The organism is Micromonospora sp. SCSIO 07396 (genome assembly GCF_053667945.1).
The window spans coordinates 6,727,388-6,785,058 of sequence record NZ_CM132210.1 but is presented as its reverse complement, the minus strand read 5'-3'; the positions used below and the strand labels follow the sequence as shown (position 1 = coordinate 6,785,058).

Here is a 57,671-nt window from a genome sequence, read left to right as displayed (position 1 = left end):
CAAAGTTGGTCCGAGTGTCTAGCCCTGGTTCCTGGTGAGTCCAGCCGAATAACCGCAGTTCCACGCCCCCTGCCGGACCAGAAGCCGCGCAGCACCACTTCCCGCGAGCGGGGCAGGGGCCCAACTTCCGCGTCGGTCCGAGGGCGTCCATGCCAGCTTCCCGACGTCCGAGCACCCATGGAGCACCCAGGGAGCCCTCCGGCAAACCGGGGGAACCTCACTGTTCCAACGGGTCGTCGACGACATCCTCGACCAGATCCGCGACGGACGCCCCAATCCCAACGACCCGCTCCCCTCGGCCCGCAAGATGGCCGACCTCTACGGCGTCGCCTCCATGACCGCCCAACGCGCCCTACGGGCACTCCAGAACCGGCGCATCACCTACAGCGTTGCCGGGTACCTCGCCGACCAGCAGGCCATCACCCGACGCTTCCACGCCGCACGCACCGCCGACGACCGCAACGACGCCCTGAACGACCTGGTCCGGCACGCCGACGCCCACGGCCAGTTCATCGACGACGTGATCAGATACCAAGCCGACCACGGCAACTACGCCAAGCAACCAGCGCACCTCATCCGCAACGACGCACCCGGCCCCGCAGCAGGCGAGCCGACCGCCGAGCCGCCGACCGCCAAGAAAACCCGTCGCCCCCGCAAGCCGGCAACCTGACCACGGGCGGCGCTGGTCCAAAACTGCATTACGTAATCAAGAGCGGCCCGGCCGAAGCCGGGCCGCGCGCACGCGCTATAGGCCTACGGCCCCGCGCGCACGCCGATCAACGGCAAACCGCCGATTAGGGGTCCACCACATTCACCGACGAGCCGAGTGCATGACTGAGACGATTGATTACCTCATCGACAGTGAAGTCCCATCCAGTTAGCCGCTGCCCGCTCCAGTTGATTCCCACACGGAAGTCATCCTTAGCGAGGTCCGGCAGCGCCGCACTTCGCCAATGATCTAAGGGCATCGAAACAGCACGAAATTGAGGACCCCATAGATCAGCGGCCCGCTGCGCACGGGCCTCCGACGACCAGTAAGGGAAAGCTGGCCGCCCAGAACTTGAAACTGGAGTTGGGCTGCCACCGTCGTCTCGAACCCACCAAACAGTATGAGTTTGGATGATCTCGCGGAAGAACGCCGCCGCCTGAGCTCCGCTTGTGCTCACCCGAATCCTCCCAGATCGTCACGACTTGAGTTCAACGCTTGAGCGCGGCACCGGAGGGTCCCAGTGCCGCGCCATCTCGACGACGTCAGTACCCGGGCGGGAGCCTACGGTATCCACCCGGATCCATGAGGACGTGATCCTCTGGCCACCGCGGCGTTAGCAACATACCACCATCTCGCTCGGGAATAGGTTCGTGGCTTAGCTCCATTGATTCCCATGATCCGTCCGGGCGCTGTCGCCGAGGAGCCATTCCGCGCCTCATGCGGCTAATGTTCGCCGCACCATATTGATCTGCGGCTGCCGGCTCCGCCGCTTCATTTTTCCAGAACCGCTTACGCATAGTGGACATGGAGGGCGCGTCGCCATTTTTATTAGGCTTAGAATAATCATCGCCCAATTTCCAACGCCCACCGCAGTTGTGAACCAGCACCGGCGTGTTGCCGGCGAGCACATAGTACGTGTGGATGTCGTTGACCGTCAGGTTGTGGACCCGGGTCGTGCCGGTCCAGTGTTTCGTTGCGATGATCGCGAAGCGGGTGCCAGCTGGCGAGATGACCGACTGGCCGGGCCGTAGGTTTGCGGCGTGTACCCATTCGGTCAGCTCGGGCACCCAGAAGGGGTGGATGGAGGTCGCCACCACGGTTCCCGTCTTGTGGCCAGATGGGCCGTCGAGATCGACCGTGACCTCGACCAGCTCTTTGTGGCCCTTGCTGGTCAGGGTGGCAACAACCGACTTGGCGGCCGCCTCACCTGTGACCGGCTCTGTGGCTTGGACTTTGTCGCCTACATCGATTTCATCGATGGGCTTCTTGGTGCCGTCCGCCATGAGGACGAGAGTTCCGGGCAGGAAACTCTGCGGGACGGCGCAGGCGGCTCCGTCGAGGGCGTCGTCCGCGCGTTTGCGGGACTTCATGAAGGTCTGGTAGGCCTCTTTGAGTCGGCCACCGAGATTCACGAGACGGTTCTTGAGGTCGTTGAGTTTGTCGAGGCGTAGTGCGTACCGGGCGATGAGTTTTCCGGCTGCTCCGCCGATGGCGGTGAGGACGACGTTCAGAGCCGTGGCCGCGCAGGCACCCATGTCGCCCTTGATGAAGCAGTCCATCGCGTCGGTGATGCCGAGTTCATCGGCGATGATCTTGCCGAGTTCCTTTGCAATGGCGACCACCATCTGCTTGGCCCGTTCGGCTTCCTTACGGGCCCGGGTGACCTCGGGTGGCTCGGAGGGGCGCGGCTTCTTGGGCGTCACCTTGATGACGGTCCATCTGCCGCTGTGCGGGTCCTGCGTCAGTTTCTGGTCGGGGTGGTCCCTCCAGTACTTGTCCTCTTCCCGGCCTCCGCCAGCAGTGGCCAGTGGTTTCAGGCCGTTCGGGTCGCTGAATGCCAAGGGGTTGTTGTTGGCGTACGAGTACCCGTGCATCTGCTGAGGGTCGGCTGGGTCGATGATCGGATCGACCGATATGAAACGGCCGGTCGATGGGTCGTACTCTCGTGCGCCGAGGTGGGTAAGGCCGGTCGACTCGTCCTTCGTTCCGCCGACGAAGCCCTTGTCGCCGAACCACTCGCCTGGCCCGGGCTGGGCACCCCGCGGGGTGCCGAAGGGCGTGCTGCGGCGGTATCTGAGCTGGCCGGTGGCTGCGTCCACGGCGGCTTGGCCGGTGCCGTGGTGGTCAGCCGCCTGGAACTGGATGCCGCTGATGGTCCGGACCACGGAAAGCTTGTCTGTGACCTGGTAGAAGCGGGTCCCGTTGACCAGGTTGGTGGCGTGGTCAAGGCGCAACTCCATCCCTGGCAGGTAGACCGTGGTGGCGTTCGGCTCCTTCCGGACCATCCGGTTGCCGTCGGCGTCGTAGATGAAGCTGGTGGTCTGGCCGTTCTCGGTGGCCGAGGCGAGGTGTCCCTCGGCGTCCCAGATCAAACTCTGTTCCTCGCCGACCCGGATGCGTTTCGTGGTGTTACCGCTCTTGTCGTATTCGTACGAGTAGAGCCGGTCGCCGCCGGGCGTCTTCTCGATGACTGACCGGACTGTGTGGGGTTGCGGTTGGCCGGTGGCCGGGTACCCGTAGATCCGTTCGATCTTGTCGGCGCCGCCTGTGGCGTGCTGGGTTTCGATGAGGCGGTTGCCCGTGGCGTCGTCGTAGGTGTAGCTGTGGTGGTAGGGAGCCGGGCCCCCGACGCCGCTGGTGGCAGGGCCGCCCGCGCATGTTGCGGGAGCGGTGGTGGCGGTGCTCCAGGCGTCGGTCAGCCGCCGCAGGTGGTCGTAGGTGAAGCACTGGATGTCCCGTTGACCGTTGCCGGGGGTGTCGGCGATGGTCAGGACGTTGCCCGCCTCGTCGTAGGTGTAGCGCTGGTCGATGTCCGACACCGGCTCGGTCGGCACCGGCTGACCCGGTGCCACGATCGCCTGGCGGGACAGCATGCTTCGGTTGAGCCGCTTGGTGCCCTCGTCGTAGAAGTAGGTGCCCCACGCTTTGCGGCCGCCGGTGTTCAGCTCGACCTGCTGAAGTTCGCCGGTTTGCGCGTACTCGGTGCCGGTGACGTAGGTCTGCTGCCCGGTGGTGCCGGAGCCGGTGATGGTGGCGACCCGTTGGAGACTGTCGTAGGTGTACCCGACGGTTTCCGGCGCGAGGCCGCCGCCTTCCGGGAAGCCGATGTTCCGGACGGTCCCGTCGCTGTTGTAGCTGGTGGCGAAGCGGTAGACGCCGCCCAGTTCGTCGCCGGGGGTGGTCTTCGGGATCGAGTATCGGATCTCGGTAGGCCGGTTGAACACGTCCCTGGCCGGATAGAGGATCTGGTACTTCAAGGTGCCCACCAGCCGGGTGGACGAGTACAACTCGCCTTTGGTGACGATGTCGTAGACCGATTCGCTGAGCTTGGTGCCGGTGGTGACCGTGCCCTGGTAGGTGGCGGTCTTGCGGCCGAGAGCGTCATAGGTGTACGACAACCGCACGTTCTCGGCGTTGGTCGTGGAGGTGAGCTGGTCGTAGTCGTTGTACTCGAAGGTGCTGGTGCCGGTGTCCGGATCTGACGCGGACTTCTTACGGCCACGCTGGTCGTAGGTGTAACTCCAGGTGTTGCTTGCCGTGTCCGTCACCGTCTCGGGCTGCCCCGCTGCCGTGTAGGTGTACGTCGTCTCGTCGTGATCACCGGACGGGCTGGAGCCCTTGTACTGGTGGAGGCTTCGTACCTGACCGCGGGCGTCGGTGATGGTGGTGGTCGGCGTCGCGCCGGTCGGCGGGTCGACATGGGTGCGGTCGCCGCCGTAGGTGGTGACGGTGCGCCACTTCTCCGTGCCTGCCACCAGGGTGATGGCGCTGGTGACTCGGTCGGCCCCGTCGTACACGTACGAGTTCTGCAGGTCCGTGTCGCCGGTGAGGGTCGGCAGGAGTTGCTCGGATGGCGCTCCGGTGGCGTAGTACGGCTCGTTGACCCGCCCGATCTGGCCGGTGGCGGTGTAGTAGGTTTCGGCGACCATCCGCCCGCCGTCCGGGCCGGGGCTCTGCGCCTGACGCGGGCGCAGCAGACCGTCGTAGATCTGGAAGGACGCGATGTACTCGCCGGCGTTGTTCAGGGTTTCGGTCTTCACCGCGATGGGCTTCGACGAGTCGACGACGTAGCTGTAGCGGACGCTGGGCGAGGTCAGGTTGCTGGCTTTGGCGCGGTCCGGCAGCCACACGCCGGTGACTCGGCCGAGTTTGTCGTGCTCGATGTCGGTACGGCGGTTGTTCCAGTCGAGTTGGCCGCTCGGCTGGCCCCAGGCCGGGTGGTAGTCGGTGGTCGATGAAAAGTTCGTGTCGACGCCGGCCACCTTGAGTAGCGGGCCCTTCTCCACCTTCCTGGTGGTGAGGCCGTTGGTCTCGGTGTAGGTGATCGTCGTGGTGGCGCCGGAGCCGTCCTTCGCGCTGTCCGGCCGGCCGTACTTGTCGAAGGTGCTTTCGCCGACCGTGACGTAGCGGGCCGTGGTGCCGTCGTGCTCTGCCAGTTTCTCGACCTTGGTGGCGTTGCCCTTCGTCGGGGTCGCGCCGAAGGGGAGGCCGTCGTACGAGGTGCGGTTGTCGACCAGGAGCTGGGTCGCCCTGTTCGGCGTCGCCGAGCAGGCCACCGCGACGGTTTCTTCCCGTGCCACCAGGTTGCGCAGCCGCAGCGTGGTGCTGTCGGCGTACGTCGTGCGGGTGCATTGGTCGTCGGTGGGGTCGTTGACGTCTCCGAGGTCCTCGACCTGGGTGACCCGGCCGACGGGGTCGGTGTAGGTCGACGTCTTGGCGTCGTAGCTGGTGACCGATCTGGTTTCCCGCCACGAACCGTTCTCCAGCAGGGTGAACCCGCGGTTGACGCTGGGCTTGACCATCCAGGCGCGGTCGGTGCCCCAGGTCCAGGTCTTGCTGGCGGTTTCCTGACGCCACGGTGTCGCCACCGACTTGCTGATGATCTTCGAGCCGTCGTAGACCTTGGTTTCGAACTCGAAGCCGGCGAACTGGTCGTGGTCGGTGTGGCTGGTTCCGACCGAGTCTGTCCGGGTTACCGTGCGGGTGCCGCCGCCGGCGGAGGTCGGCAGTTTGTCGCCGTGCATGCCGCGCAGGAAGCTGTGTTCGGTGAGGGTGGTCTTCAGCTGCTCGCTGCCCTTGCGGATCTTCACTGTCTCGTATCCGCGCCACTGGTTCCAGGTGAGGTACTTCGCCTCGGTGATCCCATTCGGGTCGCCGTGCCGCCAGGCTGCGTCGCCCATGTACTCGTACTCGGTGACCATGTCGGGGGCGATGGAGGTGCCCGGGACGACCGTGGTCATGTCGCTTTCGGTGACGGCCTTGACGACGTACTTGTGGAACCAGTCGGTCACCGGGTCTTTTGCGCCGCCGGGGTGCCAGATCACCGGGTAGCAGCGCTTCGTGCTGGTGCCTGGGGTGGGCAGGCTCCCGGCGGTGCAGTCGGCGTCGGCGTAGTCGACGGTGATCTGTCCGCCGGAGTCGGTCCAGACCGTCTCCAGCCGGGGTCGGATCAACGGCAGGACGTTGTCGTTGGGGATGTCGATCCGGTTGGGTAGTTGCCGGGCGTCGAGCTGCACGCTGGGGATGGCCTGCGCTGGCTCGCCGCCGTACACGCCCTGGTGGCGGATGTGGGTGAGCCAGAGGCTGCGGCTGCCGTCGGCGTTGTTGGTCCAGTTGTGATCCAGCTTCCAGACGTCGACCGGGCTCCATCCGGTGGCGTTGCGGATCTCCGTGCTGATCTGGTTGACCCGTTTGCGGGTCCAGAAGCTGGGTGAGGCCTGGGTGGTCTTGCACTTGGTTGCCGTGGCGCAGTTGCGGTCCCACGGGACGTCGGGCCAGTGGTTGGCCGTGGAGTCGGTCAGGTCGCCTGGGCGGCACAGCACGGTGTCGCTCGGGATACACCGTTCGGCGATGCCGAAGTTGACCCGGGCCGGGGCGCTGGTGGTGTAGACCTCGTTGTCGCGCTGACCGTAGTCGATTCGCTTGAGGTAGCCGCCCCGGTGGTAGGGGGTGCCGTTGACGTCGAACTTCGCGCCGCGGGCGTAGTGGTTGGTTTCCCGGTCGTAGAAGTACGAGACGACGTTGCCGTGGCGGTCCTTGACGTAGTCGAGGTTCCACCGCCAGCCCTGGTTGCACCACGCGTTGGCGAAGGTCGCGTTGTAGCACTGCTCGCCGGTGTCGTCGCCGTAGACGGGGACGGTCCAGACCGAGTTGGTTTCCTCCTTGTCGGCGACCCACCCCGGGAGGCGGTTCTTGCCGAAGTAGTACTCGGCGCCGTCGGTGGTGGTCACCTTCCAGTGCTCACCGTCGGTGGCGTCACCGTTCACCGCGCCGGTCAGCCGCTGGACCTTCGAGCCGTCGTCGCTGGCGAAGCGCCAACCGGTGCCGTCCTGCACCAGCTCGCTGGAACGGCCGTTGAGCATCAGCGTCAGGTTCTCGTGCGACCAACAGAGGTCGCCGACGCCGTCGTGACCGTCCTCGGTGCACGGCTTGTACTGCCGCTCGACGTACCCGGGGTCGTAGCCGAAGCCCTCACCCAGCCAGCTGCCCTGGTTGTTGGTGGCTGCGGTGCGGCCGTCGACGGTCTGCGAGTTGTAGGACAGCACGATCGACGGGCTGGCGCCGCCGGGGACCGGTGGGACGCGCAGCGGGTACGACCAGTTGAACGCGCCGGAAGACGGCGAGACGTTCCACTTCGACGATGGGGCGAGCGCGGTCGCGCCGAAGTCGCCCTGCGCGGAGCTCTCCGTCGCGGTCATCGCGTAGGTGGCCACGCCCACGTCGGCCTGCACCGTCGCGGTCAGCGTGCGGGCTTCGGCGTTGTTGACCGTCGGCACCGGTTGGGGCCGACAGGACGAGGATCCGGTGGGTTTCGTGCCGCAGCCGGTGAGCCGGACGAGGCTCAGCCTGGCGCCGAAGTCACCGCCGAAGGCGTCGGCGATCCCGGCGTAGCCGAGGGTCAGCCGGACCTGGCCGGAGGCGCTGACGCCGTCGTTGCGGCTGACCTGGAACGCCGGACCGTCGACCAGGGCTCCGGCGGAGGCCTTCCGGTCAAGGGTCTGCACCCGGATCCTCGCCGGCGGAGGGGACTCGGGTCGGTTCGAAGAGTGGTCCGTGGCGCCCGGTGGGGTGAGGGCTGTGGTGGCGCGTACGACGATGCCGCCGACCTCGGCGTCCGCCGATGTTGTGGGGCGGGCTGGCAGGGTCGCTGCGGTGACGGCGACGTCCGCGGAGTCGGCGGTGGGCCAGCTGACCTCCGGGGCTCTGGTCAGCGCGTTTCTGACGGCGGCGCCGACCGTGCGGGTCCGTACCGGCGGGGCCGCGCGGGCGGGGGCGGGGTTCTGCTCGGCCTGGGTCCGGGGTGTCGCGGGCCCGGCCTGCGCGGGGGGCGGGGGCATCCCCTGCAGCAGGCTGGCGGCGACCACGACGCTCATCGTCCAGGCGATGCCGTGTCGCAGACGTGTCCCGCGGCTGAGGGATGGGCGGATCGACGGTGACATGACTACTCCACATGGCAGGAGGAAGAAGGCAGACACGGACGACGCTTGCGCCGGCCCGTCCCACGGCGGGACGGGCCGGGCGGCGGTCAGATGTTGGGGTTCGGCTCCGGTGAGGCGATCTGCGCGAGCGTGGCCTCATCCACCACACCGGCGTAGACCCGCACGTCATCGATCTCACCGGCGAGATATTCGCCGTACACGTTGGTGTTGGTCTGGACCCTGCCTACCTGGAAGCCATTGGCGGCGTTCCAGGGGTTGGTATGCGCTGCCGTGGCCGATGTCGCCAGTTGCCCGTCGACGTAGAGCCGCACCTCCCGCCGGAAGGAGTCGTAGACCACCGCGACCCACTGGCCCTGTGTCTCCGCGTGTGGCAGGCGCACACCGTCGAAGACGGTCGTCACGGTCGGCGCGGTGCCGTCCGACTGCGGCACGGCTAACTCCCATCTGCCCTGACTGGAGCACCGGATGACGAATCCGCTGCCGATTCCGGCGTTCTGCGAGACCACTGCCATGCTCCGGCCGCATCCGGCGCTGGGAAGCCGGACCCGGGCGCTGACCGTGAAGCTTCTGTCGGTGCGCGTCGCGGCGGCAGTGGTGTGGGCGGCAGCGGCTACGCCGTCGAGCAGCAGGTTCCCGGCGCCGCCCAGCGGGTAGTTGGCCTCTGGGTCGTCGAGGTCGGGCGTGTAGAGTTCCGCCCCACCACCGAGAACCAGTTCCTTGCCCTCCAGTTCGGCAGCGGGGCTCTTGCCGTCCACTACCTCGTCGAGGGGCCAGTAGGCCTGGCGGATCGCTCGGAGCTGAGAGATCGCCGCTGCCTCCCGGGGCACCACGACGCGGTCGAACAGCGCTACGTCGGCCAACTCGCCGATCCAGTGGCTCGTGTACCCGCTCTTGGACATACTGCGGCCCATCTGTACCGCGCCGCGGGACTTCCACACCGAGCGGCGTGCCACGGCGGTCTGGGCGACGCCGTTGACGTAGAGCTGAATGGTGTTCCTGACCGGGTCGTGTACCGCCGTCAGGTGCGTCCACTCGCCTGCCACTGCGGCGCTGTCACTGGTGGCGGTCCAGCCGCCGAGGGAGGCTATGTCCGTTGCCGGGACGACGAAGGCCCATCGTCGGGTTGCGCTGTCGTATCCGAGGGTGAAGCCCGGCTCGCCGGAACCGTCCTGGCTGACCGCTACCCGGTCGCGGGTGGTGTCGGTCAGCCGGACCCAGGCGGTGACCCCGAACCCGTTGCCGGTGTTCACCAGGGCCCGGCTGTCGGTGGCGAGGTAACTGTCGACTGCGCCGGTCAACCGCACACCCCGGTCCAGCTGGCACTGGTCTCCGGTGTTCAGGCAGCTCGGCCCCGGCACACCTACCCGCGCGCCCGGCCCTGGCCTGGCTGGATGCCGGTTCCGCGCGTCGGCCAGCTCACCGGCGTCGGCCGGCTCCCCTAGCGTCCACTCACCGGCGGCCAGGCGGGTCGGGACGTTGAAGACACAGGTGGCGATTCCACTGCGTAGACCGCCGTTGTCGACCGCCTCGACGGTGACGAAGTTCGGGCCGTCCGTCTCCGGCATCCAGGGGACAGACACCGGGCCGCCGGGGGCGCTGGGTGTCAGGACGTTCGACGGGGACGGATTCGCGTTGAAAGCGTAGTAATACCTCGTCGCGTCCGTGGCGGGTGTGTCGAAGGTGAACGTGCCGTAGCTGCCGACCGAGCCTCTCCACTGGTCGTCGTCAGCGCAGAGGGACGTCTTCTCGGCAGCGTCGTTCGGCAGGTACTCGGGCGAGTCGATGTCCGGCGCGGCCGGTTTGGTCTTGTCGTAGACGACCTGGCAGTCCGTCTGCGCTTCACCATCCCCGCTCCACGGTCCGTAGGCGGTGCCGTCGTAGGCGCGGACCTCCCAGCTGATCGGCGTGTTCTCCGGGACGTCCGCCGGGAGGGCGTACTGGAAACGCGAACCACTGGCCCTGTACGGCGTGGTGTAAGTCCTGACGGTGTTGCCCGTACCGGTGTTCCAGGAGTAGCGCAGCTCGCCCCGAACGTTCTCCGTGGCCGCCGACGAGTGGTCGGGGTCGCGTAGGTAGAAGAAGAGTGTCGGCGGGTCGCTGACGTACGGCCGGCTGGTGCCGCTCACGCACTGCCCGCCTGGGGACATGGTCAGCTCGGACTGCTTGGGCTGCAGGGGCACCCTGTTGTAGTTGACCGACAGAATGGCGTTGCCACAGAACCGTTTCCACGCCGTGTGGTCGGTTTCGCTGGCGGCCCTCAGGCCGAAGGTGGTCGTGGACCATCCCTTGGCCACGGCCTCCTTAACCGCGGCCGTCGCGGTGAACGCGACGTTCTGGTTGGTTGATGTGCACGAACTCTGGGTCGCGGTGGGTGACTTCGTCTGCTGGAGCACGCTCATGGCAGGCTGGTTATTCCAGTTGGTTCCCGAGCCGATGGCGGCGCCGGCCCGGTACAAGGACACCCCCTTGGCGGACCCGTCGTAGGTGTGCGTCATCGTGACCGCGAACTCGGCGCTGAGGATCGTCTTGCCCGCGTATGGGGTGGGCAGAGCGTGGAAGAGCCGCTTTACCCCGGCGCCGTTGCAGTAACCCGAGGAAACTGGACACTCGCCGACTCCCTGGTCGCCGGAGAACTTGTAGTACTCCTCGTTCGGATAGCCGCTGGCCACCATGGCCCAGGCCGAATTACGCGTGTCCTGCCAAATCGGATCAACGTATACCGGCCAGCGGGTCGCCGGGTCAGAGAGCATCCCCCGGTCCGGGACAACGGTGATGCTGTCCGCGTCCAGGCTCACCCCGACCTCGGTCCGCCGGGCCGAGGCTGGGGCCTCGTCGATGGCAGCCGCCCGGGTCGGGTCGACGGAGCGGCCAGGACTTTCCGCAGCCGGTGTGCCCGCCGACGTTCCGGAGTCCCACATCATTGGTGTAGCCGACTCGAGCACGGAACCGCCCGTGACAGTGTCAAGGGCGGACAAACCTCCATCAGCCCGCTTCGCGACGGTCAGACCCTCGGTTCGCAGGCCGAAGTCCAGCTCGGTCAGCCTGGGATTACGGGCCGCCGTAGCGTTCTTGACGACGAGAATGTGCGAGAACCCGCTGACGCTTGCCTTGACGACGAGGTCGACCCCGGGCATGACCTCGGGATACGTCGCGCTGTCGCCCTCCAGAATCGGCGCCGGCAGATCTCCCGGCCAGTCCAGGACCAGCTTCCGGCCGGCCCGCTCGACCTGGGCGAGTGGCGTGTCACCACCACCGGAGAACTCGAGCGCGATGGTGGTCGCCGCAGGGCGGACCAACCCGTCGGCACCCCTGACCAGCCGGGCATCGACCGGCACCCAACGGCCGGCCCGTGCCACCCGGACAGGCTGCGCATGTGACACGGAGGTGAGAGTGCCGTTGGGGTTGGCGTAGGTTTCACGCGCCTCACCCCGCATCACGCCGATCTCGACGCGCTGCCCGGTCGCCCGCGCTGCGGTAACCGCCTCGGCCTCGGTGTGACGGCTCGGCCCCCCGCTGGCTGCAGGTGACATCGGCGGCGGTGCCACCAGCGGCGGTTGCGGTGTCGTGACCACCATGTGGGTGGCGAACAGCCCAGCCAGGCCGGCCATCAAACCGATCGGTCGCGGCCAACCTCCCCCGCGGATAGGGTTCTTCACTGCCTGGTCCTTCCCGGATCATTGTTGGGGCTCATCGGACTCATCACCCGATCCCTGCCTCGTCGATCGGCCGTGGTTCCCTGGTCCGTAGCCGGCCTTGGTCAGTTCACCGCCGCACCGAAGGCGACCTCGTCGGCCGGCAGGCCGCCCTGGCCGGGCGTCCAGGTCTGAGCCGGAGTCGCCGATCCGGCGGCTAGGCTCGTCCAGGGGAACCCGTGGACGGCCGGGTCTCCGTAGGGGGTGCCCACGTAGAGGCGTTGCGTGTTGCCGGCGAGCGAGACGCCAACCAGTTCCTGCGCCCGGGCCAGGCCGGGCAGGCTCGACGAGGATCTCCCGATGGTGACTGGGGTGCCGATCGAGGCGGCCAGCGCCGGGAAGATCCGGACCCGACCGGAGTCGGGTACCGAGCCTGCGTCCTCGCCGGGTGCGCCCACCGCGATGAACATCGTTTGGGTGGTCGCCTCGCTGGCCGGCGCGGTATTCACCACGAGTACCTGCTCGCCCAGGTAGTCGCCGTCCTCGGAGGTGTACGAGACGGCGGGCAGTTCGGTGAACGTGTTGCCGGTGGTGACGTGGAAGCGCATCAGCAGGCCTGCATCCGATACGGACGTGTCGTCAGCGAGCGTTAGGTCCTCACCCGGTACGCCGACCACCACCAGCGAGTCCACCTGACCAGCCGGCGCACCAGCCGGGCGGTACGGGGCAATCGAGATCGACTTGCCGAAGTTGTCGTTGGCCTCGGCGGTGTTGGACACGTTCGCCGCGTCTTGTTCCAGGCTGGCGGCCACGGTGGGCAGACTCGAAGTGAGCGTGTGGCTGAACACGTGCACCGCGCCGGCGAACACCTCGGTGCCGATCGCCTCACCCGGTGAGCTGACCGCCCAGTGGTGGGTCGAAGCCGCCACCGCGTACCCGGTCCGGTCGTCGGTTTCTGCCACGCCAGGGATGCCACCGCCCTGGGTCATCGCAAGGTTCAGGGTGCCCCGGATGTAGTGCACCATCCCGGCGTCGATCGCGGTGCCGATGTCCTCACCGGGGACACCTATCACCAGGTACGCCCCGCCGACGGCGGTGTGCGACGCGGCGATCGAGTAGCCGAACCAGTCCTCCGCCTCGGGCGCGTCCGGTGTGCTGCCGACGCCCTGGTGATGGGTCACCGAGGCGGGCCCCTTCGCCAGGCCGGCGGGGGTGCCGATCAGCACGTACACGACCCCGACATCGGCCAGTCCGTTCAGGTCCTTGTAGGGCACTCCGACGGCGAGGTCGGTGCAGCCGTCGTTGTTGGCGTCGTAGCTGGCCATCGACGTGCCGAAGCCGTTGCCGGCCTCCGCCCCGCCGGCGACCTGGGCGTTGCCCTCGTGCAGGGTCTGTACCGTCCCGATGCCGCCGTAGCTGATGTGGATCTGCCCGGCCTTCTCCTGCCCGTTCACTGTGGCCTCCGGGTCGGCGATCGCGACATCGGTCATGCCGTCGCCGTTGAAGTCGCTGACCGCACCCGCGGTGCAGCCGGGGACCGGCGGGACGGTGACGTAGACGGTCATTTCGCAGAACGACGACCAGGGATCGCTGCCGGCGACACCGTCGGCTGCCTTCACCCGCCACTTGTAACTGCCGCCCTCGGCGAACACCCCGGTGGGCACGGTGACCGTGGCCGTAGAACCGGAGGCGACTCCCGTCGAGGCGACCGATCCGATCGCCGCGATGCCGTCAAGCGCCCACCACTCGAAGGTGACCGTCATCGCGGTCCCGTCCCCGTCGGTGACGGTAGCCTTCAGTTGTGGGGTGAGGGTGTTGACCAGCGGCCGGCCGGATCCAGTCACGCAGGCGGTGGCCGGGACGGTCGCCCGCGAGGTGATGGTCGGCCAGGAGTTGTAGGTCACCGAGGCCTTCGGGTCCTCGGTGGCGTTTGCGCCCTCGCGGGACCGGAACTGCTTGAACCCCGTGGTCGCTGTCTCGTCGGTGGCCCGCACGCCCATTCCGGCCCTGGTCTTGTTCGCGGTCGCAGCCCGCTGGAAGAAGCCCTTGCCGTCGATGGTCGCCCAGCCGTCGGCGCAGTTGGTCGAGCCCAGCGTGGCCGTCGACCTTGCCTCGAGGTAGTCCCACGACGGTTGGTTGGTAAACGTCGTGGTGTAGGTCGACGTGCCGGCGGTCCAGATCTCCCACGATGTCGGCGTGCAGGTGTCCGACCAGAAGTTCCAGAACGAAACCGTAGCCGCGTTGATCTGCTTCCCGGCGAGCAGCGTCGTGTCCCAGGTCAGGAACGAGCGGGCCAGAGTCGCCGGGGTGGTTGCCAGCAACCCGATCTGAAGATCCGGTTCCTGGTTCTTATCTGTGGTGACCGACTTCCGGACGTAGGTGTCGAACGTCGTCGTCAGCGGGATGACGGTCGGATCGATGGTCACCGGGTACGTGGTCGACGCGCTCAGCAGCCAACTCCGGTCCGGGGTCAGGATCAGTTCGACCGTGCGGCCGGTACTCGTCACCCGGGTGCGGACCGGCTTCTCGGTAGCAGGGCCACCGGTGGCGGCTCGCTTCGCGTCCCACATCAGCGGCGCAGGAATCCGGGCGGTCTTCTCGCCGGCCCGGTCGGAGATCACGATCATCCCGTTCCCGCTGTGCGCCGCGCTGGCCACCCCGGGACCGGTGAAAGGGAAGGTGAGGGTTTCTATCTGCGCGGCGGCCTTCCTGGTCTTGACCACCAGTAGCTGCTCAAAGCCCGTCCGGGTCGCCTCAACGACCAGATCCACACCCGGGCGGACGTCCACATAGATGGCTTGGTTTCCTGCCAACACCGGTGTCGGCAGCATCCCCGACCAACCCATCGCCACCCGGCCGGCGCCAAGACCTACAGCGGCCAACTCGTGCACGCCGGCGCCAGCCCGACCAGAGATCCGCAGGTCGTTCGGGTGCGCCTTCGGGGCGACCGAGCCGTCCTGCCGGACCTGCAGCGTCAGATCCACCGGAACCCAGTCCCCGTCCCGGCGGTACCGTTGCACGCCCGCCGCGATGTCAGCCCGGAACTGCCCGTCGGGCAGGGCATACACCTCGGTCGTCTCCGACGTGAGACTCCCGACTTGCACCGGCCTGCCGGTTTCGCGGGCGGCCCGGTGGGACATCGCCTCATCGGAACGGACCCCGCCATCACCCGTCACGCCATCCGAGCGCCCAGCGAGAACGGCCAGCGGTTCACCCGATATACCCAGTAATGCGACCGCCATCACTACGGCAGTAGCTGCCGTTAGACGTGACCGGGCGGTGGCAGTCTTCCGACGTGCCACGAATCCCTCCCCCGTTTAAGTAACTGAACAGTGACTGTAGGGAGTTGGCAACTTTAAGCACAAGAAATCTCACTTTAAGTGACCTCGATCGGACTATAGAAACACTGCAAAATTGGACAAAAGCACGGACCGGAAGCCGCAGCGATCAACACCCCGGCAACCTCCGAGCCCTACGGATCACGGAGGCGCGTTCCTTCGACTGGGGGAGCACCACCTCGTCTCGTTCCCGCGCGCCGCGGGTGGCCGCAGACGGCAATACGACGAGCTGCGGCTGCTGTCGGAGGCGAGCACCCGGATGAGCGCGCCAGCTACACCGTGCCGGCGATCGGCATCCGGTTGTGTTCTTGCAGGTCCAAGCGGCGCGGACGGATTTGATTCCTGTTCATCGACGGGCGAGTGGCTTCCGCACCTCGGGTCTGGTTCGCGTGCGTAGCAGCTCGTCCGCGTCAGTTCCCCGACATCCGAGCAGCCACGGAGCAGCCACGATCGTCGCCCGCGCCGCCCTTGGTGTTCCGGGCACCGGTGCCAGCGGCGGCCCACCTACCTGCCGCGATGAGCGGAAGTTCCCTTCGGTCACGGGATCGGCAGGCCGCTGCCAGGCCGCGTTTGGAAGCGTCGCTGAGCGGCGTCTTAGCTGCTCTCCCGAGGACGACTTGGACGTCGTGGCTCTCCTCAGCGACCGCGGCGGCCCAACAGCTCGGGTTGTCGAGGTTCGGGTGGCTGTTGCAGCTCACGGGCGAAGGTCGTGCCGCCGTCGCAGGCTTGGACGATGGGCCCGGGTTCGGGAAGTTCCATGTCGGTGAACGTGGGGTGGGCGGGGTGGGCAGCTACCCATTGGTAGGCATGGGTGAGGAGCCGGGAGTTCACGTCGTTCGCGAGGGCGACGGCCGCTTCACCGCGCAGGGGGCGGTGTGGTTCGACGTCGGCGCCGCCGGGTGGGCCGATGACGAGCAACGCTCGTGGTGTGAGCGGGAGAGCTACCTCGTGGGCCTGGGCCACACCCGGCCGGGTGGGGTACACGTGGACGATGTCGGCGTTGCGGGCGCGGCTTCTGCTGGGCTTACGTGCGTCCTTCTTTCGACGTCGCTGCGCCTTAGCGCAGCTCGGCAGGTGCTGGACGTGGCTGACGTCGCCGCGGGTGCCTAGGATCACCGGCTCGTCGCAGGTGATGAATAGCGGTTGGTCGATCGTGATGAGCGTCGCTGGCCGGCCGAAGAACGCTTGTGCGACTTTGGGGGCGTTCTTGGTCAGGTAGTCGAGGTGCAGGTTCGGGTCCGGAACCACCCGCACCTCGGTGATCCCGCGGATGTCCGGCCGCGACGAGCGGATGAGGTAGTCGCCCATCAACTCGACCTCACGACGGTGTCGGGGCGTGCGCAGCAGTTGGAAGCCGATGAAGACGCTCAGGTGCAGTGATTCCTCTGGCGTGAGCGGTCGCGGTGTCCGGAAGGGGTCGAGGATGCGGTCGATGACCGAGGTGGCGCCGTCCTCGATCACGCTGAGGATCCGTTCGAGCCGTCCGTCGCGCTCACCGTCGAGGTTGATGAAGGTGTAGAAGTCGCGGATCGCGCCTACGTCTTTGATGTTGCGCAGGCTCGCCCGTCCTGTGAGGCGGTCACGGACACGGATTTGGCCTGCGGTGGAGAAGCGTTCGAGATAGCGGCGCGAGACGGTGTGGTGCCGGCTGCCGACCATCGGCACCGGCGAGGTCGTGTCCCACCACTGCTGGATCTCGTCGAGGATGCTCGGATCCGAGTCGATCATGTCGTCGACCCAGCACCGCCACGGATCGTCATCCCACCTGTTGTCGCCGGCCATCGCCCCTTCTCACCGCGGCCCATTGGCCGTCATCTCGATGATCCGCCCCGCGTCCGACACTGTCGAACCCGTTCGCCGCCAGGTGCCTTGGCGCTGCGCGCAGTAGCGGCTTTCAGGTGGTATCCGTCTGTCACAGTCCGCGGGCAGACTCCAAGAGACCACCAGGCACGCGCGGCTGTCAGCTCAGGACGTCGGCACCGAGCCTGACGAACTTGATTTCGTCCAGGCCTCGGGGATCCACGTTGCCGCGGTCGGTCAACTCCCGAAGGATCAGAGTTCGCAAGACGGCGCGGAGTTGGGAAGCGCTCAGACGTGGCTTCTCGCCGGTAGGTCGGTCCGCGGCCATAACGGTGGAGAAAACGTCACCGGTGAACGAGATTGGCCGCTTGCCCGCGTGCAGGAACTCAGACCGCAGCGCGTACGCGGTCTTGAATGCCGCCTTGACGACCGTCGGGTCGCCGGCGAACATGGCTCCGCGGGGCTGCGGATCAGACCAGGAACCCTCCCGTGGTCGAGCGCTCATCGCATCCACGCCCCACGTGTAGGAGCGCATCGGCTCCTGCCAGAAACCGGCCGGAAGCCGCGTCATGGCGTACGTCGCGAAGGTTTCCGCCAGCTTGATGTGCTTGTCCTTCATCAGGCGGGCACGCAACGCCGCAGCCTGGGCCTCGGTGAAGTCCTGGCGGGCCATGAACTTCTCCCAACTCGCCGACTCGTCCCAGGCCGCCCACTCCGTCGGGGGACTGCCGAAGTGCTGCGCCAGGCACTCGATACCCCCAACCATCAGCGCGTACGCGCCAACAAGATCGCGCGTGGTCAGCAGCGAGGCGCAGTAGTGCATGTGGATCGCCGCGCTGAGGGCCCGCAGGTCGTCGTCGGCGAGGCTGGTGAGTCGGGCTACCGCGTCGCGGAACGCCGCATCGACCTGCGGCCAGTCGGGCATGGGCGCACCGAGATTGGTATCCACCGCCCCGGCCAGCGGCAGCGCGACGGAATGCTCCTGACCCTCGACCCTCGCCATGACCTCCGGGACAACCTGGCAGCGACGGTCGGTCACCAAGGTCAGCAGGGCGCCGAACATCGCGTCCCGGCCGACGACGTCGAACTGCTCCGACGGTGAAGCCGCGCGCAGGTAGTGCAGGACCGTCACCGACTGGATGTGCTCACCCGGAACCTCCAGCAAGCCCTGACCGTCTGCGGCCAACAGCCCGTCCCCGTCCGCGGGCACTATCCCGGGGTGGATCATCCGCTGGAACTCGAAGGTAGGCGGCGTTCCCGGCGGGAGTTCCCGCAGGCCATCGGCCCATTCCTTCAGCCGCGCAGCGCCGGTCGGGTCCTTATCGTCAAGCACTCCCACGCGTCCCCCCGAAGGTCAACTCGCCACGGAGTAACCATCGTCGCGGTGTACGGGTCCGGCGGACAAGCCGAATACTGCCCGCGCCGCGTCTATCGCTCTTCGCCTTCACCGGTCGCACGAGGAATCCGGGGTTGGTCGCTGTTGGCGGTGGGGAGGGTGGGCGCGCGGCGGGTTCGGTGTCGTCGCAGGGCTTCGCGCATCGTGGAGATGCAGGCCCCTCGGGCGGCATCGATCTGATCTCGGGGATAGCGGACCTGCAGGTTCATGTCGGCGTCCGTGGTGAGCAGAGGCTGTTCCCACGCTTGCCGCATTTGCCCTCCAGCTTGAATCTTGGTGGCGCGGACGAGCGCGGCGTAGCTGGCGGCGACCTCGGGTGCCTCGATCTGCAGGAGTGCCTGGTGATACGCCAGCCGGGACTGGATCTTGCTGACCTCGTCGGTGAGGTCGTAGCGGGCTTCGGGGGTGTCTCGGCGGCGGCGGATCCGGTACGGCATCTCTGCGTAGTCCTCGACGGCGTTGAGGGCTTCGGCGAACGCCTTGGCCTGCCGTTCCCGGCGGGCCGCGCGCTGGTTGAGCGTGTAGGTGACGGAGGCGGAGACGACGCCACCAAGGATCGCGATCATCGCGACGATGACGACCGTCGTCTGCGCGACCGTCCAGCCGCTCTGCGCGGCTTGGGCGTAGACCACCTGCTGTCACCTCCCTGGGTTCGAAGAAGCCCGTGGGGTGCGTCATCGAGCAGCCAGACCCCGTCGTTCTGGCGCCAGTAGTTCTCGAGGAACAGGTGCTGGCGGGTCAGCTCGACGAGTTCGAGCAGCCCCTTGTCGTGTGTCCACCGCCGCTGCGGCGGGTCCAGGGGCATCCACATGCACAACGCCCCGTCGGGCATGCGGTGCTTGGAGGTCGCGCCCGGCTTGGCGAAGACCCGGGGATAATCCTGCGGGGGCAGCCCGTACGTGTCGTACGGCGGCAGCTTGTGGAAGCGGATCGTCACGTCAACCGGCTCCGGGTCGCCAACTACCTCCAGCGCCTCGACGCGGTAGACGAGGATTTCACACTCCCTGCGGTAGCAGGCCGGCTCGAAGAGGTACTGGTGGGACAGGGTGGGCCCCAGCCGGCGCCGGGCAGCGGCTTCCAGCGGGACGCACCATGACGCTCGCCGGCCGTACCAGTCGGTCACCGGGGTGACCACGCTCGCGCCGGAGTGTCCGGCCTCGGGACAAGCAGGCTGGCGGCTGACGTGCCGGTGGTCAGCAGCGCCTGCTCGGCCATCTGCGCGCCCTGGTCGCTGTCAGCGACCACGTGCGGCAGCACGCTGTGCAAGGCGTGCTGAGCGAGAGCGTGCCGGCCGGTCTGCTCGTGCTCGATGGCCGCGGCCACCTTGTCCCGCGCCAGCCCCAGCCGCCAGGCCGCACCCTCGCGGGTCATCCCGGACGGCAGCTTGATCTTCCCCGCGACACCCGCCGGGTCCTCGGTGAGCCCGGCGGCCATCTCGTCCGCGGCGTACGTGAAGAACTCCTGCAGCGCCTGCAGCAGGGGTCGCTTCTGATCCGCGATGCACCCCAGGGCCAACGCCTTGATGTTCCACGAGCACAACGGCTTGCCGTGGTGGGCACGCCAGTGCTTGAGCAGACGCACGGTGCGGGCGAACACGTTGCCGGTGTCCTCGTTGGCCTGCAGGACCAGCTCGGTGTGCTTCTCCGGATGCGCCCGGTCCCACCTGGCCGCGATCGTGGTGTTCGGGATCCACAACCCCTTCTCCGGGTGGTCCAAGGCCACGATCACGTCGGCGGTGAAGTCCGTCTCGGGGGTGACCGGAGCGCCGAACCGCACCAGCACGGACCGCTTTTGACCCTCGACGGTGACCGTCAGGTTGTCGAACTCGTCCTTCAGGTGCTCGCGGATCGCGTCGCGGGCCTGCTCCATCAGCGGCAACGGCCCCGTGGCGTCCGGCCCGTACCCGGCCACGTCGACCACGACGCCGAGGTCGACGTCGGTCAGCGGCGTGTTGGCGTCGCCGTGCGCAACGGATCCGTTGATGTAGGTGCGGGCACCAGGGAACGCGTCGAGCAACGCCGAACCCAGCAGCCCTCGCCGTCTGCGGGCCTCACGCAGTTCCTCCAGCGTGACCTCGAGGGTCTTGCGGCCCTCCTCAAGCTGGTCCTCCAACAACATCGGGTCCTCCTCTCAGCCGGAGTTCGGCCGTGGCGGTACCCCACAGGCACAGCACGAGGGAGGCGCCGGGGTAGCGAAGCTCGCTCGGCGGCGACATCATCTGCCGCCGGCAACCTTCACCGGGTATGTTCTGGGTGCGAATCAAGAAACGGCCCCGTCGCCGCGTCGCCCCCCCGTGCGCCAGTGGCTGCGGGGTCTTCTGATCACCGCCAGCCTAACCGGCACCCCGGACACTTCCCCGCTACGGCGACGCGGGCGACCATCGCCTCGTGAACTGGACCAGCCCATGATGGGCCTCATGCAGCGGCGTGGGTCGGCGAAGTGACCATGTTCGCCGCCACGTTCCGGTCGGATCGCACCCCCTGACCGGCTACAACCATGGTCAGCTAAGCGACAGCGGGGTGGTGCTCGGTACCCCGTCAGCCATCATCGACACGAACCGTACGTGAGGAGGCGGCCTTGGCCAATTCGTACCAGGCAGAACAGCCACGCGACTTCTACGGCCACGCATGCTGAAGAAGATCACGATCAAGAACTACAAAGTGTTCCGGAATTTCACGCTGGACCTTAACCCCGGCGTGAACGTGATCGTCGGCGACAACGACGCAGGCAAGTCGAACCTTCTAGAGGCCATCAATCTTGCGTTGACCGGCAGGCTACGCGGAAATCCGGCGGCTGCGGAACTGTCGCCGTTCCTGATTAATCTGCAAGCCACCCGTGAGTACGTAGCCGCGCTGCGCGCACGCGGCCCGGCAGAGCCACCGGAAATCCTGATCGAGCTCTATTTCGACGACGCCGACAACTTGGCCTCACTCAGAGGCGCGAACAATTCGCTGCGGGAGTTCACTCCTGGCGTCAAGATTCGGATTGCCTTCAACCTCGACTTCATCGATGAATACGCCACGTACATCGCCGAACCAGGCCGCATCGCCTGGGTGCCGACGGAGTACTACCAGGTCCACTGGACCAACTTCGCCGGCGAGGCCATTACGGCGCGCGGGGTTCCGGCAACCGCAACGCTGATCGACGCCACCGCGATCCGACTTCCGAACGGGGCGGATGCCTACCTGCAGTCGATTATCGCTGACTCCCTGGGGCCCCGCCAGCGGGTCGAGCTGTCGCTGGCCTACCGCAGTCTGCGGGAAGCCTTCGGCGACATCGCAGCAGTCAAGGAGATCAACACCAGACTTGCCGGGGAGCGCGGCGAGATCAGCGATCGTGAGCTCACGCTCTCCATCGACATCTCCCAACGGGCAGGCTGGGAGCGCAGCCTCGTACCACATCTCGACGAACTGCCCTTTCCCTATGTCGGCAAGGGCGAGCAGAGTTCACTCAAGATCCTCTTGGCGTTGACCGAGAAAATCGCCGACACGCACGTCGTGCTCATCGAGGAGCCGGAGAACCACCTCTCGTTCTCGTCACTCAATCAGCTGGTGCACAAGATTAACGAGAAGTGCGCTGGCAAGCAGGTCCTCGCGACCACTCACAGCGCCTTCATCCTCAACAAGCTCGGCCTCGACGAGCTAATCTTGCTAACCAACACTGGCGGACAGCGCATCACCGACCTGCGCAGGGATACCGTCGACTACTTCAAGAAGCTCTCCGGCTACGACACCCTGCGTCTAGTCTTGGCTAAACGCGCAATCCTGGTGGAAGGGCCCTCGGACGAACTGATCCTGACGCGCGCGTACCTCGATGAACATGGACGCGAACCCATCGCCGACGGCGTCGACATCATCAACGTCCGTGGCCTGTCGGCCGCCCGTTTCCTGGACCTCGCTGTGCCACTGGCCAAGCCCGTCGCCGTCGTTAACGACAACGACGGCGACGCCGCCAAGATGCGTCAGCGCTACGCGGAGTTCGCCGGATACGACTTCATCTCCATTCACGTCGGCACCGGCGACGCCAAGACTCTGGAGCCCCAGATACTGGACGCCAACGGTCTCGCTCGCCTCAACGAGATCCTCGGCAAGAACTTCGCGACCGACGAAGAGTTGCTCACCCACATGACGGCCAACAAGACTGGCTGGGCGCTCACAGTCTTCGAGTCCGAGCAGACCATCGCCATGCCGGAATACATCCGCGATGCCGTCCGCCGGTAACCGCGCGGTGATCGCTGCCGCCGGGTCACGTAAGACCCAGCTGATCATCGACGCCGCGCTCGCCGACCCATCGCAGCGCGTACTCATCACCACCTACACCCAGGAGAACCTCGCCCAGATCCGCCGGCGCCTGGTCGAGGTCACGGGAATTATTCCAGCCCACATCACCACCGTCACCTGGTTTCAATTCCTGATTCGTCAGGGCGCGAAGCCGTTCCAGGCCTGCGTCACAGGGCGGATTGACCACATCCGGTCGCTCAACTTCAACGGCCAGCGGCCACGGTTCGCCCGCCGCGACAAGCCTCACGCGTACTACTTCGACCGCAACGGCGACATGTACCGCGATGGAGTCTCCGACTTTGTCTGCTGCGCCGACAGTGCCTCCGACGGCGCCGTCATTCGCCGACTGGAAGCAATGTACGACCACATTTACATCGACGAGTTCCAAGACCTTGTGGGTCACGACCTCGACTTTGTCGACAAGCTCTTCGGGTCAAGGATGAGCGTCACCGTCGTGGGCGATCCCCGCCAGCACACCTTCGCCACAAACAACGGATCCCGCAACAAAAAGTACCGCGGCGCTGGCATTCTGGACTGGCTCCAGCATCGACGAGCGGTATGCGCGGTGGAAATGCGTACTGAAAGCTGGCGCTGCCACCAACTCATCTGCGACTGGTCCGACCGTCTTTACCCCCATATGCCAGCCACAATCTCCCGCAATGCTGCTGAGACGGGACACGACGGCATGTTCAAGATCGCCGAAGATGCCGTGCCCGCCTATGTGGCGAAATATTTCCCTCAAGTGCTTCGTGACTGGGTCAAGACCCCAACGCTCGGACTAACAGCCCTCAATATCGGTGTCTCCAAGGGCAGCACCTACGACCGCGTGTTGATCTTCCCCACCAAGCCGATGCTCAGCTATCTACGGACGGCCGATCTCTCAGCCCTCAAAGCACCCGACCGGCTCTACGTTGCCGTCACGCGAGCCAGGCACAGCGTCGCCTTCGTGGTCAAGGCAGAGGAAGCCGACTACTGGATCTAACTTGATCTTTAACCTGTGCGGCGCGGCCGGGGATTGGCCGACTTCTTCTTCGAAGAGGTTGTCTTCCCGGTCGTGCTGCTGGTGACGATGTGGACGTCGTAGCGGCGGGTGGGATGGCGGTTGGGTTGTCCGGGTGGGCGGCCGGGTCCTGGTCGGGTGGGTTTCGGTGCAGCGAATCGGGCGGGTCTTGGCGGACAACGCCGACCACGTTCTGCTGCTCGATGTGGATGGCACCGTGCCGGAGGGCCGGCCTGCGGCGGACCTCACGACCATCATGGCTCGGCTCCGCGACGGCGCCTACTGCCTGCCCATCGGGCCCGACCACACGGCCCGGGTGATCGCGCGTATGGCCGGGCGTGGCGACCTGGTGCTGACGATGGGCACCGGTGACGTGACCAGCTACGGTGCGGCGATACTGGACAGACTGAGCTGCCGATCCGAGGCGACCCTGTCGGCCTGATCTCCTTCCGTCAAGGGCTCACGCCTGCCGGGTCACTCGACCGTCTGCTGGCCGGGTGATGAGTCCTGCGGTGTTGGTCGCCTTGACCTGGGTCCAGTCGCCCGGGGCCGCACGCAGCAACTCCACGCCTCGGACACGTCCGCCGTGCGGCCCACAGCCATGCCGCCCGCTGGGTGTACTGGTCGGCGTTTGTCCGCCGATCGCGACCAGCCGCCCGGCTCTGGTCCCAGCGGCCTGCTGCCCGATCTGCCGGTGTACCTGCGGGGAGCGTGCTCACCCAACTCGGCCATCTCGCCGAGCACTGCGACCGACCGCCGGTCGTCACTGGCCTTCGCGTGTGCGCCGCCCGCATCGCACCCAGCACAGCGTTGCTGGCGCCGTTGACAGCGGCCCTCCGGCCAGTCGGGGCAGGTGGTAACGGTGTCCTGCCCGGAGACGCTGCCCGGCCACCGCCTCGATCGGGTGTCCCAGCTTCACAGAGCGGCGGACGCCTGACGCGGCTCGTATGGACGCAGTCCTCCGTAGGGCCATCAAGGGCTGCAGAGCTTCGAGCCCGGCTCGAAGGGCTGCCGGTGCCGTTACAGGTCGATGGTGGCGGTGACGAGGTGATGGTCGGATGGGTACGGCGGCCCGTCGGGGATGTGGACCTGGTAGCTGCTGGGGATGACGTGGGGGCGCATGGTGTTGTTGACCAGGAGGTAGTCGATGAGGTCGGGGCCGCCTTCACCGGGCTTATCGATGACGGTGGGCGCGATGGCGAAGCCGGGGTCGGCGAGCCAGGCGAGTTCGGCGACAGCGTGGTAGCCGGCACCTGCGAGTCGGCGGCTGGTGGTCGGGTCCCATCGGCCCATGAGGTGGTCGAGGGCGGCGGTGTCGGCTTCCCAGCTCCCTTCGGGGGTGCCGTCGTCGATCCGTTTGCCTTTGTGTGTGCGGATGTGATGGTTCGCGGCGTGCCAGTCTCGTTGTGGGAGGTGTCCGCCGCTGGCGGTGGAGTTGAGGTCGCCGCCCCCGATGAACGGGAGCGGGTCGTCGCCGTAGCGGTCGAGCAGTTTCGCCTCTTCCAGGCGGGCGGTGCCGCTGCGGGAGTTGAAGTGGGCGACCCAGGCGCCGAACTCGGCACCGGTGGTGTTGACCCGGAACCGGCCGACGTTGCGTTTGTCGGGGAAGACGTCGGGGTCGTGGGGGTCGTCGCCGGGCCAGACCAGGTGGGTGACGAGGTCGGCGTTGTAGAAGATGGCGGGTGGGATGGGTCCGTGCTGGCTGGTGCCGAGGAGCCCGGTGTAGGGAGACCCCTGAGCACATCCAGCAGACTGGTGAGGCGTATGACGCACTCCAGCAGTAGCAGGACATTGCCGTCGGTCGCGCCCACGGCGCGCGCCGTGGCGGCCAAGTAGGCTGTCAGGTGACTACCGACAGCTTCACCCGTCGTCACGAGGGTCTGCTCGCTGATGTGCGGATGCAGCTCGCCGTAGGAGCGCGCTTGATAGTCAAGGCAGCATGCTGGGAGCGAGTTAACTTGGGTAGGCGCTGACGGACGGACGGTCGGGCTCACGTTCGACGATCTGGAAACAGCGACCTCGCTGAAGGGCTGTGAGCTTCTCCCGGACCGACGCGGCTGGTGGATTGGTGAAGACCAGCCGGTACGACCCCTCTTTGGCACGCGAACCGACGATCCAGCCTAAAGGACGTCTCGTAACTCGGTGAAGGCGTTGCCCGGTACCGGTGCTGGTGTCACCCCGCGAGGATGATGTTGTGGAGGTGGGCGATGCCGGAAGCGGTGTCGGCCAGTGTGCGGGCGGCTCGGCGGTAGTCCCGCAGGATCTTGAAGGTCTTCATGCGGGCCAGGGCGTGTTCGACCTGGGCGCGGCCGGTGCGGTGCTGCTTGTTCAGATTCTTCTTCCAATCGGGTAGCTCGCTACCGTCGGCGGGCTTGCGGTACGGGATGATCACCTCCGGGTTGCCGCGGTAGGCGCCGTCAGCCATGACCGGCCGTCCGGCCAGCTTCTGGTCGATGCCGCAGGTGCGGTAGACGATGGTGTCGTTGCGGTTGCCGGGCTGAGGATCGCCCAAGGCCACGACCAGGCGGGTGTGGGCGTCGATGGCGACCTGTAGATTCGTGCTGTAGCGGTAGTTCTTGCTCGGGGCGGCCAGGCGGTGGTCCCAGGTCGGGATGAGGGTGCCGTCGATGATGGTGATCTGGTCGATGCGCCGTCGGCGTCCTGGGGTGAGGGCGAGCAGCGGGCCGAGGGCGTCGATGACCCGGTGGTCGGCGGAGCGCGACACCCCGAACAGTGGTCCGATCTGCCGCATGGTCAGGATCGTGCGCCAGTACGCGGCGACCAGTAACACCCGGTCGGCGAGGTCGAGAGACCACTGCCGGCCCGGCCGGCCGTCCGCGATCGCATCACCACCACGCTCGGCGACCAACCTGACCAGCCTGCGGAACTGGGCGGGCTGCAGCCCAGTGAACGGGAAGATCCACTCCTGGCGGGCCGCCGTGATCACCTGCACCCCAACATGATCCATCATGGACCAGTTGCCGAATCACGAGACGTCCTTTAGGAGGAACCCACCGGGAGCGGCCCGCAGGCAGCCGAAAGCGGTCAGCACCGGCACCCAGCTGGCTACCCACACACAGCGGCCGACTCACCCGTCGTCGCCCAGTGGCGGACCGCAGCGGCCGTCTCGGGTGCTCAGGACGTCGCGATCAAACAGCAATCCGCGTTGGAGCCGACTGCGGAACCGGCGCAGCGCTTCCGGCGCCAGCTCCGCCAGGACCACCTCGATGCATACCCCGGCTACCACACGGGGTCGTCCTGGTAGTGCACCGCATAGAAGTCGTACTCGTCGACTACCGGGCGTCGAAAATCCGCTGGAAGGGCCTAGCGTTCGATGGCGTCGCGGTGCCGACACACACGTCCCCCCGCTTCCGCCCGGGTGCACGATGTGATGGTGACCGACTCTTCAACCGAGCTCGCCCTCATGTCGGCTATCGCCGCTTTCCTCGAGCGTGCTGGGAAAGTGCGTGACCAGCTCGCCGCCATGGGCGATGCCGAGTTGGCCAAGCTAGTCCTCGCCTGGCCGGAGACCCGGGCGGTGAACACCGCCGCTGGCGCCGCTGCCGGGGTCCGCAGGTACCTGTACTACGGCGACGGCGGCGAGAACCACTGGGGACGCCGGCTCACTCGCAACAACCTGCGTGCTCTGGGCGTCCTTGAAGTGCTGCGCCGACCAGGGATGCCCGACCAGTTTCCTGCCGACCTGGCCGCCTATCTCGCTGGTCCGCCGATGCCGTCGGAGCGTTTAGTGGTCATTGACGCCGGACTGCCCGTACGGGGTTCTCACGGGATCTGTGGCTGGCAGCTGACGCAGCCCACCGCCGCCGACCTCGACGAAGTGACTCCGCTGCCATCGAGCAGCCAGTTCGCCGCAGACCCGTGGGATCCGGCCTTGCGGCTCGGTGGCTGCTGCGTCCTTCGCCGGGCCAGCGACGACCTCGAGGCGCGCAATCCGTCGGTGTGGGGCACCGCCATTCTGCGGAGTTTGTTCGAACCAGAACTCGTGATCCCAGCGTGGGAGCCTCTGCTGCTGCTCAACCTTGCCCAAACCGAACGCGTGATCGTCGCCGCCGAGTACGAGATCGAGCCGGGCCGCATGGTGGAACGCGTCCGAGGCACCGGCCTAGACCTGGTGCCCGCCGCATCCGACGGGATCGACGACCGGGAGGAGCCCGGCTGGGGCCCTTGTCGGCTGGACGAGCAGGAACTGGCTGACGTGCTGTTCACTACTAACCTTCTGGTCCGTAGGTCGAATCAGTCACGAAGCGAGAGTTCGACCTGTTTGCGTTCATCGTTGAACCCGACGACGCGAGCAGTCAGCCATTGGCCTTGACTGACTACCTCGCTGGGGTGACCGACGCGATAGGCGGCAAGCCTGCTGATGTGGATGATGCCGGTGACTCCGCTGGTCAGGGTTACGTAGACGAACGACTGGTTCAGATTGTTGACGGTGCCCTGGACCGCTGAACCGATCGCATACCAGGACTTGAACTGGTCGTACGGCGGCAGCAACAACGCCTTGCGGGACAGCGAGACGGTGTCCCGATCGTCTTTGAACTCCAGGATCTGGGCGGTGATCCGGGTACCGATCGGGAAGGTGGCGGCGATGTCGTGGACCCGGTTGTGGTCGAGTTCGCGAGCGTGAATACGCCCGCTGACGCCACTTCCGAGGTCGAGGAACACGAACTGGTCGCTGGTGCCCGAGACGAAGCCGTCGACGTGCTGGCCGACCCAGTGCCGGCCGCGGTATTCCGCGTACGGCTTGGGGATCAGCGCTTTTCTCGACAGCAGCACCATTTCGCGGTCGTCCTTGAAGTCCAGGATCTGGCACCTAATCCAGCTGCCGGGCGGGAAGCTCCCGACCACATCATGCACGCGGGCGTGGTCGAGTTCCTGAACGTGAATGCGGCCGCTGACGCCTTCTTCGAGGTCGAGGAAGACGAACTGGTCGCTCGTCCGGCTGACCACCCCGTCGACATGTTCGCCGGCCCGATGCCTGCTGCGGTATTGCGCGAAGGGTTTGGGGATCAGCGCCTTGCGTGACAGCTCGACCTGTTCACGCTGGTCGTTGTATCCCTTGATCAGGGTCATCATCGTCTCGCCGGGCTGGGCCACGAGGGCGGCGTCCTCCACCCGCCGGTGAGCGAGGTCGCGGCGGAAGACGACGCCGGTGACCCCGTCGTCCAGGTCGACGTACACGTGGGTGCGGGTCGCGTTGCGGACCGTGCCGTAGGTAGTGGTGTTGACCGGGTGGGTGGACCGGAACACTTCGTACGGCGGTGGCTGAAGCTGCTTGACGGAGAGTTCGACGCGTTCGCGCTCGTCGTCGAGCTTGATGATCTTCGCAGTGATGCGATCGCCTTCGGCGACCACGTCCGCGCAGGTGTCCAGCCGCTGGTAGGAGAGCTGAGCGATGTGCACCGACCCGCTGACGCCGGGCTCGATGTCGACGAAGACCCGCCCGTCGGTGACCCGATTGACGACCGCTTCGATCTGATCGCCGATGTCGTGCCGGGCCGCATACAGCTGATAAGGCTTCGGGGTGAGCCGCCGCAGCGACAACTCGATCTTGTCGGGCGCGTCGGGGATGCTCGTCACCAGCAGCCGCACGATGTCACCGGGGGTGGCGACCAGCGTCGGATCCTCTACGAACGACCAGCTCAGTTCCCGGATCGGAATCAACCCTTCGAGGCCGGGAACAAGCTCGGCGTACGCGCCGTGGGTCAGCACGGTCAGCACGGTCGCCTGGACGACGGAGCCGACCGGATGCTGGTCGGCGAACCGCTTGGTGAGTCGCCGCTGCTCCTCCAGCGGTGAGTCGACGGCCACGACCACGTCCGCGGACGCTTCGGCCGGCTCGGTGCGGGTGCCGGGCCGGTACGGCCTCGACCCGTTCAACGTCAGATGGTGGGTGCGGGCCCAGAAGGACCAGACCTCGTTAGCCCACTGCGGGTCGTCGCTGAGCTCGGCCAGGCGGGTGGCCGCCGAGCGTGACAGCGGCTGCTCCGAGCGTGCGAGGAGCGCCGTGCCGGGCGGTGCCAGCTCGTCGTCCTGGTCGTCGGGGCCGGATTGCTGGTCGCCGGTTCTGGACAGTTCGAGTTGGCGGTTGGAGTGCCGGACGATCTCCCGCAGCGCGGCCAGGTCCAGGTCGCTGACGTCGAGCCGCGACCGGTCCCGGACCAGATGCAGAAGCAACGGCTGACCGGCTCCCAGGACAGGCGCGGGCTCGTCGGCTTGGTTGCGGACGAACAGTGTGACGACATGCCGGATGCCGCGGGCCGAGTCCCGGTGCAGCAGGACGGCCTGAGCACGCCCTGACTCGTCCGGTGGCTCGGACACGATCGCGTTGAACAGGCGGGTCCGGGCCGCTGTGCGCTGGGTCGGGTCCGTCGCCTGGTATTCGATGCCGGAGCCCGCGGACGCCTTGCCCAGATGCTGATGAAGCAGTTCGAGCAGGGTGATGGTGTAGCAGTCGCGGGAGCGGGCCGGCATCACCGTCGCGACGAGTGTCGCCCCCGCGGCCAGTGACTCCAGCAGTCCGCGACTCCCGCGGTGCAGCGATGCGGCGATCTCGCGGCGTTTCTCCTGCAGCTCACCCTTGTGGCTGCTGGCCTCGGCGAGCACGAATCGGCCGCGTCCGTCGACACGATCGAAAGCGCGCAGTGGACCACCGTGATGGCGTAGTACCGGCCCGACCGTGACCTCGATCGGGTCGCCCGCCTGCACGTCGTGGTGCGAGGCCGGGTTGCCGCGGGCGCCGGCCCGCCAATCCGGTCGGAGAACCACGGTCGCCCGGTCGTCACCAGGGCGGTAGGCGACCACCTCGTACCAGTCGTCCTCGCTCGGCGAGCCGTCCGGCAGTTCGACGGCGGGCACCGAGACGTCGATGCCCCGGCGGGCGGCGGCCCGCCAGGCCCGGACCGGGTCCTCCCGGCCCGCCGGCGCCGATCGTGCCGGGGTGAGCTGCTCGCAGGCGGTGGTCTGTCCGGCCAGGCAACGGGGACATTCGCCGCAGGCGGCATACGCCTCGATCTCCCGGTCGTTGCGCCGGAACGCGTCGGCGCGCACGGTGTCCTCGTCGGCGTAACCGATCCGGACGCCTGGCAGCCTCAGCTCGCCGTCGCTGTCGGCTCGGGTCGCTTCGGCATCCTCGGTGTCGGGGCGGCGACGGCGGCTTCGGCGCCCCGCGCTGGGTTCCTCGGTCGGCTGCGGGAACGGCTCGATCGCGGCCAGCACCTCGTCGACGGTGCTGGACTCGCTGACGCGCAACCGGATCCGCTGCCCGACCGGCCAGCTCTCCAGCAGCGCCAGGTGCTGATTGAGTTCGGGCCGTGCCGGGGCGTGACGGGAGGCCGCGACGACCATGCGGATCGCGTCGGCGGGGCCGGTCGGATGCTGATCGCCGACCTCCGGCAATGCCCAGGGCTGGGCGGCGACCAGGCTGGAGACGCGGCTGTCGGTACGGCTCTCCCGGCGGCGCAGAGCGATCACCTCGGTCGCTACCGGCACGATGCCCGTGTCGTCCTCGAGGCTGAAGACGGTAGCGGGGGCGTCAGCGGCTGCCGAGGTGAGGCGGGTGAACAGGCGCTCGCTGTCCTGCCGGAATCGGTGTCCGGCCAGTGAGCGGGTGAGGACGCCGCGGACCCGGTCGATCAGCGACAGCTCAAGGAAGCGCTTGACCTGCTCTTTCATCGCGGGCGAGAGCGCGGATAGCACATCCTGGCGTTTGCGTGCGGTCTCCAGCAGCAGCTCATGGTTGATCCACCACTGCCGGGCCCATCGGTGCCGGGCCTCAGACTGCTCCCACGGTGCGCTCGACGGGTCGGCGCGGTCCCACGCCGCGGCGATCAGGAGCACCAGTTCGGCATCGTCGGCGCAGAGCGAGGCCAGGCCCCGATGACGGTCGGCGGCTTCCAGCCGCCACTCGTCGGGCCACTTCGGCTCGTCCTGCAGCAGACTCCGGCGCCCGACCAGGCGGGCATCCTCCAGCAGCGCCAGGACGGTGACCACTTCGGGCACGCAGGTGAGGCGATCGGCGTACAGGATGGCAAGGGCACTGCCGGTGGAGCCCAGGCCCTGGAATCGGATCAATTCCCGCCCGAACGAGGTGGGATGCCCGTCGCCGTCGACAGCGCCGCCGGCGCGCAGCGCGGCGTCGGCCCGGACCAGTTCCCGCCGGAAGGTCTCCGTCGCCCGCCGGGCGGTGTCGTCGAGCTCGGTGGTGGTCGGCTCGAACGCGGCCGGCCACGGGAAGGTGAGCACGTCGTCGATGCCGCCCATCCGTGCGGTCATCACCAGTGCTTCCAGGTTTTCCCGGGTTGAGCCGGGTGGCGTGTCCTCGGCCAGGGCGAGGTACTGGCCCTTGGAGTAGAGCGGGAACACCCAGCCGGGTGCCTTGCGCCCGACCCGGCCCCAGCGTTGCTTGATGCCGGCCTGGCTGTGCGGTTTGGTGGGGATGTCACCTTTGGCCAGGTCGGGATCCCACTCGGACTGGGCGATGAGGCCGCTGTCCACGACGAACCGAACGCCTTCGACCGTCAGTGACGTCTCGGCCAGGTTCGTCGAGATCACGATCTTGCGGGGATCGCCCTTGCGGCGTTTGGCCAGGGCGGCTTTCTGCTGGTCCTTCTTCAGGGAGGAGATCAAAGGAAAGACATGGCCCTCGTACGCCCGGCCGAGCCGGCGCTCGATCTCGGCGACGACCGGTTCGATGGTGCGTTTGGTCGGCAGGAATGCGAGGATGTCGCCGTAGATGCCACGCTCGTCGAGGCCCTGCGCCAGCTGAACCACGAAGTCGGCCATCTCGTCGGGCATTCGGGCACGCCACTGTTCGGTCGGCACATTGCCGGTGTATCGCAGGTCCAGCAGTCGCGCCGTGGTGTTCCAGACGTCTTCCTCGTACCCTTCGTCGTCCTGGCTGGTGACGTCGTCGGCGCTCAGCGCGGGCGCCAACCGGGTCGGCCAGTGCCTGCGGACGAACTCTCGGTCGTCGCGCGGCTGCTGCGACGACAGCGGCAGTGCCTCGTCGCTCCAGCGGTCCAGCACGTCATCCTCGCCGGGCTCGGCCGTGTCCAGGGCGGGGAACAGCGGCATCCCGTACCCGAACGCCTTCTCCGCCGGGACCTCCATGACGTGCGCGACCGGCGGGCCCTCCGGCCGGCCCTGGTCGAAGAACTCCTGGTAGAAGGCTACGTTGAAGGTCGCGGACGTGATGATGACCCGCAGGTGTGGGTAACGGTCCAGTTCCCGCCGCAGGAACCCCATGATGAAGTCGATGTTGGTGCTGCGCTCGTGAGCCTCGTCGACGATGACCGTCCCGATCCGGCTGAGCCGTCCCTCGCGCAACCAGTTGATCATCGTGCCGTCGGTGACGTAGATCAGCTCGCACGCGTCGTCGTGAGCCCGGTCACCGGACACCTGATAGCCGACCGGGAAGCCCGGGCCGACCCCACCGGCGCCGGACATCACGCCCCCGACGAACGACGCCACCCCGACCGCCGCCTGCACCCGCGGCTCGGTGACGACGATCGGGCCCAGCTCGGTGAGCCGGCCGAACGGTGTCCGGGCGGGCAGACCCTGCAGGGATGCCGGCGGCGGATCCATCAACCGGTACGGCGCGAATGTCGACTTACCCGTACCGGTGCCCGCTTTGAGGATCAGCACCCGCCGGTCCCGCAGCAGCCGCACCATCTCGACGATGTGCTCGTCGGTCATGCCGACGTTGACCTTCTCCAGGTCATAAGTGGTGCCTTCGACGATCTCGTGGGACGTGGGCAGCGGACCCAGCCCGCCCAGCGGACCGGTTGGGTTCTCCCGATCGGCGACCTCACCCACGGTCTCCACGTCGATGTAGGCGACCGCCATGCCCTGGATGTCGGTGCGATGCTTCTGCCGATGCTCCCGGCATCGGTCGGAGCGCGACCCGCCTCGCTCGACGACGTTGCGCGCCCAGTTCTCGTTGTACGTCGCCCGGTCCCGGCGTTTGGCTAGCTCGGACCGCACCTTCGGCAGGCGTTTGCGGTCGCGCCCGGAGGCCGTCTCCAGCTGGGCCACCTCGCGCTCCAACCGCTCGACGTCACGGCGGCACTCCTTGCAGACGAACGCCCGCATGTGCGAGTCGGAGGGTCCACGGCGCGGTTCGGTCACATCGTCCACGGGGTTCCCTTCCGGAACAGTGCGCTGTCGACGACCGTCCCGGGGCTCTGCTTGCCGTTGGGCGCGGCGCCGTCGTAGTACATCGGCTGGACGGCGATGCTGCGCGGGTGCGCGAGCAGGTGGTCCGCCAGTGCTTTGTAGAAGCCGATGACGGCCGTCTCCAGGCCGGTCTGGTACAGGTACAACCGCACCTGGGTGGCGTGCAGGGTCAGCTCGGTAAACTGGCGGCGGCTCAGGTCGTACACCAAATCGTCGGTCTGCGCGGCCGGCCGCGGCCGGGAGATCTCCGCATTGCGCAACCAGGCACCGTCCACGGCCGCGTCCATCTCGGTGTGCCGGATGGACAGCAACGCGAACCGCAACGTCAGACCGGCCGGGCCCAGCTGGCCGCGCAGCGGTAGCGCCCGCAACGGCATCGGGTGAATCGACCGGGAGCCGTCGCGGTACTCGACCGGCGCCCGGCACGCCGACGCCCCCGGCTGCGCGACCGCGAATTCCCGGAGCGTCTCGGTCACCACCGGATTGCTGAGGCCGCTCGGCGAGATCGCCCGTGGCTGCGGGCCCGACAGCGCCGTCTCGATCTGCGCCCGGAAGCGTGCCTCCACGGCCTGACTGCCACGGACCCCACCGGAATCCCAGCGGTCCGAAGGCTCGGGCACGGCCGGCACCGCCTCCGGACGCGCCGGCATGCCGGCGGTCAGCGGATCGAACACCAGGACGGGTACGAGGCCACGCGCCACGATCGAGCAGGCATCGTCACGCACGTTCGCGGGCAGACTGTCCGGCCAGCTCGCCGGGTCGTCGCCGACCAGAGTGACATTCACGCAGGCGGCCGGGTCCGCGATCGGCAGCCGAACAGCCGACTTAGGGCCGGCGGCCCGCTGTTCGAGCCGGGTCATCAGCGCCTCGAACCGGGCGATGTCGGTGCGGTCACCCGGTTCGGCCTTGGTAGCGCGACTCTGCGCCGAGGCGATGTCCGTCAGCAGCCGGGCGAGAGTGTCGTCCTTGGCCAGCCCGGCCAGGTATGCGGTCTCGGTGGCCATCAGCGGGAGATCCTCGAACTCAGCAAGCGGGTCTCGATGTTCTTGTCAATGTCGGGCAGTCGCTCCGGGCAGCGCAGCAACGCCACTCCGGCCGGAAGGTCGGGTGCCGGCGTGTCCGACGGCACCACCACCGCGTCCACCTGGCCGCACGCCGGTGGCGCGAATGGCCGAACCCGCAGCGTGCCGTCGCTCGACTCCCCGTGCGTCCACGGCAGAGGGCCGCCCGGGGTCAGGCCGGTGAAGGTGACCACACCGGACTCGTCGTCGATGCTCCAGCCGATCCCGATGCGCCGGTCCTCAACCACCCGAGCCTCACCGGCACCGGCCGCGGCCCTGTCCGTCGAGTCGAGCCGCCGGAACAGCATGCCGACCATCACGGCCGCCCGGCACGCCACCGACTCCGCCTGCCGCGCGCCGCGCGCCTGCCACGGCGCCCCGCCCTCCAGCACCGACGCCGCCCGCGCCGAGGTGGCCAGCAGGTAGTCGACCTCGATCTCCCGCCACACCTGCGACAACAGGGCGAAACAGATGCGTTCTGGTGCCATCCCGTACGTCTCGACGGCTTCCCGGACCCGTCGGGCGAGCCCGCCTGGCATCGGCGCGATCGCCAGGAACAGCTCACGGGCCTCGGCCGGCGTGATCGCCGCCGGATCCTCCGCACCCAGCGCCACCCCGACGGTCCGCCCGAAGCGACGCAGACTCGCCGGGACCTGCTTCTCCGGATGCCCGCGGTAGAAGTGGCGCCGGTTGCCGTTGACGACCCGGGCGTCCCGGTCGAACCGGATCTCCATCGTGCCGCCGTTACGGAACGCGTCGCACAACGTCAGCGCGGCCAGCGTCCGGTTGCCCTCATGTGTAGCCACGTGCGGTAGTTCGCAGGTCTGCCAGGCGACCACCGACAGGCCATCGAACGCGGAGTCCTGAGCTATGGCGGCCAGGCCGACGATCACGTTCTGGCAGGCGATGCGCACCGGGCGGACCACGTAGTCCCGCGGGCGTTTCTCCACCTGCAGGTAGTTCGCCTGATACGCCGGACCGATCTCGTCGAGAATCCGGCGCAGACCTTCCTCCCGTTCACCCAGCTCCTGCTTCAGGGACATCACGTACGCGAGCGGGTCGATGTCCAGCGGTCGCAGCTGAGCGTCGGGGTCGACGTCTGACAGGTGCAGTCGCAGCACCTCGCCCGGCTGCACCGCGCCCCAGGTGGTAACCGCGGTGCACGCCATCGAGCCCTCGTCGACGATCGCCAACGGCACTAGCTCTGCGGGCAGGCGCACGCCGAAGCGAGCGAGCAGCTCGTAGGCCTGCGGTATCGACGTCGTCCCACCGTCGCCGCGCGGAGTTATCAGCATGCGGGCAACCTCGGCGGGCCAGGACATCGCGTAGACCCGGCCGAGAGTTTGCGCGACCCGGTCCATCACTGTCGTCACGGCCACTCCACGTGCCGTGGGCCCTCGGGGATCGCGTTCATGACCTCGACCAGTGCGTGAATGGCTTGGTTGACCAGTTTTCCCGGGGGATCATCGGCGATCTCCATCTTGAGCAGATGCGGGTCACCACTCTGGGTGCGGTCGGTGATGACCAGCGTGACCGACTTTTTTGCCTCGTCGTGGATGACGTGGATGTGCCGATTCGGGTCCACGGTCGGCTGATGGTCGGGCCCGATGAAGGCGTGCACCGTGCTCTCCGCCTGCGCGTCCAGCTCGCTGAACTCGGCGGCTCCGTAGAACATCTGCTTCAGCTGCTCGCCCGGCTCCTTCCGGCCCCACTTCGCACTTTGAGGAGCACGAGGCAGACGTACCGGCGGAGGTGGCACCACCGGCGCGGCACGGATCATGGCTGCGAGGACCTCTTCCGGTGAAACTGGACCCGAGCTCAACAGCTCGCGCCCCACGTTGTTGTTGCCGCAGCCCATCTGAAGCCACCTCCGGTCGGGGTGCCGAGTCAAACACTCGTACGGCGCAGTTACGGCGCACCTACGGTTGGTAGACCATGCTTTGGAGCATGGTCAGTCGCTTGTCGCCTGGGAATCACCCACCGGTCTGACCTTTCTGACCACCCTGTGCCGCGAAACCGCCCAACCGCGGAAGGACCCCGCCGATGGACGACCCTCGAGTCGATCAGACATCCAGAATGCTGCGCGAACTGCTGACCACGGTTCCCACCTACCGCGGCCGATGGCAGGCCGAAGTCCGGCGCCGGCGGCCCGGCGGCATCAGCCGTGCCGCCGTCGCCCAGCTGGTCACCCGCCACCTGTGGATCACCGGCGAGCGTGACGAATCCGGCTTGGCCCGTGAACTTAAGGACCGAGTACGCCGTGCCCTGAACGGGCAGAGCCTGACTCCGGAGACGCTGCGCTGGATCATCGACGCTTTCGATATGTCCGAACAACACGGACGTACGCTGCTGGCCGCCCTCGCCGGGCACCCGGACCCCGCCGGCATCGCCCACACCGTGCGCCGCCCCCGGCCGATGGCCCGAGCCCAGCGGCACCGCACCATCAGTCTCTTCGAGCGCTACCGTCTGCGCTCCGACGGCTCCCTGCAGGAGCGCCGGACCCTGCAGACGATCGTCGCCCGAGCGGACGGCCTCGACGCTTTCGTGTTCAACCGGGAACCCGACATCCTCGGCGTCGATGTCATTCACGGCGGCCGGAGCGGCGAGGCACTCCGTTACGGCAACGGGCTGCACGGAACCGAGATCATCCTGGACACTCCTCTGCGCCTCGGCGAGTCCGTCTCCATCGAGTTCGTCACCCGATACCCCAGGGGCAAACCCGTCACCGAGATCCGGCGGCCCGCTTACGGTCGCTCGGAGAACATCGACATCGCCGTCACGTTCCCCAGCCGCCGTCTGCCCAGCAGTGTCTGGTGGTGCACTTGGGCCGATCAACTGGAGAACATCCCGCTTCGCAGCGAGAAGGAATCTGTACACCGCGGTCGGGTGCGCCGCTTCAGCCCCTACATCGAACAAGCCGTCGTCGGCTACCGCTGGACCTGGGAGCGTTGAAGACGCCGGCTCTGGCACACATTCTGATGCCGACGCGCGAATGGCTCGACGTAGCGGATGGACACCGCCGGCTCGGCGCGCTAGGGCGGGCGACGCTGGCGGAGCAGGTGCGCGAGATCGGCTTCGGGGTCCGCGGCGGTACCGGCCCGGGCGGCCGGTTTTTCGAGGTCGAAGGCATCTCACAGGCTCTGATCGACAATTTCGATCTGCTGGATTACGCGAACTGCTGCGGCTCGGGGGTTTGGCTACGGACCTCGCCGCTCGGCAAGCCGTCATTCCCCCTGGGTCGGACTGGAGTAGGCGCGACGGGAAAGTCCCGGTCCTCGTTGGACTGGCGTTTGCAGCGGCTGCATCGTCCGCGCCCGCGTTGTAGGAGACGGCCATCGTGGGATCCGTCCGATGTTGCTTCCGGCAGCGGCCTCGACGGGTCAGATGTCGATCTCGGCGGTGACGAGGTGGTGGTCGGAGGGGAAGGGCGGCCCGTCGGGGATGTGGACGTGGTAGCTGCTGGGGATGACGTGTGGGCGCATGGTGTCGTTGGCCAGGAGGTAGTCGAAGAGGTCGGGTCCGCCTTCGCCGGGTTTGTCGATGATGGTTGGTGCGATCGCGGTGTTGGGGTTGATGAGCCAGGCGAGTTCGGCGATGGCGTGGTAACCGGCGCCGTCGAGTCGTCGGTTGGTGGTGGGGTCCCATCGGCCGATGAGGTGGTCGATGGCGGCGGTGTCGGCTTCCCAGCGTCCTTCGGGGGTGCCGTCGTCGATCCGTTTGCCTTTGTGGGTGCGGGTGTGGTGGTTCGCGGTGTGCCAGTTTCGTTGGGGAAAGTGCGGGCCGCTGGCGGTGGAGTTGAGGTCGCCGCCGCCGATGAAGGGGAGCGGATCGGTGCCGTAGCGGTCGAGGAGTTGCGCTTCGTCGAGGCGGGCGGTGCCGCTGCGGGAGTTGAAGTGGGCGACCCAGGCGCCGAACTCGGCCCCGGTGGCCTTGGTGCGGAAGTGGCCGACGTTGCGTTTGTCGGGGAAGACGTCGGGGTCGTGGGGGTCGTCGCCGGGCCAGTCCAGGTGGGTGACGAGGTGGGTGTTGTAGAAGATGGCGGGTGGGATGGGTCCGTGTTGGCTGGTGCCGAGGAGGCCGGTGTAGGGGGCATGGAGTGCCCCGGTGAGGGCTTTCTCTGCCAGGCGTAAGCCTTCGTGTTGGTTGCGTCGGTAGTGCTTGGCTTCGCAGAACAGGATGATCGCGGGCGGAGTGTCGAGGGCGGCGAACGTCTGTTGCAGGGGCCGCATGTTGAAGGTGCCGTCGCGGTAGCCGCCAGCCTCGTAGTTGTAGGTCGCGATCAGCAGGCGCGTCATGGGTGGGTCCCTTCGGGAGTGGTGGATGGCGGAGACTGGCGCGATTTCTCCGTAGGGCCGGGCACAACGCGAGGGTGTGGGCGCAGGGCCGGTCCGCCTGGGTGGTGCGGTGCGAGATGAGGGTCGGTGGGCTTGTTGTCGTCGAACGATTGGTTGTCGCCGCTGGCGCGACGGTTTCGGTTCGCGGTGACCTGGTGTACTCCGGTCCAGCCGCTGGGGATCTCCCATTGCATGCCGATAGCGTCGAGGGCGGCAATCTTGTCCTGGGGGAGGTTGCCGTCGTGTCGTGCGATGCGTTGGGTGTGGATCCAGCGAGATAGGTCGATGTCGCCTTCGCGGTGGCCTCTGTGTGGGAGTAGGTGTCCTTCGCGGTGGGTGAACGTGGTGGCGGTGGCGAGGTTGCGGTGCCAGGCGGCGTCGCGGATTGACCAGTGCATGCCGAGTGCTTCCAGGGCACGTGTGCGGTCGTCGTTGAGGCGTCTGAGTCGGTGGTCGGTGCGTCGGGCGGCGAGCCAGTCGTAGAGGTTGATGCCGTTGACGGTCGTGCCGTAGGGGACCTGGATGTGGCCGTGGGTGGCGTGGAAGTGCTGCAGGGCCGCGAAGCCGACCTCGTAGGAGCGCTGTTTAGCGTTCCAGTCGATTCCGAGGGCGGTGAGGGCGGCGACCCGGTTGTCGGGGAGGGTGTTCTTGCGGTGGTAGCGGCGCTGTTGTCCCAGCCACAGGTTGAGGTCGAGTCCGTCGATGACGTGGCCGGTGGGCACGTCGAGGTGGCCGTGTTCGGCGTGAAACGCGGCGGCGGCGGTGATGCCCCGCTCCCAGGCCCGGCTCATGGGTGTCCAGTCGAAGCCGATGTCGTTGAGGTGCTGAATCCGGTCCTGTGCAAGCCGGTGTGCTTCGTACTCGGCGCGTTGCCGGGCGACCCAGCGTTCCAGTCGCACCCCGTGGCGGACGTGTCCGGCGGGCAACCGCAGGTGCCCGTGCTCGGCGTGGAACGTTTGTAGGGCGGCGTACCCGACGAGCCATTCCGAGGTGGTTTCCTCCAGCACCCGCACGGTGAGCGTGCGTAGCAGGTCCTCGGAGGCGTAACCGTCGGGGAGGCGGACGAGCAAGCGCGGCGGCAGCGCCGCGGCACCCGTGGACAGCTTGGTGCGCTGGTTGTCGAGGTCGGCGGCCAGGCCTTGGTCGTGGGCGCGTAGCGCACGCAGTACCTGCAGGAGTGTGGTCCATTCGGTCAGGTCCGTGGTCAGGTCGCTGGTGGTGTCGGCAGGGTCGTCGGGTAGCAGGACCGGGAGGAGGATGGTGGCGATACCGGATCCGGCGGGGTTACGGCGTAGGGCCCGGCCGACGGCCTGGATGACGTCGGGCTCGGACTCCTTCGGCGCGGTGAAGACCACGGCGTCAACTGCGGGCACGTCGACGCCTTCGCTCAGGCACCGCGCGTTGGAGATCACGGTCCAACCGTTTTCGGGTGGGTCGGTGAGGTGGGCCAGGTGGATCTTGCCGCTGCGTCATCGTCTGGGTGCCGTCCACATGCCCGACGGTCAACCGGCCCTTCGGGCGGTCCTGCTCGGGCAGGGCCGACAGGGTGGCGGGCAGGGTGCGGGAGAACTCCTGGGACTGCGCCACCCGTGGGGTGAACACCAGCACCCGGCGCAGGCCGAACTCGGTGGCGGCGCGGGCGAGCGCGGTCTGCACCACTGCGGTGCGCAGCGGCGCCGCCCCCGCACGCACGACGGCGTGGGGGGCGAGGCGACGCAGCGCCGCCAGCGCTTCCGCAGAGGTGACCCCGATGACCACGATGCGGTAGTCGTCGAGCCAACCATCGGCGATCGCGCTCGCGAACGGGTAGCTGTAGTGGACCGGACCGAACACGTCCGCGTTGTCCATCGACAACACGTCTTCGCCCCCACGACCCGCACGGCGTCGCCTGCTCAGGATCCGTGGTGTGGCGGTCATGTACAGCCGTCGCGCGGCCGGCAGGTGCTCATCTCGGTGCACGAGGGCGACGTGTTTGCCGGGCCATCCAGCGGTGTGGTGCGCCTCGTCGACGACCAACAGGCTCGCGGCGGTGTCGGCGGCGTGCAGCCCGTCGCCGACCAACGCGGCGGAGGCATGGGTGACCAAGATGAGCCGCATCCGGCTGGTGGGGGTTCGTCGGACCCAGTCCGCGATCTCACCCGGCCGTGTGGTGACCGGACATTGAAGATCCGCTACGTGCACTGCGGCGTCGGCGACGGATTCGTCGCTGCACACCGCGAGGACCTGCGTGGCCATGCCGGCAGTGGCCCACACCTCCAGGGTCTGGGCGAGCAGGGGTAGGGAGGGGCAGGCCACCACCACGAGCCCGGTCGGGCAGATCCGCGCGGCGGCGTGTACCGCGACGAGGGACTTGCCGCTGCCGCAGACGGCCCGTAGCTGGCCGCGACCACCTTGGGCCTGGCCTATCACGATGGCCTCGACGGCCTCCTGCTGGTAGTCGCGAAGGGGCGGCAACGTCCTGGCCGGTCGTACGTCGCTCACCCTCTTGTCCTCCTTCGGGACGGCCTGGGCGGGAGTATGGGGGCGGGGGTGTTCCGGCGCGGCCGGGGTCTACGCCCTGATCGGGGTGCGAGGAGCGGCCCAGGGGGTCGATGACCCGAATGGCGCTGTCACCGCTCGCCGCTGCGAGGTGTTGACCTGTACCTGGTTGGAGACTGGGGTGCTGGCAGCCCGGCGCCGGTGTGTGGGTGTTCGGGGTGCGGCGGCTGTCGACGTAGAGCCGGTAGCCGGCGGCGTCGGCGATGATCACTGCTGGGAAGTCGGGTCCGAGGCGTGGGTCCTGCGGTGGGATGGGGCCGGCGATGAGGCTGTAGGCGGCGAGGAGCGCGCCGCTGTGCTCCTCGATGGTGAGGATGTCGCGCCTCGGTACACCGGAGGTGTACGGGAGGATCACGTCGATGCCGGGACGGCCGACGCGGTCGGTGACGCCGGTCTGCGCGAGGATGCCGGGTTGTTCCGCGAGGAGCCGCAGGACCGCGGCCCGGACCGGGCGTGTGGGCGCGTGGCGTTCGTAGAGCATCGCGATACCACCGACGACGTGCTGGGGAAGGTTCTCGCCGGGACCAGCCGTGAGGAGCAGGTGGGTGCGTAGGGCGGCTGGTTGGCTCGGTGGCGGCTGGTCGAACCGATCGCCGGTCTGGCCCGTCCATCTGCCGCTTCCGCCGTCGGGGATACACCGTCCGCCACTGACGTCCACGCTGACCAGCCGGCCGTCGGCGGCGTCGTCGGTACGCCACAACTGGTCGACGCTGACCCGCTCAGGCCACCCGTCCGGGCCGGGTGACCCGATCATCCGCCGGTACCAGGTGCGGCGCTCGACGTACTGGTAGGCGCCGTGGGTGGTGTCGGGGGGCGCGTCGGTGAGGGTGTCGGCGAGGCGGTTCAGGACCGGTCCGGCGGGGACCGGTGGTGCGCTGTTCGGAGGTGTTGTCGGGGGCAGTGGCTCGGGGTTCACGCTGGCGGAGGGTCCGGCGCAGGCGGTGAGAAGAAGGGACGCGGTGAGCAGCAACGCGCCGGTCCGGGTTCGGGTGTCGGCGGGCAGGCCACCGATGCGGGTGTGGATGCGGGTCAGCATGCGGGGGATCCAGTTGCGCTCGTGCCTGTCCGCTGTGTGGGCGTCCCCTCGCCTCGGTTTCGTCTTCGCTTTGAGTCGGAGGAGTGGAACCGGGTTGACCAGGGTTGTCGGGTGGTGCCGAGGGCGTGTTCTGCCAGGCGGAGGAGTTGGATGTCGGAGGTGCCGGCGGGGGCGACGATGTGCAGGGTGTCGCGGAAGTAGCGTTCGATGGGTGATTGGGTGGGGTGGAGGCCGTGTGCGGCGTGGATCTCCATGGCGGTGCGGGCGGAGTCGATGGCGTGTTCGGCGTTGATCAGTTTGGCGTTGATGAGTTCGGCGTCGCAGGGTTGCCTACTGTCGAGTAGGTGTACGGCGTGGTAGGCGGTCAGGCGGGCGGTCATCAGCCGGGACTGCATGGCGCCGATGCGGTGTCTGGTGGTGGGTAGGTCGGCCAGGGGTTTGCCGTAGCGGTGTTGGTTGGTCGCGTAGGCGGTGGTGGTGTCGAGGATGGCCTGGTGGATGCCGAGGGCGACGGCGGTGAGGTTGGGTCTGCCGTACAGGACGCTGGAGGAGTAGGCGATGTCGAGGCCGTCGCCTTCGGCGCCGAGCCGGTTCGTCGCGGGGATGCGGCAGTTGTCGAAGGTGATCTCGCCGAAGCTGAAGCCGTGCAGGCCCATGCTGGGCTGGTGTGGGGTGAGGTGCACGCCGGGGCGGTCGGCTTCGATGAGGAAGGCGGTCAGTCCGCGGGTGCCGGGGCCGGTGCGGGCGACGACGCCGTGTAGGTCGGCGATGTGGCTGTTGCCGACGAAGGTCTTCGTGCCGGTGATGAGGTAGTCGTCGCCGTCGGGTGTGGCGGTGGTGGTGATGCCGAGGACGTGGCTGCCGGATCCGGGTTCGGTGACGGCGATGGTGGGCAGGCAGTCGCCGGTGGCGATGGCGGGTAGCCAGGTTCGTTTCTGTGTGTCGTTGCCGAAGTGGATGATCTTGGCGGTGCCGAGGTGGGATGCCTGGAGCATGGCGCCCATGGCGGCGCAGACTCGGGACAGTTCTTCGATGATGAGTGTCTTGGCGAGGTGGCCGAGTCCGAGGCCTCCGTAGGTGGGGTCGATCGTGGCGCCGAGCCATCCTTGGCGGGCGATGTGTCGGGACAGGTCGTGCGCGACGGTCCGGGCCGTCTCCAGGTGCGGGAGGTGTGGTCGGATCTCGGTTTCGGCGAACGCCCGGACCGTGTGCCGTAGTCGGGTGTGGTGGGGGGTGAGGTGGTAGCCGTCGACCATCTGCCGCTCTCCTCGGGAGTCGCCGCGGTGTGTATCGGTGGTGTCGCGGGGCGGGTGGTGGGATGCCGGCCGGGCTGTCGCTGGGGTGGGGTTCGCCCGACGCGGGGCGGCCAGGTCCACCCGGTGGTTGCGGCCGGTCCGGGGCCGCCGGATGGACCGGCGTCCGGTCACCTGCCGGGTTGGCGCTGCTGGATGCGGGCGGCGAGGGTGGCCGCCCAGGTCTTGATGGTGGTGAGGCCTTCCTGGCCCCAGGTGCGGGGTTCGGGGCCGACGACGCAGACGGTGCCCAGGGTGACGCCGGTGGCGTCGATCAGGGGGGCGCCCATGTAGGTGCGGATGCCGAGCTGGTCGACGACGGGGTTGCCGGCGAAGCGTGGGTAGGCGCAGACGTCGTCGAGGACCAGCGCGCGGCGCCGGTGGACGACGTGGGGGCAGAATCCCTGGTCCCGAGGCATCCACCGGCCGGGCTCCCGGGTGCCGGCCGGTGTCGTCACGCCGGGTGGGGTGGTGCTGCCGGTGTAGAGGCCGGCGAAGAACTGGCCGCCGTCGTCGAGGAAGTTGACCATCGCCCAGGGTGTGCCGGTGATGGCGGCGAGGTCGCGGGCGAAGTCGTCGAACTCCCGTTCCGGCCGGCCGAGGCCGAGGGCGCGGAGGCGGTGGAGGCGTTGTGACGCCTGCGGGTCGGGTGGGGTGAGGGGTGCGGGTACGAAACCGTCGTGGGTCATGTCGGGCTGCCTGCCGGGGTGAGGTGAGCGCTAGTGGATGTCGGGGTGAGCAGGGTGCGTACCAACGTCGCCAGGACAGCGGTCGCGGACCGGGGGTGGCGGGCGTCGCAGGTCACGACCGGCACCTCAGGCCGCAGGCCCAGGGCGGCGCGAACCTCTGCGGGGTCGTGGCGGTAGGCGCCGTCGAACTCGTTGACGGCGATCAGGAACCGGGTGCGGCGGGATTCGAAGAAGTCCACGGCGGCGAAGCAGTCCGGCAGGCGGCGGGTGTCGACCAGGACCACCGCGCCGAGCGCGCCGTGGCTCAGCTCGTCCCACAGGAACCAGAACCGGTCCTGTCCGGGTGTGCCGAACAGGTACAGCACGGTGTCGGGGTCGATGGTGATGCGGCCGAAGTCCAGGGCCACCGTGGTGGTCGTCTTCGTCTGCACCCCGGTGAGGTCGTCGGTGCCGACGCTGGCGGCGGTGATCAGCTCCTCGGTGCACAGCGGCGGGATCTCGCTGGTGGCGGTGATGAAGGTGGTCTTCCCGGCTCCGAACCCACCCGCGATGAGGATCTTGAACGCGTGTGGGGTGTGGTCAGAGTCGCTGTTGCAGGCCGGCAAGGAGCCTCTCCAGGATCGATCGGTCGGTCGGGTCGGCGACCGGGTGGGGTGGGCGGGTGCGGACCGCGCCGACGGCCACCAGGTCCGACAGCACCACCTTCGTGACCGCCGCCGGTAGCCTCATCCGGGCGGCGATCTCCGCGACGGTGGTCGCCGCGCCGCACAGCCGCAGCGCCACGTCGTGGTCGGGTTCCAGCCGGGCCCGGGGTCGTACGCCGGTGGCGACGACCCACGACAGCAGGTCCATCGCCGTGGTGGGTCGGGTCCGTCCCGCGCTGACGGTGTAGGGGCGCACCAGGCGTCCCGCCGCGTCGTCGACCCACGTCTCCTGGTGCGCGCCGGACATCACGGGGCGGCGGGGGCGGGGAGGCCGACGTCGCGGACGGGTGTCGCCAGGTACGGGCGGACGCTCTTGACCATCTGGGACATCTCGTAGCCGAGGACACCGGCGTCGGCCTGCCGGTCGGCCAGGACCGCCAGCACGGCGCCGTCGCCGGCGGCGGTGACGAACAGCAGTGTCTCGTCGAGTTCGGCCACGACCTGCCGTACGCCGCCGCCCGTGTCGAACCTGTCCCCCACGCCGCGGGCGAGGGAGAACAGCCCGGAGGCGATCGCCGCCAGGTGGTCGGCGGCGTCATCGGCGAGGCCGTGGGCGGCCCGGGGCAGCCCGTCGGAGGACAGCAGCAGGGCGCTGCGGGTGTGCGGCACCCGCCGCACCAGGCCTTCCAGTAGCCAGGCCAGTTCCGGGGATGACTGCTTCGGGGTGGTCACAGACAGGCTCCTTGTCACACAGGTCGGTGGTTGACGCCCGCACCCGCCGCAGGTACTCCGGAGGAGGCGGCGCCGCGCAGGAAGTCGGCCATGAGGGTCGGGTTGTGGGCGCCCGACGGCTGGTTCGCCGACGTCGGGCGAGCCTGCCGCAGCGGGGCCGCCAGATGTGCCTGGCGGGTGCGGCGAGGCAGCACGGGTCGTGTCTCGCCGGCCTGCCCGGGTGTGTCGTCGCGGGTCGCCGGTGGCACATGGCGGTGCCGGCTGGTTGTCCCCGCCGGCGGCGGCGCCGCCGGAGGGTGACGCGGACCGGTCGGCGCGGCGGGGACCCCTGTCGACGGGGGAAACCCGGCCGCGGGTGGTGGTTCGCCCCGTGCGGGTGCGCGGGCCGTGTCCACGGCCGGTGGTGGGTCGGTCTGCCGGTCGCCGAGCAGGGCCGTCGGGAGGATCACCACCGCCTGCGTCCCGCCGTACACGTTGTTCTGGATCTTGGTGGTGATGCCGTGCCGGCGGGCCAGCGCCGAGACCACCCACGCTCCGATACGGCCGTCGCGGAGCAGGTCGCCGACCTCCACCCGGTGGGGATCGGCCAGCAGGGTGTTCACCCGGTCCTGCTCCAGGTGTGTCATGCCCAGGCCGCGGTCGTCGACCTCGACCGCGACGCCGACGGCTACCCGCCGGGCCCGTACCGTCACCTCGGTGTGCGGCGGGGCGAACGTAGTCGCGTTCTCGATCAGCTCGGCCAGCAGATGCACCACGTCGGCGCCGGCGTGCCCGCGCAGGGTTCCCTCGACCGGCGGCACCACCCGCACCCGCGCGTACTGCTCCACCTCGGCGATGGCCGAGCGCAGCACCTCCACCAGCGGCAGCGGCCGGCTCCACTGCCGCCGTGGCACCGCCCCGCCGACCACGGCGAGGTTCTCCGCGTACCGGCGGATGCGGGTGGCGAGGTGATCGACCTGGAACAGGCCCTTGAGCAGATCGGGGTCCTCGACCTGCGCTTCCAGGACGTCCAGCAGTTGAATCTCGCGGTGCACGAGGCCCTGCAGCCGGCGGGCCAAGCCGACGTACACCTCCTGTTGTCCTGCGGGCGGCTGGCCGCCGGCAGGTGAGGCGGTCACCATCAGGCGGGTGAGTCGATGAACGTAGACGGCTCCGCCGGCGGTGACCGCCGTGCTGGCGACCGCCGCTCCCACCAGCGCCAACCCGGACACCGTCGGAATGGGGCCCGGTGAGAGGGCGAGCGCCCATGCCGCCGTCCCCAGGACCAGCGTCGCCACCGCAGCGGTCAGTGCCGCACATGTCCACGCCAGGCGAGCGGGTGGATCAGCCCCGGGCGGGCCTGCGGCCGACGCGTCGAGTCGCACTCTGCCTCCGTGAGTCAGGAATTGAGGTGTGTCAGCGGTCCCGCCACCGGTGGGAACCCGGCCGGTTTCGGCCGTGACTGTCCAGGCCGCGCCTGGTGGGGGTTCGTGGCGTAGGTGGTGCTCGTTTCCGCCGCGGTCAGTCTCGATCGGCCTGGGGGTGTCGACCACCGTCGACGTGAGAAATCAACGCCGGTCCCCGGCGCGCCCGGCCGTGAAGGACCAGCGCCCACGCCTACCACCTCGCTCTTCCGCTACCCCGGCCGCCACTTCCAGTGGAGGCGCGGTGCCGCAGATCGGGGTCGTCGACCACGAGGGGCGGCGTGACGTGTAGGCCCGTGTCGGATATCAGCGTCGAGGGTGGTCGACACGAGCGGATGCCGGATTACTGGATGAGGAAGTCCCGTGAGGCAGGAGAGATGTTTCGACGGCTCCTGCGAGCGGCCCGGCGCTGGGGGGACCCATGAGCAAACCGCTGGTCATCGACACCCACGCCAGCTCCTGCTACTTCCGCACGTCGGTCGATGACGGCGAGCGCAAGGCGTTGGTGCAGATCACGCAGCGGTGCAACCTGCACTGCGCCCACTGCTTCGTGTCCTCTACCCAGGTCGGCGCTGACATCGCCGTCAACGACATGGTCGCCGTCGTGCTGCCCCGGTTGCGGCGGGCCCGGGTGACCCGGTTGACGTTGACCGGCGGCGAGCCGTTCGCGCACCCGCACCTGCTGCAGATCTGCGCCGCGGCGGCGCGGATGGACCTCCCCGTCAAGATCTGCACGAACGCCACCCTGACCAGCGACGAACAGATCAGCGCCCTCGCCGAGCTGGGTAACGTACGGGTCAACGTCAGCTTCGACGGGTTCCGGCCCGCCTCGCACGGCCGGTTCCGGGGCAACCGCGACTCCTTCGCCGTCACCCGGGAGACCACGCGACGGTTCGCCCAGGCGGGCCTGCTGCACGGGATCCTGTCGACGCCGAACGTGCTCACCCGCCCGCAGGAGTTCGCCGAGCTGTGCGCGTTCGCCGCCGACCTGGGCGCGGCGTACGTGCTGATGAACCCCCTGTCGAGCTTCGGGCGGGGCGTGAAGTCCCACGGGCGGCTCGCCGCCCCGGAACAGACGATGCGGGCCATCGCCGCCGCCACCGCGCCCCTGGCCGACCGCGTCGAGCTGGTGCCGATCCGGTTCCCCAACGACACCCGGCCGTTGTCCGGCTGCGACGCCGGCACCCTGATCTACGTCTTCGCCGACGGCGCCACCGCCGTCTGCCCCTACCTCGTCTTCGCCGCCCGCACACCCCAGTCCCGGCACGCCGACCGCGAGTTCCTGATCGGCAACATCCTCGACGGGGAGATCGCCGACGCCCTCGACCGGTACCGCTTCCACGACCGCTACCAGGTCGGCGCCAACACGACCTGCGGAGCGTGCGCGGTGAACGACTCCTGCGGCAAGGGATGCCCCGCCGCGGTGATCGCCGACGGGCAGCGCATCGGCGCGCCCGACACCGCGCAGTGCCCGCCCGAGGCGATCCGCCTCCCGCTGATCCCGATCACACCCGCCGCATCCTGATGCCATGTTCGTCGTGATCGAGGGACCCAACGGCGTCGGTAAGACCACCGTCGCGGGACTGCTGGCCGAGCGGCTACGCCACCACACCGCGCAGCCCGTGCACCTGACGACCGAACCCACCCGGACACCCCTGGGGAACCTGCTGCGTGAGGCCGAGGCCATCCTCCACGGCCGGGCACTCGCGCTCGCGCTCGCCGCCGACCGCACCACCCACATCGAGGACGAGATCATCCCCGCGCTCGACGCCGGCACCATCGTCGTCAGCGACCGGTACGTCCAGTCATCGCTGGTGCTGCAGCGCCTCGACGCGGTCGACCTACGCGAGATCTGGAGCTACAACCGGTACGTCCTGCCGCCCGCCATCTCCCTGTACCTGGTCGACGACCCGCAGGTCATCGCCACCCGCCTCGCCGCGCGCCGCCAGCTGACCCGGCTGGAGGCCACCGGCACACCCGAACGCGAGCTGCGGCTCTACCGGGAGGCGTTCGACTTCCTCAACGGCCACCTGTGGCACCAGGCGTGGATCGACTGCCGCCGCCGCGACCCGGACCACGTCGTGGACGCCATCATCGACACGCTGGCCCCGTTGCTCGCCCGCCGCCCTAGGGCGTGAAGACTCGACGCCGTGTTATCGATCCTGACGCTGAACATCCAGGCGACCTCCCGTCGGCGCGCCGACGCGCTGCTCGCCTGGCTCACCGGCCGCCCGGAACAGATCCTCCTGCTGACCGAGACCAGCAGCGGCGACGGCACCGCCCACCTGCTCGACTGCTTCCGCCGCGCCGGCTGCCAGGTGCACCACCCGCCCCTGCCCGGCGACCGCGGCACCGCCATGATCAGCCGAGTTCCGCTGACCGTCCGCCCGGACATCACCGCCGCACTGAGCATCCCCGGCCGGGCCGTCGCCGCCACCATCCACACCGACCCGCCGGTCACCGTCCTCGGCGTGTACGTGCCGTCCAGCGACCGCGCCCCGGCCAAGGTCGAACGCAAGCGGGCCTTCGTCACCACCCTCGTCGCCGCGATCAGTGGCCTGACCGCCAGCGAACGGGCGCACCTGGTGCTCGGCGGGGACTACAACGTCATCCCCCGCGACCACCAGCCCCCCTACCCGGGGGTGTGGCTGCCGTTCGAGTACGAGCTGTTCGACGCACTGACCGCCGCCGAGCTCACCGACGCCCACCAGCACCTCGCCCCCACCGTGCAGCCACACAGTTGGTTCGGCCGGTCCGGCAACGGCTACCGCTTCGACTACCTCCACGTCGGCCCCGCGTTACGCGACCGACTACACGGCGGCAGCTACCTGCAGGAACCCCGCGAGCAGCGCCTCACCGACCACGCCGCCGTCAGCATCGACCTGGACCTAGCGACCCCCACGCTCGACACACGCCCGGTGCCGTCGACGGTCGCACCAGCCACCCTGTTCTAGCCATGTCGCGGACGGCACGACGTGGTGGCGGCCACGCAGCCCACGGTGAGGCGCCGGCAAGGGGCCTCTGACCTCCGACGGTGCCGGGTCAGCCTGACGCGACCTGGGCGGTGGTGGGATCGCTGCGCCGTACTGTGGAACCCTCGCCGGATGGATATGGATGCGGTGAGGAAGCGGTACCTGGTGTGCCACGACTACGGCATGGGTGGCCTGTGGTGGTGGGTGTGGGCCGCTTCTGCCGAGGAGATCGTGGACAACGTCGCCGAGGTCGAGGTGATCACCGACGAGGCGAGCATTCGCCAGATGGGCCCCTCCGCAGAGGAAGAGCTGCACCTGGACGCGCTGGCGGGGACTTCCCTGGCGGACCTGTGGGAGCAGCGTTGCGCGCACCGGTCACTGCCCGGGTACGGGGTGCTTGCCGGGCGGGAGCGGGTGTACCTGCGCGACGACGAGGAGGGGGCCGTTTTCCTCGTGGAGGTCGGTCCCGACGGGCGTCGCCTGCGGGAGGTGGAGGTGTCCCCCGAGGGCGTGTTCCGCCTGGCCGAGGACCTGCTCAACCCACCGCGGGACCTCCGCGACCCCCGATACGTTGGGATGGAGATCAGCCGTGACGAGTTCGAAGCGGCGTGGGAGCGGTCCGTGCCCTACCCGCAGGACGAGGAGTAGGCCCCCGACAGGACCCGACCGACTCTGCCCTGGTCACCTCCCGGCCGGGCGGACGCTCCCCTCAGGACGATGCCGGCCGGACGATCAGAGCGAGTGCCCGGCAGCGTTGGCGTGGTGTTCGGCAGTAGAGGCACTGCTTCGGGCTGGCAGGGGGCGTCGGCCTGCGCCTTCGGAATGCAACCTAGATCCCGGTCCGCGCGGCGCGGATCAGCGAGTCGTAGGTGTCGGTGGCCCGTTCCAGGGACACGCCCAACGTGAGGGCGAACCGGTCGAGTTCGGCCTGGATCCGCTCACCCTCGTCACCGTGGCTGACGATCCGCTCGATCTCCAGGAACGCCCCGATGTCGTCCACCTGGTCGACACACAACGACATCAGCCCGAGCGTCGCCGTGCGGCGGGCTTTGCGGATATGCACCGTCGGGTAGAAGCCCATCTGCTGGATCGCGGCGTCCATCTGCGCCCGATCCGCCACCTCGGTTTCATGCTCGACACACGACAACTCGTTAGCCATGGGCGTTTTGACCGTCAGCAGATGACGCCCCCTCTCGGTACGTAGGCGGGCGAACGGCACCCCGATCTTCGACTGGCCGTACTCCCACCCAACCCGCGCGTACGCCTGGTCGTCCTGGATGACCGGGGCCGACAGGACAACACCACGCACGGCGAGGGCCGCTTCCACTGCGGCGAGATCACCGATCCGGTACTTGACCTCCACCTCGTACGTGGAGGACGCAGTCATACCTGTCGCCTGGACCGTGTTCATGCCCGTCACGTCGTCGCACCCTATGACCCGACCGGCCGCATCGGTGTCTCGACGCGCCCGCAACCGCGCGAGAGGTCGTCGGACCCGGGGCCATCCTTTGCCCAGCGACGACAGCGGAACGAGGGAGCCGCGACGCTGGATGATCCACACCCTGGCACACCGCCGGGTCGTCCCCTGCGTCAGCGCATCCTCCTCAGCCCAATCGTCTCCTCTCGCAAGCATCACCGCACACGGCCACGCAGATGTTCTGTGTGTGCGCCACCCGTCCGCGAGCTCTACGCGGTGTCTGCCCGGTTCCGTCGAGGGACGAGCCTGATCGTGGCCTGCGCGGTCGTCCTCTTCAGTTCCGCGAGCACGGAGGTGTAGACGTCGGCGGTCATCTTGTAGGACGAGTGGCCGAGGGTGTCCTGGATTTCCTTGATGCTGGCTCCGGCGGCGAGCATCAGGGTCGCGGCGATGTGTCTGAGGTCGTGGAACCGCACGGGTGGCAGGCCGCTGCGTTGGACGAGCCGGTCGAAGCGGCCGGTGACGGTCTCCGGGTGCCAGGGTTGACCGTCGCGCTGGCGGACGAAGAAGATGCCGCTGTCGGCCCAGGCGTCGCCGGCGGCGAGCTTCCACGCCGCCCTGCGGGCGAGGTACCGGCGCAGGCTGGTGACGGTCTCGTCGCCGAGGTCGACGACCCGGTCGCCGGCTGCCGACTTCACTTCCTTCTCGATCACCTGGTAGCCGACGCTGGTGCGCTGGCCGGTGATGGTGATCGCGGCGGCCTGCAGGTCGACGTCGTAGTCGTGCAAGCCGCACAGCTCGCCCCTGCGCGGGCCGCGGTGGATCGCCACGTCGAACAGGGCGTACAGCTCGGGGTCCTCGGCCTCGGCGAAGTCGAGAAACTGGCCGGCCTGGGCGGGCGTCCAGACCATGACCGGGCTGGGTCGCAGTCGGGTGTGACGCCACCGGTTGACCGCCGCGTCGGTCCACAGCCGGGGCCTCGGCGGCCTACCGGACGCGAGCTCGACGGACTCGGCGGGATTGTGGTCGACCAGTCTGTGGTGGTACAGGCGGCGGGCGTCGTTGAGGGCCTTGCGCAGGGTCGCGAGGATCCGTTGCTGGCTGGCGGCACCGACCGTGCGGATTCCCTTGACGGCGTCGCGGATCTCCTTCACGGGGCTGGCTTTCGCGGCGCGGATCTCGTCGTTGCGGGCTTCGATCGTGGCGAAGACCGACTCGATGTGCGCGGCGGTCAGTTCCTGCAGGGCGACCTGCCCCAGGTGGGGGGTCCAGTACCTGGTGATGTGGTCGTGGTAGCTGCGGCGGGTCGCGGGGGCGAGCCTGACCCGGTTGGTGATCCATTCGGCGAGGTACTCACCGAGGGTGAGCCGGGTGTCGGCGGGCACGTCGGCGCGGATGCGGCGGGCGACGTGGTCGCGGTCGGGCAGCGGCTGCTGGGGTTTGCACGCCTGCAGCAGGTCGGCGATGCGCCGACGCTGGATCTCGTCGCGGCCGGCGAGGTCGAGCAGCGCGCGGGCGTGGTCACGTTCGACGGCGGCGGCCTCGCGGGTGTCGAATCCGGTGCGACGCAACTGCCGTCGGGCGTTGCCGGCGTCGAGGGGGAGTTCAAGCTGGTAGCGCCAGGTGCCGTGGTGGGGGTTCCAGCCGTTGCCGCGGCGGAGCTTGGGGCACTGGGCGCCGAGTCGTCTGCCGTCCTGTCGGCAACCGCAGCGTTTGGTGATGGATCCGTCTGCCATGACGAGTTCGCTCCTCGCCGACGCCCGCTGGCGGGGCATCGGATTGTCGGGGTTCCGTGGGTGGTGATCACCGCTCGTCGCGGCCGGGTGATCAAGTCGCGGGCGGAGGCGGGGGGGGTCGTTGGGAACGCCGAGGGCGGTCAGGATCGCGGGAACGGACACGCGGTAGCGGGATCCGACCCGCAACACCGGCACCGGTAGCCGGTCGCGGCGCGCCAGCTCGTAGGCGCTGCTGCGGGACATGCCGAAGATCTCGCCGACGGTCGCCACGTCGGTGACCGCTCCGAGCGCCCGGATGCGTTCGATGGTCCATACCTGCGGGTGCTCTGCGGCAGTGCTAGCCGTGCTGTCCAAGGAATTGGTCCTTCTCTGGTAGAGGGTGCCGCTATTTGGCGAAGCGGCCGACTGGCGGCTATGTGGGCTGCCTCGTCTGAGGGGAGACTCGTGCGGTGAGTTCAGGTGTTCCCCGTGTGGTCAAGGCGGTCGACACGTCGGAGTTGATCCGGCTCGACGCGGAGGCGATCGAGTGCGGGTTGAACCGCAATCACGGTGTCGGGTGGCTGATGGAGTTCGCCGATCCCGGGGCGGTGCATTTTCTGCGGCCGGTGCTGGTGCACAGGGCCCCACACCGCCCGGAAGTCTCGCCGCATTGGCGGTGCATGCTGTTGCTGACGATGCGAGACGGCCAGCAGATCTTTTCCCTGTTGGATGTCCTGCCCGCCTCGTTCGAGAACCTGCCAGAGACACTGGACGCGGCCGCGCAGAGTGAAGTCATCCGCCGGCTGGAGTCGGGGGGCCTGCTGACACAGGCGCAGTGGCCTGGGCCTGGGCCTGGCCGGGTCCTGGTAGGCGATGACGTGTCGTTGGGCCGACGTTCTTGACGGGTGATCTCTGCGGTGCCGGGCGCCCCGGTATCCGATGGCGGCGAGGTCGAAGCGACCCTGGCCGGCGTCGAGGCGGCAACCTGCACCGCTGTCGGAGGGTGGGATAAGGCCCCGGGAGGTTGGGTGAGGGGTGGTGAGCGCTATTGGTCGGGGCATGGCGGTTGGTAGGGCACGCCGGGAACGTAGGTCGCCCATTCGGTCGGGGTGATGGCGTTGCCTACGGTGGCGCAGAGCTGTTCGGGGATCACACTCAGGTTGGTGTTCCAGATCCAGACGGTGTTGCCGGTGCCTCCGCCGCTGAGGGTGTTGCCGTCGCGGTGGTAGGAGACGGTGTAGATGCCGCCGCCGGGTGTTGGCAGCACCGCGAACAGGGCGGGCCTGCTGCGGTCCTTGAGGTCCCACAGCCAGGTTCCGGCGTTGGTGACAGCAGCGGCCAGGGCGGTCCCCTCTGTGTTGAAGGCCAGCGTGTACACGTAGTTGGTGGGCCCGGTCAGTGGTACGCCGACCGGTGAGGGCTGTTCGGGGTGACTGATGTCGTACAGGCTGATGGAGCTGTCGGCGCTGCCTACCGCCAGGGTTCGGCGGTCGGGGCTGAACGCGACGGTGTAGACGTAGTGGCCTGCGGTCAGCGGCTCGCCGAGTGGAACTGGCGAGTCGGGTCGGCTGGTGTCCCAGAGGCGCACCGATCGGTCGATGCTTCCGCCGGCGAGCAGGCTGCCGTCGTGGTTGAACGCGACGGTCGATACGTAGTTCCCGAAGCCGGGCAGCGTGGCCAGGGGTGTCGGTGTGGTCGGGTGGGTGATGTCCCAGAGGCGGATGGTGTGGTCACGGCTGCCGGTGGCGAGGGTTCGTCCGTTGGGGCTGATGGCGACGGCTTCCACCAGTTGGTCGTGTGCTTGGAGTGCGGGGCCGTGGTGCGCTGGTCGGGTGGGGTCGGAGATGTCCCACAGCTGGACCGTGCCGGAGCGGGCGGAGACGGCCAATGTGTGGTTGTCGGGGGTGAAGGCGAGCGCGCCGGAGAAGCCGTCGGGGTTGGGCAGGGCGGGGCCGACGGGTGTGGGTCGGTGGGGGTGTTCGACGTTCCACAGTTGGGTTGAGGTGCTGCCGACGGCGAGGGTCCTGCCGTCGGGGCTGAACAGGGTCGCGCTGACCACGCCTGGTGTGGCGAGCACTGGGCCGGGTAGCGGCCAGAGTCGGGCCGTACCGTCGTTGGAGCTGGTGACTATGGCGCTGCCGTCGGGGCTGAACTGCAGGGCGGTCACTGGTGCGGGGTGGGGCAGTGTGGCGGTGATCCGTTGAGTGGCCAGGTCGTGGATCTGCACCCCGATGGCCGGGTCGGAGCTGCCGACGGCGAGCAGGTTGCTGTGTGGGTGGAATGCGACGGCGTTGACGAAGCTCTTCGGCCCGGTCAGCGCAGGCCCGAGGGGCGTCGGACGTGCGGGTTGGCTGACGTTCCAGAGGTGGGTGGTGAAGTCTCTGCTTCCGGCGGCCAGTGTTCGCCCGTCGGGACTGAAGGTGACCTGGCCGACCTCGGTGGAGGGCCCGGCGGGCCGGCTGAGCCGGTGGGGTCGTTGTGGGCGTGTGATGTCCCAGAGACGGATCGTTCCGTCGATGTCGCCGACGGCCAGGATGTGGCCGGAGGGGTGGAAGGTCAGCGATTTCGCGCCGGAGGGCGAGGGCAGGCCGACGCCGATCGGGGTGGGGTGGTGGCGGTCGGTGGTGTCGTACAGGCGGGTTGTCCCGTCAGCGCTGGCCGCGGCCAGCAGTCGCCCGTCTGGGCGGTAGGCCACCGAGTAGACGGTGTTCCCGGCGTCGGCCAGTGGCGGTAACCGGACCGGGCTGGCCGGGGTGGTCATGTCCCAGCGGTGCAGCCGGTGGTCGCCGCTACCGACGGCCAGGGTGCGGCCGTCCGGGCTGAAGGTGACCGAGTAACCGGGACTGGTGAGGCCGGTGAGCGGGTCTCCCAGGGGCGCGGGTCGGGGGCCGCTGGCCACGTCCCAGAGTCGGATGGTGGTGTCGACGGCTGCGGCGAGCAGTCGCCCGTCCGGGCTGAACGCGACGGCGTACATGGTCTGGTTCTTGCCGGTGAGCATTCTGATCGCTGGCTGGGTAGCTGTTGAGCCGATGAGGCTCGACCGGGCCTCGGTGGTTGGCGCGATCCGGTAGGCGGCCAGGGCCAGTTGCCGAGAGAGTGAGACGTCCTTGTCGCGAAGCTGGTCGGCTCGAGCTGCGACCAGGCGGGAGCGAGCCTCGTCCCGTTGGTGGGCGACTTGTTGGTGCAGGGTCTGCGCCTCGCCCGTACGGCGGACCGCGATCACGCCGGTGAGGGTGCTGACAAGGGTGAGGACTGTCAGTGCCGCGACGGTCTGGTAGAGCCGGCGGAGTTGGCGGCGGGCGTGCCGGGTGCTGGCTCGCACGAATCGTGCCGGTAGGGCTGGCGGCGCCGGGTGTGCGGCCAGCCACTGTTGGCCCGCGATCAGTCGGCTACCGCGTAGAAGCAGGGCCGGATCTCGGCTCTCAGTGATCCAGGTTTCCGCTGCGTCGGTGACCTGCTGGCCGGTGAGCAGGGCGGCTCGGTCGGTGGTGAGCCAGCCGCGCAGTTGGGGCCAGGCGGTCAGTAGCGCCTCGTGGCTGATCTCGACGGTGTCGTCGTCGACGGTCAGCAAGCGCCTGTCCACGAAGCGGTCGATCACCTCGTCGATGTCGTCGCTCGTCGTGCCCGTGGGGGCGCCCTGCAGGAGGTAGGTGCGGCGGAGCCGTCGGCGGGTGTCGGCGGAGCCCTGGCCGAGGTGCACGAGGCGGAGGAACAGTGTTCGGGCGAGTTCCTGGTGGCGTGGGTGCAGGGTGGTGTAGACGGCGTTGGCGGTCGTGGCGACCGCGCCGTCGATACCACCTGTCGCGCGGTACCGCTCGGTGGTGAGTTGGCCCGCGCCGGCCTCCCAGGTCGCCAGTAGGGCGTGCGACAGCAGCGGCAGCGTACCGGGATCGTGGGCCGCCGTCAGATGGCCGGATCGGGGCGCGATCTCTTTCAGGAGCAGGTCGACGAGGCCGTCTTCGACGTCGACGCCGGCTCTGCGGGCTGGTTCGGTGATCGCGCTGCGGAGTTCGGCGGCGGTCATCGGCCCGACGGTGAACTGGTGTTCCT

General features: G+C 68.4%; 39 protein-coding genes and 1 pseudogene (1 of these 40 cut by a window edge). 12 read left to right on the top strand and 28 right to left on the bottom strand.

Translation table 11 applies throughout. The features are described from left to right. The first annotated feature begins 244 nt into the window (after positions 1 to 244). Positions 245 to 670, top strand: coding sequence for a GntR family transcriptional regulator (locus ACWCHM_RS29985; RefSeq protein WP_454223220.1), 426 nt, complete (start codon positions 245 to 247; stop codon positions 668 to 670). A gap of 124 nt (positions 671 to 794) precedes the next feature. Here the strand turns inward: ACWCHM_RS29985 and ACWCHM_RS29980 are convergent, their stop codons facing one another. The 10 genes and pseudogenes from ACWCHM_RS29980 to ACWCHM_RS29935 form a co-directional block, all read right to left on the bottom strand. Further along, the gene (locus tag ACWCHM_RS29980; protein ID WP_454220762.1) at positions 795 to 1,166 is read right to left on the bottom strand and encodes a DUF2750 domain-containing protein; all 372 of its coding nucleotides are present in this window, start codon (positions 1,164 to 1,166) and stop codon (positions 795 to 797) included. 85 nt (positions 1,167 to 1,251) lie between these two features. Then, positions 1,252 to 8,082 (bottom strand): polymorphic toxin-type HINT domain-containing protein, encoded by a 6,831-nt coding sequence (locus ACWCHM_RS29975; protein WP_454220760.1) that lies wholly within the window; start codon positions 8,080 to 8,082, stop codon positions 1,252 to 1,254. Between the two features lie 152 nt (positions 8,083 to 8,234). Continuing rightward, on the bottom strand, positions 8,235 to 10,049 hold the full coding sequence (locus ACWCHM_RS29970; protein ID WP_454223219.1) for a LamG domain-containing protein: 1,815 nt from the start codon (positions 10,047 to 10,049) through the stop codon (positions 8,235 to 8,237). Between the two features lie 324 nt (positions 10,050 to 10,373). Next, positions 10,374 to 10,820: pseudogene (locus ACWCHM_RS29965) on the bottom strand (DNRLRE domain-containing protein); the annotation flags it as partial. Positions 10,821 to 11,905: 1,085 nt separating this feature from the next. Next, positions 11,906 to 14,986 (bottom strand): DNRLRE domain-containing protein, encoded by a 3,081-nt coding sequence (locus tag ACWCHM_RS29960; protein WP_454223217.1) that lies wholly within the window; start codon positions 14,984 to 14,986, stop codon positions 11,906 to 11,908. Positions 14,987 to 15,754: 768 nt separating this feature from the next. Beyond that, positions 15,755 to 16,900, bottom strand: coding sequence for a DUF4238 domain-containing protein (locus ACWCHM_RS29955; protein ID WP_454220758.1), 1,146 nt, complete (start codon positions 16,898 to 16,900; stop codon positions 15,755 to 15,757). A 178-nt stretch (positions 16,901 to 17,078) separates the two neighbouring features. Further along, positions 17,079 to 18,251, bottom strand: coding sequence for a hypothetical protein (locus ACWCHM_RS29950; RefSeq protein ID WP_454220756.1), 1,173 nt, complete (start codon positions 18,249 to 18,251; stop codon positions 17,079 to 17,081). A gap of 95 nt (positions 18,252 to 18,346) precedes the next feature. After that, positions 18,347 to 18,946, bottom strand: a complete 600-nt coding sequence (locus ACWCHM_RS29945) for a hypothetical protein (RefSeq protein WP_454220754.1) — start codon at positions 18,944 to 18,946, stop codon at positions 18,347 to 18,349. After that, positions 18,877 to 19,437 (bottom strand): hypothetical protein, encoded by a 561-nt coding sequence (locus ACWCHM_RS29940; protein ID WP_454220752.1) that lies wholly within the window; start codon positions 19,435 to 19,437, stop codon positions 18,877 to 18,879. The genes ACWCHM_RS29945 and ACWCHM_RS29940 overlap by 70 nt, the downstream gene beginning before the upstream one ends. Further along, positions 19,434 to 20,432, bottom strand: a complete 999-nt coding sequence (locus ACWCHM_RS29935) for a hypothetical protein (RefSeq protein ID WP_454220750.1) — start codon at positions 20,430 to 20,432, stop codon at positions 19,434 to 19,436. The genes ACWCHM_RS29940 and ACWCHM_RS29935 overlap by 4 nt, the downstream gene beginning before the upstream one ends. A gap of 509 nt (positions 20,433 to 20,941) precedes the next feature. Here ACWCHM_RS29935 and ACWCHM_RS29930 point away from each other — a divergent pair. The 3 genes from ACWCHM_RS29930 to ACWCHM_RS29920 all read left to right on the top strand — a co-directional run bounded on the left by ACWCHM_RS29930 (position 20,942) and on the right by ACWCHM_RS29920 (position 24,036). Continuing rightward, complete coding sequence (locus ACWCHM_RS29930; RefSeq protein WP_454220748.1) at positions 20,942 to 22,534, top strand: ATP-dependent nuclease; 1,593 nt, start codon at positions 20,942 to 20,944, stop codon at positions 22,532 to 22,534. Beyond that, complete coding sequence (locus ACWCHM_RS29925) at positions 22,518 to 23,576, top strand: UvrD-helicase domain-containing protein (RefSeq protein WP_454220746.1); 1,059 nt, start codon at positions 22,518 to 22,520, stop codon at positions 23,574 to 23,576. The genes ACWCHM_RS29930 and ACWCHM_RS29925 overlap by 17 nt, the downstream gene beginning before the upstream one ends. Before the next feature lie 133 nt (positions 23,577 to 23,709). Next, positions 23,710 to 24,036, top strand: a complete 327-nt coding sequence (locus ACWCHM_RS29920) for a hypothetical protein (RefSeq protein ID WP_454220744.1) — start codon at positions 23,710 to 23,712, stop codon at positions 24,034 to 24,036. Between the two features lie 578 nt (positions 24,037 to 24,614). Here the strand turns inward: ACWCHM_RS29920 and ACWCHM_RS29915 are convergent. Both ACWCHM_RS29915 and ACWCHM_RS29910 read right to left on the bottom strand, forming a co-directional pair. Continuing rightward, the gene (locus ACWCHM_RS29915; RefSeq protein WP_454220742.1) at positions 24,615 to 25,367 is read right to left on the bottom strand and encodes an endonuclease/exonuclease/phosphatase family protein; all 753 of its coding nucleotides are present in this window, start codon (positions 25,365 to 25,367) and stop codon (positions 24,615 to 24,617) included. Between the two features lie 400 nt (positions 25,368 to 25,767). Beyond that, positions 25,768 to 26,547 carry a transposase family protein gene (locus ACWCHM_RS29910; protein ID WP_454220740.1) on the bottom strand — a complete coding sequence of 260 codons (780 nt, stop codon included), beginning with the start codon at positions 26,545 to 26,547 and terminating at the stop codon, positions 25,768 to 25,770. Positions 26,548 to 26,988: 441 nt separating this feature from the next. Between ACWCHM_RS29910 and ACWCHM_RS29905 the strand changes: the two genes are divergently transcribed. Continuing rightward, on the top strand, positions 26,989 to 27,927 hold the full coding sequence (locus ACWCHM_RS29905) for a hypothetical protein (RefSeq protein WP_454220739.1): 939 nt from the start codon (positions 26,989 to 26,991) through the stop codon (positions 27,925 to 27,927). Here the strand turns inward: ACWCHM_RS29905 and ACWCHM_RS29900 are convergent. Genes ACWCHM_RS29900 through ACWCHM_RS29885 form a run of 4 tightly spaced genes read right to left on the bottom strand, consistent with a single transcriptional unit; the run spans position 27,849 to position 36,707 of the window. Next, the gene (locus ACWCHM_RS29900; protein ID WP_454220738.1) at positions 27,849 to 33,749 is read right to left on the bottom strand and encodes a S1 RNA-binding domain-containing protein; all 5,901 of its coding nucleotides are present in this window, start codon (positions 33,747 to 33,749) and stop codon (positions 27,849 to 27,851) included. The genes ACWCHM_RS29905 and ACWCHM_RS29900 overlap by 79 nt on opposite strands. Further along, on the bottom strand, positions 33,737 to 34,792 hold the full coding sequence (locus ACWCHM_RS29895) for a hypothetical protein (protein WP_454220737.1): 1,056 nt from the start codon (positions 34,790 to 34,792) through the stop codon (positions 33,737 to 33,739). The genes ACWCHM_RS29900 and ACWCHM_RS29895 overlap by 13 nt, the downstream gene beginning before the upstream one ends. Next, positions 34,792 to 36,210: a hypothetical protein gene (locus tag ACWCHM_RS29890; RefSeq protein WP_454220736.1), complete on the bottom strand. Its 1,419-nt coding sequence runs from the start codon at positions 36,208 to 36,210 to the stop codon at positions 34,792 to 34,794. Before ACWCHM_RS29890 ends, ACWCHM_RS29895 begins: the two co-directional genes overlap by 1 nt. 8 nt (positions 36,211 to 36,218) lie before the next feature. Continuing rightward, complete coding sequence (locus ACWCHM_RS29885) at positions 36,219 to 36,707, bottom strand: hypothetical protein (protein WP_454220735.1); 489 nt, start codon at positions 36,705 to 36,707, stop codon at positions 36,219 to 36,221. Positions 36,708 to 36,892: 185 nt separating this feature from the next. On the opposite strand from ACWCHM_RS29885, the gene ACWCHM_RS29880 reads away from it, so the two are divergent. Next, entirely contained in the window at positions 36,893 to 37,801 is a 909-nt protein-coding gene (locus tag ACWCHM_RS29880) for a hypothetical protein (protein ID WP_454220733.1), read from the top strand. Between the two features lie 428 nt (positions 37,802 to 38,229). On the opposite strand, the gene ACWCHM_RS29875 is transcribed toward ACWCHM_RS29880, so the two are convergent. Genes ACWCHM_RS29875 through ACWCHM_RS29865 form a run of 3 tightly spaced genes read right to left on the bottom strand, consistent with a single transcriptional unit; the run spans position 38,230 to position 41,664 of the window. Next, entirely contained in the window at positions 38,230 to 39,144 is a 915-nt protein-coding gene (locus tag ACWCHM_RS29875) for an endonuclease/exonuclease/phosphatase family protein (RefSeq protein WP_454220731.1), read from the bottom strand. Beyond that, the gene (locus ACWCHM_RS29870) at positions 39,141 to 40,595 is read right to left on the bottom strand and encodes a Helicase associated domain protein (protein ID WP_454220730.1); all 1,455 of its coding nucleotides are present in this window, start codon (positions 40,593 to 40,595) and stop codon (positions 39,141 to 39,143) included. Before ACWCHM_RS29870 ends, ACWCHM_RS29875 begins: the two co-directional genes overlap by 4 nt. Beyond that, positions 40,543 to 41,664 (bottom strand): DEAD/DEAH box helicase family protein, encoded by a 1,122-nt coding sequence (locus ACWCHM_RS29865; RefSeq protein ID WP_454220729.1) that lies wholly within the window; start codon positions 41,662 to 41,664, stop codon positions 40,543 to 40,545. The genes ACWCHM_RS29870 and ACWCHM_RS29865 overlap by 53 nt, the downstream gene beginning before the upstream one ends. A gap of 178 nt (positions 41,665 to 41,842) precedes the next feature. On the opposite strand from ACWCHM_RS29865, the gene ACWCHM_RS29860 reads away from it, so the two are divergent. After that, positions 41,843 to 42,274 (top strand): hypothetical protein, encoded by a 432-nt coding sequence (locus ACWCHM_RS29860; RefSeq protein ID WP_454220727.1) that lies wholly within the window; start codon positions 41,843 to 41,845, stop codon positions 42,272 to 42,274. Positions 42,275 to 42,750: 476 nt separating this feature from the next. Here ACWCHM_RS29860 and ACWCHM_RS29855 read toward each other — a convergent pair whose 3' ends face one another. The 6 genes from ACWCHM_RS29855 to ACWCHM_RS29830 form a co-directional block, all read right to left on the bottom strand. Beyond that, entirely contained in the window at positions 42,751 to 44,013 is a 1,263-nt protein-coding gene (locus ACWCHM_RS29855; RefSeq protein WP_454220726.1) for an acyl-CoA dehydrogenase family protein, read from the bottom strand. A 167-nt stretch (positions 44,014 to 44,180) separates the two neighbouring features. Beyond that, entirely contained in the window at positions 44,181 to 44,738 is a 558-nt protein-coding gene (locus ACWCHM_RS29850; protein ID WP_454220724.1) for a GAF domain-containing protein, read from the bottom strand. After that, the gene (locus ACWCHM_RS29845) at positions 44,735 to 45,343 is read right to left on the bottom strand and encodes a GTP-binding protein (protein WP_454220723.1); all 609 of its coding nucleotides are present in this window, start codon (positions 45,341 to 45,343) and stop codon (positions 44,735 to 44,737) included. Before ACWCHM_RS29845 ends, ACWCHM_RS29850 begins: the two co-directional genes overlap by 4 nt. After that, a complete protein-coding gene (locus tag ACWCHM_RS29840; RefSeq protein ID WP_454220722.1) occupies positions 45,318 to 45,689 on the bottom strand; it encodes a DUF742 domain-containing protein in 372 nt (123 codons plus the stop codon). Before ACWCHM_RS29840 ends, ACWCHM_RS29845 begins: the two co-directional genes overlap by 26 nt. Next, the gene (locus tag ACWCHM_RS29835; protein ID WP_454220721.1) at positions 45,689 to 46,114 is read right to left on the bottom strand and encodes a roadblock/LC7 domain-containing protein; all 426 of its coding nucleotides are present in this window, start codon (positions 46,112 to 46,114) and stop codon (positions 45,689 to 45,691) included. The genes ACWCHM_RS29840 and ACWCHM_RS29835 overlap by 1 nt, the downstream gene beginning before the upstream one ends. Before the next feature lie 14 nt (positions 46,115 to 46,128). Then, entirely contained in the window at positions 46,129 to 47,316 is a 1,188-nt protein-coding gene (locus ACWCHM_RS29830) for an ATP-binding protein (RefSeq protein WP_454220720.1), read from the bottom strand. Between the two features lie 622 nt (positions 47,317 to 47,938). Between ACWCHM_RS29830 and ACWCHM_RS29825 the strand changes: the two genes are divergently transcribed. The 4 genes from ACWCHM_RS29825 (at position 47,939) to ACWCHM_RS29810 (ending at position 51,137) form a co-directional block, all read left to right on the top strand. Then, the gene (locus tag ACWCHM_RS29825; protein ID WP_454220718.1) at positions 47,939 to 49,042 is read left to right on the top strand and encodes a radical SAM protein; all 1,104 of its coding nucleotides are present in this window, start codon (positions 47,939 to 47,941) and stop codon (positions 49,040 to 49,042) included. Positions 49,043 to 49,046: 4 nt separating this feature from the next. Continuing rightward, positions 49,047 to 49,655 (top strand): dTMP kinase, encoded by a 609-nt coding sequence (gene tmk, locus ACWCHM_RS29820; protein ID WP_454220717.1) that lies wholly within the window; start codon positions 49,047 to 49,049, stop codon positions 49,653 to 49,655. A 12-nt stretch (positions 49,656 to 49,667) separates the two neighbouring features. After that, complete coding sequence (locus ACWCHM_RS29815) at positions 49,668 to 50,471, top strand: exodeoxyribonuclease III (protein ID WP_454220715.1); 804 nt, start codon at positions 49,668 to 49,670, stop codon at positions 50,469 to 50,471. Between the two features lie 165 nt (positions 50,472 to 50,636). Beyond that, entirely contained in the window at positions 50,637 to 51,137 is a 501-nt protein-coding gene (locus ACWCHM_RS29810; protein ID WP_454220714.1) for a hypothetical protein, read from the top strand. 181 nt (positions 51,138 to 51,318) lie between these two features. Here the strand turns inward: ACWCHM_RS29810 and cyaB are convergent, their stop codons facing one another. Then, positions 51,319 to 51,900, bottom strand: a complete 582-nt coding sequence (gene cyaB, locus ACWCHM_RS29805; protein WP_454223216.1) for a class IV adenylate cyclase — start codon at positions 51,898 to 51,900, stop codon at positions 51,319 to 51,321. A gap of 275 nt (positions 51,901 to 52,175) precedes the next feature. Beyond that, positions 52,176 to 53,642 (bottom strand): tyrosine-type recombinase/integrase, encoded by a 1,467-nt coding sequence (locus ACWCHM_RS29800; RefSeq protein WP_454223215.1) that lies wholly within the window; start codon positions 53,640 to 53,642, stop codon positions 52,176 to 52,178. A gap of 470 nt (positions 53,643 to 54,112) precedes the next feature. Between ACWCHM_RS29800 and ACWCHM_RS29795 the strand changes: the two genes are divergently transcribed. Beyond that, the gene (locus ACWCHM_RS29795) at positions 54,113 to 54,523 is read left to right on the top strand and encodes a hypothetical protein (RefSeq protein WP_240762473.1); all 411 of its coding nucleotides are present in this window, start codon (positions 54,113 to 54,115) and stop codon (positions 54,521 to 54,523) included. 143 nt (positions 54,524 to 54,666) lie between these two features. Here the strand turns inward: ACWCHM_RS29795 and ACWCHM_RS29790 are convergent, their stop codons facing one another. Then, a protein-coding gene (locus ACWCHM_RS29790; protein WP_454220713.1) for an nSTAND1 domain-containing NTPase crosses the window boundary here: on the bottom strand, positions 54,667 to 57,671 show its 3' portion. Its footprint extends 832 nt past the window's final position; only the last 3,005 of its 3,837 coding nucleotides appear in the window; its start codon lies beyond the right edge, outside the window; it ends in the stop codon at positions 54,667 to 54,669.

What these genes read in the sequence shown, in the direction of transcription:
- ACWCHM_RS29975 (WP_454220760.1), bottom strand. Translation starts at nt 8,082, where the DNA reads ATGAGCGTCGTGGTCGCCGCCAGCCTGCTGCAGGGGATGCCCCCGCCC.
- ACWCHM_RS29955 (WP_454220758.1), bottom strand. Translation starts at nt 16,900, where the DNA reads ATGGCCGGCGACAACAGGTGGGATGACGATCCGTGGCGGTGCTGGGTC.
- ACWCHM_RS29935 (WP_454220750.1), bottom strand. Translation starts at nt 20,432, where the DNA reads ATGTTGTTGGAGGACCAGCTTGAGGAGGGCCGCAAGACCCTCGAGGTC.
- ACWCHM_RS29930 (WP_454220748.1), top strand. Translation starts at nt 20,942, where the DNA reads ATGCTGAAGAAGATCACGATCAAGAACTACAAAGTGTTCCGGAATTTC.
- ACWCHM_RS29925 (WP_454220746.1), top strand. Translation starts at nt 22,518, where the DNA reads ATGCCGTCCGCCGGTAACCGCGCGGTGATCGCTGCCGCCGGGTCACGT.
- ACWCHM_RS29895 (WP_454220737.1), bottom strand. Translation starts at nt 34,792, where the DNA reads ATGGCCACCGAGACCGCATACCTGGCCGGGCTGGCCAAGGACGACACT.
- ACWCHM_RS29890 (WP_454220736.1), bottom strand. Translation starts at nt 36,210, where the DNA reads ATGGACCGGGTCGCGCAAACTCTCGGCCGGGTCTACGCGATGTCCTGG.
- ACWCHM_RS29885 (WP_454220735.1), bottom strand. Translation starts at nt 36,707, where the DNA reads ATGGGCTGCGGCAACAACAACGTGGGGCGCGAGCTGTTGAGCTCGGGT.
- ACWCHM_RS29880 (WP_454220733.1), top strand. Translation starts at nt 36,893, where the DNA reads ATGGACGACCCTCGAGTCGATCAGACATCCAGAATGCTGCGCGAACTG.
- ACWCHM_RS29875 (WP_454220731.1), bottom strand. Translation starts at nt 39,144, where the DNA reads ATGACGCGCCTGCTGATCGCGACCTACAACTACGAGGCTGGCGGCTAC.
- ACWCHM_RS29855 (WP_454220726.1), bottom strand. Translation starts at nt 44,013, where the DNA reads ATGGTCGACGGCTACCACCTCACCCCCCACCACACCCGACTACGGCAC.
- ACWCHM_RS29850 (WP_454220724.1), bottom strand. Translation starts at nt 44,738, where the DNA reads ATGACCCACGACGGTTTCGTACCCGCACCCCTCACCCCACCCGACCCG.
- ACWCHM_RS29840 (WP_454220722.1), bottom strand. Translation starts at nt 45,689, where the DNA reads ATGTCCGGCGCGCACCAGGAGACGTGGGTCGACGACGCGGCGGGACGC.
- ACWCHM_RS29825 (WP_454220718.1), top strand. Translation starts at nt 47,939, where the DNA reads ATGAGCAAACCGCTGGTCATCGACACCCACGCCAGCTCCTGCTACTTC.
- tmk (WP_454220717.1), top strand. Translation starts at nt 49,047, where the DNA reads ATGTTCGTCGTGATCGAGGGACCCAACGGCGTCGGTAAGACCACCGTC.
- cyaB (WP_454223216.1), bottom strand. Translation starts at nt 51,900, where the DNA reads ATGAACACGGTCCAGGCGACAGGTATGACTGCGTCCTCCACGTACGAG.
- ACWCHM_RS29800 (WP_454223215.1), bottom strand. Translation starts at nt 53,642, where the DNA reads ATGGCAGACGGATCCATCACCAAACGCTGCGGTTGCCGACAGGACGGC.